Source organism: Phaeodactylibacter xiamenensis, from assembly GCF_965229835.1.
Lineage (GTDB): Bacteria > Bacteroidota > Bacteroidia > Chitinophagales > Saprospiraceae > Phaeodactylibacter > Phaeodactylibacter xiamenensis.
In genome coordinates this window covers 2710551-2768221 of the sequence record NZ_OZ245931.1, presented here as the reverse complement: position 1 = coordinate 2768221, position 57671 = coordinate 2710551, and the positions used below count along the sequence as shown (strand labels likewise).

At 51.3% G+C, this 57671-nt stretch carries 44 protein-coding genes (2 of these 44 cut by a window edge); 31 read left to right on the top strand and 13 right to left on the bottom strand.

Going from position 1 to position 57671, the window contains the following annotated elements:
• From ACO08I_RS10210 to ACO08I_RS10200, 3 genes are all read left to right on the top strand, one after another.
• A protein-coding gene (locus ACO08I_RS10210; protein ID WP_421949254.1) for a uracil-DNA glycosylase family protein crosses the window boundary here: on the top strand, positions 1–681 show its 3' portion. The gene continues 9 nt to the left of window position 1, outside the view; 681 of the gene's 690 nt are visible here — the last part of the coding sequence; its start codon lies beyond the left edge, outside the window; it ends in the stop codon at positions 679–681.
• A gap of 2 nt (positions 682–683) precedes the next feature.
• The gene (locus tag ACO08I_RS10205) at positions 684–1115 is read left to right on the top strand and encodes a hypothetical protein (RefSeq protein WP_421949253.1); all 432 of its coding nucleotides are present in this window, start codon (positions 684–686) and stop codon (positions 1113–1115) included.
• A 113-nt stretch (positions 1116–1228) separates the two neighbouring features.
• On the top strand, positions 1229–1987 hold the full coding sequence (locus ACO08I_RS10200; protein WP_421949252.1) for a hypothetical protein: 759 nt from the start codon (positions 1229–1231) through the stop codon (positions 1985–1987).
• A gap of 123 nt (positions 1988–2110) precedes the next feature.
• Here ACO08I_RS10200 and ACO08I_RS10195 read toward each other — a convergent pair whose 3' ends face one another.
• Entirely contained in the window at positions 2111–3235 is a 1125-nt protein-coding gene (locus ACO08I_RS10195; protein WP_421946523.1) for an IS701 family transposase, read from the bottom strand.
• A gap of 727 nt (positions 3236–3962) precedes the next feature.
• Here ACO08I_RS10195 and ACO08I_RS10190 point away from each other — a divergent pair.
• Both ACO08I_RS10190 and ACO08I_RS10185 read left to right on the top strand, forming a co-directional pair.
• Positions 3963–4241, top strand: a complete 279-nt coding sequence (locus ACO08I_RS10190; RefSeq protein WP_044220061.1) for a helix-turn-helix domain-containing protein — start codon at positions 3963–3965, stop codon at positions 4239–4241.
• The gene (locus tag ACO08I_RS10185) at positions 4241–5098 is read left to right on the top strand and encodes an IS3 family transposase (protein WP_421947430.1); all 858 of its coding nucleotides are present in this window, start codon (positions 4241–4243) and stop codon (positions 5096–5098) included. Before ACO08I_RS10190 ends, ACO08I_RS10185 begins: the two co-directional genes overlap by 1 nt.
• 188 nt (positions 5099–5286) lie before the next feature.
• Here ACO08I_RS10185 and ACO08I_RS10180 read toward each other — a convergent pair whose 3' ends face one another.
• Positions 5287–5637 carry a cysteine-rich CWC family protein gene (locus ACO08I_RS10180; RefSeq protein ID WP_421949251.1) on the bottom strand — a complete coding sequence of 117 codons (351 nt, stop codon included), beginning with the start codon at positions 5635–5637 and terminating at the stop codon, positions 5287–5289.
• A 34-nt stretch (positions 5638–5671) separates the two neighbouring features.
• Here ACO08I_RS10180 and ACO08I_RS10175 point away from each other — a divergent pair, with 34 nt between their 5' ends.
• Positions 5672–5872, top strand: a complete 201-nt coding sequence (locus tag ACO08I_RS10175; RefSeq protein WP_421949250.1) for a hypothetical protein — start codon at positions 5672–5674, stop codon at positions 5870–5872.
• 348 nt (positions 5873–6220) lie between these two features.
• On the opposite strand, the gene ACO08I_RS10170 is transcribed toward ACO08I_RS10175, so the two are convergent.
• Complete coding sequence (locus ACO08I_RS10170) at positions 6221–8989, bottom strand: outer membrane beta-barrel protein (protein WP_421949249.1); 2769 nt, start codon at positions 8987–8989, stop codon at positions 6221–6223.
• A gap of 143 nt (positions 8990–9132) precedes the next feature.
• Between ACO08I_RS10170 and ACO08I_RS10165 the strand changes: the two genes are divergently transcribed.
• The 3 genes from ACO08I_RS10165 (at position 9133) to ACO08I_RS10155 (ending at position 10445) form a co-directional block, all read left to right on the top strand.
• The gene (locus tag ACO08I_RS10165; protein WP_282776542.1) at positions 9133–9462 is read left to right on the top strand and encodes a hypothetical protein; all 330 of its coding nucleotides are present in this window, start codon (positions 9133–9135) and stop codon (positions 9460–9462) included.
• 73 nt (positions 9463–9535) lie between these two features.
• Entirely contained in the window at positions 9536–10171 is a 636-nt protein-coding gene (pdxH, locus tag ACO08I_RS10160) for a pyridoxamine 5'-phosphate oxidase (RefSeq protein WP_421949248.1), read from the top strand.
• 28 nt (positions 10172–10199) lie between these two features.
• Positions 10200–10445 (top strand): hypothetical protein, encoded by a 246-nt coding sequence (locus ACO08I_RS10155; RefSeq protein WP_282776538.1) that lies wholly within the window; start codon positions 10200–10202, stop codon positions 10443–10445.
• A gap of 6 nt (positions 10446–10451) precedes the next feature.
• On the opposite strand, the gene ACO08I_RS10150 is transcribed toward ACO08I_RS10155, so the two are convergent.
• The gene (locus tag ACO08I_RS10150; RefSeq protein ID WP_282776536.1) at positions 10452–11003 is read right to left on the bottom strand and encodes a MarR family winged helix-turn-helix transcriptional regulator; all 552 of its coding nucleotides are present in this window, start codon (positions 11001–11003) and stop codon (positions 10452–10454) included.
• 110 nt (positions 11004–11113) lie between these two features.
• Here ACO08I_RS10150 and ACO08I_RS10145 point away from each other — a divergent pair, with 110 nt between their 5' ends.
• The gene (locus tag ACO08I_RS10145; RefSeq protein WP_282776535.1) at positions 11114–11437 is read left to right on the top strand and encodes a hypothetical protein; all 324 of its coding nucleotides are present in this window, start codon (positions 11114–11116) and stop codon (positions 11435–11437) included.
• Positions 11438–11538: 101 nt separating this feature from the next.
• Here ACO08I_RS10145 and ACO08I_RS10140 read toward each other — a convergent pair whose 3' ends face one another.
• Together ACO08I_RS10140 and ACO08I_RS10135 are read right to left on the bottom strand one after the other, a co-directional pair.
• Entirely contained in the window at positions 11539–12879 is a 1341-nt protein-coding gene (locus ACO08I_RS10140; protein WP_421949247.1) for a M24 family metallopeptidase, read from the bottom strand.
• A 96-nt stretch (positions 12880–12975) separates the two neighbouring features.
• Positions 12976–14205, bottom strand: coding sequence for a serpin family protein (locus ACO08I_RS10135; protein ID WP_421949246.1), 1230 nt, complete (start codon positions 14203–14205; stop codon positions 12976–12978).
• A 144-nt stretch (positions 14206–14349) separates the two neighbouring features.
• Here ACO08I_RS10135 and ACO08I_RS10130 point away from each other — a divergent pair, with 144 nt between their 5' ends.
• From ACO08I_RS10130 to ACO08I_RS10085, 10 genes are all read left to right on the top strand, one after another.
• Positions 14350–16056: a GMC family oxidoreductase gene (locus ACO08I_RS10130; protein ID WP_282776525.1), complete on the top strand. Its 1707-nt coding sequence runs from the start codon at positions 14350–14352 to the stop codon at positions 16054–16056.
• Positions 16056–16781 carry a gluconate 2-dehydrogenase subunit 3 family protein gene (locus ACO08I_RS10125; RefSeq protein ID WP_282776523.1) on the top strand — a complete coding sequence of 242 codons (726 nt, stop codon included), beginning with the start codon at positions 16056–16058 and terminating at the stop codon, positions 16779–16781. The genes ACO08I_RS10130 and ACO08I_RS10125 overlap by 1 nt, the downstream gene beginning before the upstream one ends.
• A 57-nt stretch (positions 16782–16838) precedes the next feature.
• Positions 16839–18791, top strand: coding sequence for an ATP-binding protein (locus ACO08I_RS10120; RefSeq protein ID WP_421949245.1), 1953 nt, complete (start codon positions 16839–16841; stop codon positions 18789–18791).
• Positions 18792–18886: 95 nt separating this feature from the next.
• Positions 18887–20971 (top strand): YCF48-related protein, encoded by a 2085-nt coding sequence (locus tag ACO08I_RS10115; RefSeq protein ID WP_421949244.1) that lies wholly within the window; start codon positions 18887–18889, stop codon positions 20969–20971.
• Between the two features lie 172 nt (positions 20972–21143).
• Positions 21144–22577, top strand: coding sequence for an AAA family ATPase (locus ACO08I_RS10110; protein ID WP_421949243.1), 1434 nt, complete (start codon positions 21144–21146; stop codon positions 22575–22577).
• Positions 22578–22656: 79 nt separating this feature from the next.
• Entirely contained in the window at positions 22657–23301 is a 645-nt protein-coding gene (locus ACO08I_RS10105) for a response regulator (RefSeq protein WP_282776515.1), read from the top strand.
• 136 nt (positions 23302–23437) lie between these two features.
• Positions 23438–23722 carry a hypothetical protein gene (locus ACO08I_RS10100; protein WP_421949242.1) on the top strand — a complete coding sequence of 95 codons (285 nt, stop codon included), beginning with the start codon at positions 23438–23440 and terminating at the stop codon, positions 23720–23722.
• A gap of 415 nt (positions 23723–24137) precedes the next feature.
• Positions 24138–25514 carry a cell envelope integrity protein CreD gene (gene creD, locus ACO08I_RS10095; RefSeq protein WP_282776511.1) on the top strand — a complete coding sequence of 459 codons (1377 nt, stop codon included), beginning with the start codon at positions 24138–24140 and terminating at the stop codon, positions 25512–25514.
• Positions 25515–25595: 81 nt separating this feature from the next.
• The gene (locus ACO08I_RS10090; RefSeq protein WP_282776509.1) at positions 25596–26066 is read left to right on the top strand and encodes a hypothetical protein; all 471 of its coding nucleotides are present in this window, start codon (positions 25596–25598) and stop codon (positions 26064–26066) included.
• Positions 26066–26596: a hypothetical protein gene (locus ACO08I_RS10085; protein WP_282776507.1), complete on the top strand. Its 531-nt coding sequence runs from the start codon at positions 26066–26068 to the stop codon at positions 26594–26596. Before ACO08I_RS10090 ends, ACO08I_RS10085 begins: the two co-directional genes overlap by 1 nt.
• Before the next feature lie 62 nt (positions 26597–26658).
• On the opposite strand, the gene ACO08I_RS10080 is transcribed toward ACO08I_RS10085, so the two are convergent.
• Positions 26659–28494: a glycoside hydrolase family 15 protein gene (locus ACO08I_RS10080; protein WP_421949241.1), complete on the bottom strand. Its 1836-nt coding sequence runs from the start codon at positions 28492–28494 to the stop codon at positions 26659–26661.
• A gap of 30 nt (positions 28495–28524) precedes the next feature.
• Positions 28525–29796, bottom strand: a complete 1272-nt coding sequence (locus ACO08I_RS10075; RefSeq protein WP_421949240.1) for a cystathionine gamma-synthase family protein — start codon at positions 29794–29796, stop codon at positions 28525–28527.
• 295 nt (positions 29797–30091) lie between these two features.
• Between ACO08I_RS10075 and ACO08I_RS10070 the strand changes: the two genes are divergently transcribed.
• The 7 genes from ACO08I_RS10070 (at position 30092) to ACO08I_RS10040 (ending at position 36782) form a co-directional block, all read left to right on the top strand.
• Entirely contained in the window at positions 30092–30556 is a 465-nt protein-coding gene (locus ACO08I_RS10070; protein WP_044222104.1) for an Lrp/AsnC family transcriptional regulator, read from the top strand.
• Between the two features lie 98 nt (positions 30557–30654).
• Positions 30655–31230 carry a PepSY-associated TM helix domain-containing protein gene (locus ACO08I_RS10065; protein ID WP_202965252.1) on the top strand — a complete coding sequence of 192 codons (576 nt, stop codon included), beginning with the start codon at positions 30655–30657 and terminating at the stop codon, positions 31228–31230.
• A gap of 94 nt (positions 31231–31324) precedes the next feature.
• On the top strand, positions 31325–31612 hold the full coding sequence (locus ACO08I_RS10060; protein WP_044222109.1) for a type B 50S ribosomal protein L31: 288 nt from the start codon (positions 31325–31327) through the stop codon (positions 31610–31612).
• 249 nt (positions 31613–31861) lie between these two features.
• A complete protein-coding gene (locus ACO08I_RS10055; RefSeq protein ID WP_421949239.1) occupies positions 31862–33073 on the top strand; it encodes a GlmU family protein in 1212 nt (403 codons plus the stop codon).
• Positions 33055–33759, top strand: coding sequence for a spermidine synthase (locus ACO08I_RS10050; RefSeq protein ID WP_421949238.1), 705 nt, complete (start codon positions 33055–33057; stop codon positions 33757–33759). The genes ACO08I_RS10055 and ACO08I_RS10050 overlap by 19 nt, the downstream gene beginning before the upstream one ends.
• 62 nt (positions 33760–33821) lie before the next feature.
• Entirely contained in the window at positions 33822–35906 is a 2085-nt protein-coding gene (locus ACO08I_RS10045; protein WP_421949237.1) for a gliding motility-associated C-terminal domain-containing protein, read from the top strand.
• A 195-nt stretch (positions 35907–36101) separates the two neighbouring features.
• A complete protein-coding gene (locus ACO08I_RS10040) occupies positions 36102–36782 on the top strand; it encodes a hypothetical protein (RefSeq protein WP_421949236.1) in 681 nt (226 codons plus the stop codon).
• 216 nt (positions 36783–36998) lie between these two features.
• Here ACO08I_RS10040 and ACO08I_RS10035 read toward each other — a convergent pair whose 3' ends face one another.
• The gene (locus ACO08I_RS10035) at positions 36999–38114 is read right to left on the bottom strand and encodes an ATP-binding protein (RefSeq protein WP_421949235.1); all 1116 of its coding nucleotides are present in this window, start codon (positions 38112–38114) and stop codon (positions 36999–37001) included.
• Positions 38115–39319: 1205 nt separating this feature from the next.
• Between ACO08I_RS10035 and ACO08I_RS10030 the strand changes: the two genes are divergently transcribed.
• Together ACO08I_RS10030 and ACO08I_RS10025 are read left to right on the top strand one after the other, a co-directional pair.
• Entirely contained in the window at positions 39320–41533 is a 2214-nt protein-coding gene (locus ACO08I_RS10030) for a M4 family metallopeptidase (protein WP_421949234.1), read from the top strand.
• Between the two features lie 117 nt (positions 41534–41650).
• A complete protein-coding gene (locus tag ACO08I_RS10025) occupies positions 41651–42340 on the top strand; it encodes a hypothetical protein (protein ID WP_421949233.1) in 690 nt (229 codons plus the stop codon).
• Positions 42341–42751: 411 nt separating this feature from the next.
• Here ACO08I_RS10025 and ACO08I_RS10020 read toward each other — a convergent pair whose 3' ends face one another.
• Entirely contained in the window at positions 42752–44500 is a 1749-nt protein-coding gene (locus ACO08I_RS10020) for a peptide MFS transporter (protein ID WP_282775546.1), read from the bottom strand.
• A gap of 109 nt (positions 44501–44609) precedes the next feature.
• Positions 44610–46766, bottom strand: coding sequence for a peptide MFS transporter (locus ACO08I_RS10015; RefSeq protein ID WP_421949232.1), 2157 nt, complete (start codon positions 46764–46766; stop codon positions 44610–44612).
• A 441-nt stretch (positions 46767–47207) separates the two neighbouring features.
• Between ACO08I_RS10015 and ruvA the strand changes: the two genes are divergently transcribed.
• Complete coding sequence (gene ruvA / locus ACO08I_RS10010; protein WP_282775548.1) at positions 47208–47804, top strand: Holliday junction branch migration protein RuvA; 597 nt, start codon at positions 47208–47210, stop codon at positions 47802–47804.
• 318 nt (positions 47805–48122) lie between these two features.
• Entirely contained in the window at positions 48123–55517 is a 7395-nt protein-coding gene (sprA, locus tag ACO08I_RS10005) for a cell surface protein SprA (protein WP_421949231.1), read from the top strand.
• A 55-nt stretch (positions 55518–55572) separates the two neighbouring features.
• On the opposite strand, the gene ACO08I_RS10000 is transcribed toward sprA, so the two are convergent.
• Both ACO08I_RS10000 and dprA read right to left on the bottom strand, forming a co-directional pair.
• A complete protein-coding gene (locus ACO08I_RS10000) occupies positions 55573–56703 on the bottom strand; it encodes an alkaline phosphatase (protein WP_421949230.1) in 1131 nt (376 codons plus the stop codon).
• 80 nt (positions 56704–56783) lie between these two features.
• On the bottom strand, positions 56784–57671 hold the 3' portion of the coding sequence (gene dprA, locus ACO08I_RS09995; protein WP_282775551.1) for a DNA-processing protein DprA. It continues 210 nt past the right edge of the window; the window shows 888 of its 1098 coding nt (coding positions 211–1098); its start codon lies beyond the right edge, outside the window; the stop codon is at positions 56784–56786.

The window sequence follows — 57671 nt, the reverse complement described above, 5'->3', positions numbered from 1 at the left end:
GCTCAGCGCATCCTGCAATTCAACCGCTCCCTTCAGCCCAACTGGGAACTGCCACCGCACGCCGATCTGCTTTACCCCTTCGACGGGGAAGAGACCTGGCGCGCTATGGAGCAGTTTTACGGCAAGTACTACGGTGATGACCGCCCGCGCATTGCCATCTTTGGCATCAATCCGGGTCGTTTTGGAGCCGGTGTCACCGGAGTGCCCTTTACCGACCCCATCCGCCTGGAAGAGGTCTGCGGCATCCCGAATGCCTTTCACAAAAAACCGGAGCTGTCTTCCGACTTCGTCTACCGTTTCATCGACAACTGGGGCGGTGCGGAAGCCTTCTACGAGCATTTCTACATCACCTCCCTCTGCCCCCTCGGCTTTACCCGCGATGGCAAAAACTACAACTTCTACGATGACAAAAAGCTGGAGCGGGCGGTAGAGCCCCACATCATTCACAACATCCAATCGCAGCTTGATCTGGGCGTAACCAACAAAGTCGCCCTCGTCATGGGCGTAGGCAAAAACTGGAAGCACTTTGAGCCCCTCAATGAAAAGCATGGCTTTTTCGAAGTACTCAAGCCCCTGCCACACCCGCGTTGGGTAATGCAGTACCGGCGCAAGCGGCTGGAGGAATTTCTGGAAGATTATCAGCAGGCGCTGGATTGGGCGGTTGGGAAGCAAAAACTTTGAGTATGAAGATAATGAAAACAGATGAAGTGTTTGACCTCATCAATCGTGGTGAATCGGTAGACAATATCGTATTGTCTGATTTGAACAGCAAAAGATTGAGTATCAGGGAAGCATTGCAACTGGTGGAAAATGGTTTTTCTGTTTCGCAGGAGAATATCAGGTATGATGATGCTGAAGTTGCTTATGATGCTGATTTCGATGAGGTAGAATGGGAAGGTAATTACAAAAGCCTGAGGGAACTCCTGGTTTCCAGGCAAGTCGTTGAAGAAGAGCAGCCGAAAGAAGAGATCATAACCATAGAATTATCCGTTAAGGACAAAGGCTTGAAAAACTGGCTGGGAGAGAATACTGGCAAGCTAAAGGACATCATTAATAAGTTAGTGGTAGACCTGTACAAGACAGAGCAATTGTTACATCCTGACCAGCATAAATAGCCGTTGGGCTAAGATTATTTCGTGATTTCATCAGACAGAGTTTGGTGCATACTTCAACAAACGATTTTGATAATCTATCACCTCTCTATCATTTCATGAAAATTGAATAGCACATGTTCAGTTTGATCAAAGAACTTTATTTAGATGGAGTCCGGGAAATAGCTTTCCAAAATAAGAAAGTGTTTGTTTTTCAAAAAGCACCATTTATCCGGGTTTTTGATATCAGCGAATATGATTTGATCTCGGAAAAAGCATTGAAGGGGATGACGGGGCCAAGCTTAATTAATGATTCTTACTTAGTTGCTCGTGATGAATCAGCAAAAACTATTTGTGTCTATAAAATTGATTCTCTTGAGCAGTTGGGAGAAAAACCAGTTGACAGAATATCTTTTCGATGTATAACAAGCGAGAATGATCTTCTGGTTTATGACGCTCAAAGTAAGAAAACAAGTCGATTAAACCTGGCTGATTTTGAAGCGGCTTGGTCTGCGAAAATAGAGCGGACAGGCCGGAGTAATTACTTCTATCGAGAAAAACTCTACACAACGCAGTTTTTGAATGACCAAAAGTTATTTTGTATTGATTGGCATACGGGGAGAGTTGACTGGGAATTTTTCGTTAATGATCATTTCGATCAAAAGTTAAAGATCGATAAAATAGTAGGCGTTTTTGATCGATATCTGATAATTAGTTTGCGGTATTATCAGGAGGGTAAAGTGATTTTAGTCGATTTGGAGAGTGGAGGCGTTGTTAGTGTTTTGCTTTCTCGCCCCGCGCCTATTTTTTTTGATGCGAAAAAGGGCTTGCTATTCAATATTGGGTATGATAAATATTGGGAGTTCAATTTGAGAAACAAAGAGATTAAAAACTGACCTTTCGCACGCGAAAGGTTATGATAATTGAAAAAATTAGCAGTACTCAGGGTGCTTGGCACAGCAAGCCCACTCAGTGCATGGCACTGAAAAAGCACTCGCATGAACAAGTTAATCAAGGCCTTACCCCAAAAGAGGGGTGGCTAGCCCATCCGGCGGTCCAATTTTAGGGACATAGGCTTTGAGCCTTTGCACCTCTTGAAAAGCCGCCCTGAGGGCATTGACATAAATTTTGGTTTTTAGGGCAAAGTGGTTGGTCTGCTCTTTTGCAGCCAGCAGTTCGAGTTTAGTCCAGGCAATCATGGCAGCAAAAACATGGTTGCACTGGGATGTCTCGTGCTTGGTGGGGGACTTTTCCAGCCCCACGTTTTGTTTGAGCGATTTGTGGAATACCTCCACTCCCCAGCGTGTCCCGTAGGTTGTGCAGATAGCTGGGCCGCTTAGCACCAGATCGTTGGTGACCAGGTACAAGTCTCCAGTTGAGCCGTCTTGGTTTATAAAGACCTGCTTGACCAACTGGACTTGGAAATCCAGCCCTTTGAGGTAAACAGTAATGGCCTGGCCTGCTTGCAGTTCTAGCCCGTCGACTCGGTGGAACTTGCCTTCCAGCTTGTCTTCCATGCTAAGGGCGACCTTGCGGTTGCTCTTCAAGGCACTGATGAAATGCTTGCCCAGCTCATAATGCACGAACTCGAAGTTCTCCTTGGCAGCAAACCAAGTGTCCCATACCACATAGCGGAAGGGCACGCGGTTGTATTTGACAAGTGCAAAAAGCTGGTCGCGCAGCATCTCGTTCTTGCTGCGGGGGCTGCGCTTCTTTACCTGCCCGCTTTTGGCATCCACGTATTCTTGCGACTTGCGCACGATCTCAAAAGCAACAGGCAGCTCTATGCCCTGTGGGCTCTGGTAAAGGAAATTCAGGATGTTGATCCCTTTGGTGTGCCCCGCTTTCGGCTTCTTGGAGTGGTCCCAGTGCCAAGTGACCACTTCATTCTCCGTAGAGTGCGGCTTCTCCTCGATCGTGTCATCTATCTTGATGACCGCGTCCGGGTGCTCCACTTTACGTACCAAAGGCTTTATGCAACGCCAATAGTCCTTTGCCGTGAAGGCTTCCTGCCCTAAAAAACGGCTGATCTTGTCATGGCTCAGTGCCTGATCGGTCAGCTCGGACAAGCCGGTGGCTGTCGCCATGCGAAACGATGCCAGCAGGTAGTCCGAATACAAGTCAAGTAACTTTGGGTCTTTCATCTTGCGCTCCTTTGAGCTGCAAGATAACTGCCCCAACATTATTAATCAATTTTCCAAATCTTTCGCGTGCGAAAGGTCAGTTAAAAACATAAACCTTTGGGAAAAATATGATGAGCGGTATGAGTTTTCTGGTATACACTCCTCTTTCAATCAGGATTATATTTTTGCATTCAGCTCGCTTAGAAAAGGTGGTGATATAATGGAAAGAAGCTATAGTGTGATCGAAAGAAAGAGCCTGGATATTCTTTGGAAGCATGTTTGTACGGAATATCCAAATGATGGAGTGATGAGGACTACAGCTAATCCTGTCTATTATCAAAATCGTCTATACTTTCTTTGGGAGGATCGCCTCAGAGTATATGAGCGTTTATAAGAGCATGTTTCAGTTTAAGGTCAATATAGTTAGATGAAAAGTATGCAATTGAAGGCGATACTGCCCCAATAAAAGTAGTAGGCTTAATAGGGTTGTAGGAACGTGTTAAGTCAGTCTGTAATAAAACTTGGTAACACTAAGCAAACCATTTACCTTGACCAACATCATAAAACAAAGTAGGCTGCATTTTTTTGCATATAGAAAAAGAGTACTTACCTCGTTTTTGATCTCGAATCAGATACTCAGAAGTTAAAAGCAGGCTCCAGTTTTCAATATCCCTGGCGCTAAAAAGTGGAGTTCCCCCAAAAAACTAGACAGGTAGCTTGATTTATAAAAACCCTTAAATTAGCTATCATGAGCAGAAGAAATTTCAACGCTGATTTCAAGACAAAAGTAGTCTTGGAAGCCCTCAAGGAGGTGAATACTTTGGCTGAGATTGCCAATAAGTATAAGATCTACCCACAGCAGATTACCAATTGGAAAAAGGAGTTTTTGTCAGGCGCCTCTTCGGTTTTCCGCAAAGGCAAGGCACTTTCCGGCAAATCGGAGGCCGAACTTGAAAAAGACCGGCTGATGCGCAAAATCGGGGAACAGGCCATTGAAATCGATTTTCTAAAAAAAAGGCTGCCCTGATGCCACTAGCAGAAAAACGGCTGCTTCTGGACAGCAGCCACCCCAAGTTGAGCTTGAGCAGGCAGTGCAGGCTGTTGAGTATTAACCGGTCCTCGCTATATTATAAACCGAGGGCAGCTTCGGAGCTGAACCTGGAGCTGATGCGCCTGATGGACAAGCATTACATCGACCACCCCTACAAAGGCGGCCCAAGGATGTACGTTTACCTGACCCAGGATAAAGGCTACAAAGTCAGCCGCAACCGGGTCTATCGGCTGTACTACGATGTGATGGGGCTCAGGGCTGTTTTCCCGGGCCCTCACACCTCGAAGCGGGGCAAAGACCATAAAGTTTATCCTTACTTATTGAGGGGCTTAGCAATTGAGCAGCCTAATCAAGTCTGGGCTACCGATATCACTTACATCCCGATGCCAAGAGGCTTTTTGTACCTTACAGCCATCATAGACCTGTACAGCCGATTTGTGGTCAACTGGTCTTTGTCCAATACAATGGACGCTGAATGGTGTGCAGGCTGCTTTGAGGAGGCTGTAGCTGAATGGGGCGCCCCTCAAATCATCAATACAGACCAGGGCAGCCAATACACCAGCGATGCGTTCACCAGCGCTGTGCTGGGCAAAGAAGTGAGGCTAAGCATGGACGGCAAGGGGCGGGCAACGGACAATGCGTTCATCGAAAACTTGTGGAAGATGGCCAAGTACGAAGACATCTACCTTAAAGCTTACGAGGACGGCATAGAGCTGCATAACGGCTTGGCCCAGTACTTCTATAATTGGAATTTCCACAGGCGGCATTCCAAGATTGGGGACAAGTACCCGAGCCAGTTGTACCTGCAATCTAGGCCAGCCTTATGTCAATGAACTTATCCACATTTTTGCTGTGGAAATCAAAAGAAAAAAAGAAGCAAAAAAAGAAAATATTATGATGATTATGAATGTGTTTTTTGTTTAATTTGTAAATCATAAATACAGCTAAAGCTGTCTAGACAATTGGGGTAAGTCCAAAAGGTAGGTTAGCCTTCATTCAGTTGTAAGGAAAAAATGTATAATCACCCCTTCGGATACGGGCAATGCCGGCACCCGCTCCCACAGCAGTACCCCCGCTTGAGATGAGACCAGCTCGTCATCACGAACATCCCGTTTTCCAGGTAGTAATCTATGCCCTCCACAGGCCTGCCGGGCCTTTTGTAATCTGGTGCAATATTGGGCCTTTTGCCGGCTTTGAAGTCCGCCACAAACTGCTCAATTTGCTCCTGTACCTGCTCTTTGAGGCAGGCAGGGCAAAGGCAGCGTGCTGCTTCGATGGGCGCAATAGCGGGCAGCTTATGGCACCAGCAAGCAGCGGCGTTTTCCACCTGGCAGTCAAAGACGGTATTGCAATTTGGGCAGGTCTGTTTCACGGTTTTGGTTTTACGCCGCAAAGCTACCTACTTTTTGCTAATTCTCATTCATACTGAAAGCGTGCGCGCGTATATCAAAGTGCACTACTTGAATAGCCTGGCAGCATTCGTGGATAAGCTGGAGCAGAGCGGGAAGCTCTACCCCAGCAACCATCGCAAATGGATAGGAAAGTTTGATTCAGAGCCAACCGTGGACAGTTATGGCTACCGGCGTTTCGACAGCCATAGCGTATAGACACACAGCTACTTGGGGCGAAAGTGAAATTCGCCAATTCGTTCGCCACGGCATTGATACTCGAAGTTCACTTCGTGTGGCCCGTAGAGCTGCAGTATGACTTTCTGTTTTGTACCCAATTGTTATGCGCACAAAGCGTGCCGTGAGGTACGCAATGCAGGTAACCCAATGACCAGGCCGGGAGTCCGTGCCGTAGGTACGGAATGTGTTGTTCTGCGCGTTGGTGGGCAATCTGCTTTGACGCCATGCAATAAAAGCTAAGCGTGCCGTGAGGTACGCCATGTAGGTAACCCAGGGACCAGGCCGGGAACCCGTGCCGTAGGTACGGAATGTACCGCCCATGACTCCCTACTTCTTTTTACCAAAGTGCCGGATATTGTACGTAAAGTTCAGCATCACATACCGCTGCAGTACCTCCGTCTGCACATCCTCAATAAACACATCCGTGACATTCCGGCTGATGCTGTTGTTTTGCCCCAAAATGTCAAAAACACTCAGGCTGATTTCAGCTTTGTCATCCAGGAATTTTTTGCCCGCCTCCGCATTCCACAGCCAGAAATTTTGGTTGAAGCCCTCCGACAGCCCGTCAAACAGCTGATGGTTTACGCTGCTGCGCAGTACCCAGCCGTTGCCGATCAGGAAGTTAGCCCCCAGCCGCGTGGACTGATTGAGGAAGTTGTTGTCAAGGGCCGTATTCAGGCTGTTGCGCACCCGGTTGTAGCTGGTCTGGGAAGACAGCGTAAAGTCCACCCGTTCGCTAATGTTGCTGCTCAGGGTGGCATTAAGAGAGGAACCGATGTTGTTGGCGTAGTTCAGGTTGTCATTGATGAGGCCCGGGATCCGCTGAAAGGTACCCCCAACGCTAAAGTTGAGGTTGGACTTGATGGCCGAAAGCGGAAAGCCATAGGTCGTAAAAGCCCGGGCATTCCAGTAGCCATCCAGGTTGACCGGTTGCCGGAGTTGTGCGCCCCGCTGCAGGAAGATACCGGGCCGGATCAGCAGGTCGCGGTCTGCAGTGAAGGTACTGTTGCCGATGTAGTTCTGCGTGTACTGCGCGGAAAGCAACACGTAAAACACCGAAGCCTTGTCAGTATTCGTTTTGGAAAAGCGGGCAAATATCCGGTGAGTATAGTCCTGCCTGAGGTCGGCATTACCGGTAGACAGTTGGAGCGGGTTGCTGTTGTCGATTACCTCCTGCAGTTGGCGGAGAGAAGGGGGCGCCGTCCGCCCAAAGTAACCGGCTCTAAGGTTGGCATCCTTGGAAAACTGGTAACGCATAAAGAGCCGCGGCAGGAAGTTAAAGAAGCGCCGGTCGATAGCTTCAGGTGCCGGAAAAACCTGATCGCCGCTCAACTGTGCCCACTGCGCCACAATCCGCCCATTGAAGATCAGCTCTTTATCACGGAACCGCAGCCCTACGCTGCCCTCCTGTGTCCGGTAGGTGGTCTCAAAGGTATTAGACAGCAGCGGGTTGAGGTCAGAAAACTCACCATCTGCTGCCCGGTCAAAGGTTTCCTGATCGCCATCGGTTTTTTGCTGGTTGGCTTCGGCGCCCAATTGCAACTGAGCCTTCTCGCCAAGGGGTTCGCTGTAGCGGATCCCCACGCTGTGTGTCCATCCCGTTTCATTTAGCCCGGCAAACTGATCAAGGTTTTCGGTGAAGGCAGAATCTTGCAGGAAGCGGTTCTCAGAAGCCAGGAAACGCTCGCCATCCTGCTGATTGTAGTTGGTACCTACATTGAGGGAGACGGTCCGGCCCCGTTTAGCAAACCGGTGGCGGTAGTTGAGGTCATTTGAAAAACTCAGGGCGTTTAGATCCGTCTGCAGGCCAAAGTCGGTGCTGCTGAGCAGCAGGTTTTGCAGCCGGGTTTGCCCGAAGGTTTGTTCCTGCCCTTCACTTTGCTGCAAGCTGAGGCGGGGGCGTATACTGATGGTGTTTTTGGGGTCGATTTCATATTCTATCTGTGCGTTCAGCCGGTGGTTGATGGTCCGGGTATCCGCCAGGTTGTCCTCGCTGTAGGTTTGCCCCAGCAGGCGGTCGCTTAGGAAATCCTGGAAAATAGACGAGCGTGCGGTGTTATCGGTTTGATTGAAAAAGTAGCTGGCGTTGGTTTCCACTTTGTCGCCCCATTTATCGGCATAGTTCAGCCCAAAGGCGTGAGTAGTGGCAATGCCGTTCTGGGTATTCACCAGGAAATCGCTGGGCTCGGTACCTCCGCCGCCGCCCCGCCGGCTTCTACCCCTGCCGCGCTGACTGCCCGAGCTGCCGAAAAGGCCCGAGAGGTCTTCCCCGGCAAAATTTTGCTGGTTGATGTTGTTGGTCTGCCCGATGATGGACAGGCGGGCGTCGCCTTTGAAGATATTCACGTTGCCCCCGGCCCGGTATAGGCCTTCTTCGCCAATGCCTGCATAGAGCTTCCCAAACTCCCCCTGCCGCTTGCCAGGCTTGGTGATGATGTTGATGGCTTTGGTGGTCTCCCCGCTGTTGAATCCGCTAAACCGGTCCTGCTCGCTCTGCTGGTCAAAAACCTGGATTTTGTCGATCACCTCAGCTGGCAGATTGCGGAGAGCTGCACTGGGGTCATCGCCAAAGAAAGGCTTGCCATCCACGAGGACCTGCCTGATCTCCTCGCCCTGTGCCTGTGCCTTGCCATTCTCAAACAGCACCCCCGGCATTTTGCGGATGAGGTCCTCGGCGCTGGCATCAGGATTGACCTTGTAGGCGTTGGAGCTGTACTGCGTGGTATCGCCGGATTGGGTGGCGAGGGGGGCTTTGCCCGTGATTTCCACCTCGTCCAGATTGAGGGCGATTTGGGTAATTTGCAGTACCCCCAGGTCAAAGTCTTCCTGAAGTTCAATGGTATCCGAGTAGCTCTGGTAGCCTACGTAGGTGACCGAAAGGGCGTAGGTGCCCGGCTGCAGGCCGTTGAATTGGAATTTCCCTTTTGAATTGCTGGTCTCGCTGAACTCTTTCGTGCCATCGGTGAGGTATACATACGCCCCTTCGAGCGGCGCCTGTTCCGTTGAATCGTAAACCATGCCGGTGAGGGAGAGCTGTTGGGCAAAGGCGTGCGCCAGGGGCAACAGCAGAAAAAGTAAGCTGCTTAGGGTTTTCATTTGCAGTAGTAATTAGGTCGGTTTACCCCGTTAGACCAAGTTGGTCTGTTGTTTTTTCCCGCCATCGTGAAGATAAGTGAAAAAAATCACTGTTGTACTTACTTTAGAATCCCTATCTTAACGACAACTAACCAACTGTACACATGAACCTCGACTGGACTTACGAAGAATTCTCAGCTTTTGCGATGTTATACGCTGCCTCCGTCGATGCCGAAATTGACCCGGAGGAAGAAGCCCTGATTCAGCAACGATTGGATGACCGCAGCTACCGGCGGGTAAAAGCGGTTTATGAGGAATGTTCTGATTCCGAATGTATCAATACCATTTTGGGCTACCAGAAGAAATTTATGACGGACAAGGCTGGCCGTGAGCGACTCCTGAGCGATCTGCGGGAAGTCTTTGAGGCAGACCACCGGTATACGGCTGTTGAGCGTGAAATTATGCATTTGTTCAAGCGTCTGCTCGAATCCTAAAGACACTGATCTTCCTCATTGACTGTGGCCTCCCGGTAGCCTACATTTGAGCCGTAACCAAATGTGAAATACGATGGATCTGGCAATGATGCGGGAAGAATTCACCTTTTCGGGCTTGTCTAGGGAAACACTCCTGGCCGACCCGGTTCAACAATTCGAAGCCTGGTTTGAGCAAGCGGAGTCGGCAGGCATCAATATGCCCAATGCCATGTCTCTGGCTACGGTATCTCCCGATGGGCAGCCCAGCCTGCGCACCGTGCTGCTGAAGTATTTCGACAACACCGGTTTTGTTTTCTTTACGAATTATGAGAGCAAAAAGGCGAAGGACATTGCCGCTAACGCAAAAGTCGCCCTGCACTTTCCGTGGCTGGACCTCGAGCGGCAGGTGAAAATCATGGGGCGGGCGGAGCGTGTTAGCACAGCCGAGTCCGCAAAGTACTTTCTCAGCCGGCCTCACGGCAGTCAGCTGGGAGCCTGGGTGTCCAACCAAAGTGCGCCCATTTCTTCCCGGCAGATGCTGATGTCCAAGTTTGAAGAGCTGAAGCAAAAATTTAAGAAGGGTGAAGTGCCCCTGCCCTCATTTTGGGGCGGTTACCGGGTCGTGCCGGATACTTTTGAGTTTTGGCAGGGCCGTAAGCACCGCCTGCACGACCGTTTCCAGTATACTTTGGAAGCAGAAAAGTGGAAAATAGAACGATTGGCGCCCTAAGGTGTTTGGGTTGAAAACCAGCGCAAAGATGTCTGAACCATTATCTAAACTCAAACTACAACTCATCCAGGCTATTCTGCGCACGGATGACCCTGAAGTATTGCGCACAGCCCTGCAAGTCCTTTCCCTGGAGAATCCTGCTGCAACCACAGCCTCCGCTGACCGGCCGATGTCATTGGATAACCTGCCTGATATGCTCAATCAGGGCGCAGCGCCTACTGATCCGGAGGTGCAGGACCTGCAGCGGGATATTGATGAGGTTTTTAATGCTTAAAACGCATCACTTTATCAACTGATCCAAAATTCCACTGATCTTTATCTTCTCGCCCAGGCTCAGGGGCGCTGTGAATTTGGTGAAAATTGAATCCATCTTTGGTTTGATAGCTCTTAGTTCCTGCTTGCCTGCTTCTGTTATTTTGATCCTTTTAGCTCTTTTGTCTTGTTCGTCCGGAAATTCAAGTACCAGTTTGTTCCTGAGCAGCCGCTTGATGATCTCTATGCCAGTAGGGGCTTCCAGATTATGCAGTTCCACGATTTCCATTTTCCTGAAGCTGTCCTGATAATCCAGATGTAGCAGGAAGCTGTATTCATCAATTGAAGAAATACCTGAGGCGGACAAGATAGACTTGGCCTGCTTTTTCAGTTCCTTATTCAGGTACATGACCTTAAAGGCAATCAGTAGTTCGTCATGCTCGGAATGCGGGTCTTCTGCTTGGTCGGTAAAGAGTTGGTTGTTCAGCCAGATGACGAAATCTTCTATCCTGCTCCCTTCTCCCTGTTTTTGAAACACCTCCATGTATTGGATGATTTCCTTCAGTAATGAATAATCCATGGGTTGTATTTAGTTCATTTTTGAATAAATGTATAAAAATAGTTTCGGAAATGAAATTAAAATGTAAATTTACATCGGAAACATAATTTTTAATTAAAACAACAATAGTTATGAACAATCCATCCTACACGTTCGTGTCCGTATCAACTGCAAAACCGGGTCGGCTAGACGAGTTAGTACAAATTGCCAAAGCGCCCAGTGAAAAAATGGATGAAAAGCTCGACGGTGTTATTGCCCGGCAGGTTGGTGTCGACAGGGCGCGCAATACTGTGATCGTTTGGGTGACTTTTGATAAAAAGGAAACCCTTTACAACTTTCTTGAAACAGAGCAGGGGAAAGACGACCACGGCGAAAGCGAAGATATGAGCTGTATCGAATCTTTTGAGATGTATGACCTTGAACCGGTAAGCGAAAGACTGCTTCCGAAAGTGTAAAAGCAAAAGGTGAAGGTACGGGCTGCTTTTCCGAATGCAGTAAAGACCAAACGAATGGAGCCATTTTGCGGATTCAGGTCAATCAGGGAGGTTTTATCTTATTACTCCCTGATCTGCCGGGGAATCAAATACAGCTCCTCCTGCCGCCCGTCAATATAACGCACCCCGTTCTCATCAAAGAAAGCATCCTCTTCCATCATCATGCGGATTTCCTTGTTCCACTCCGGCAGGAATACCTTAGTATTCAGTTCGATGGAGTAGGCGGTGTTGTGGTAGAGCGGATAATCGCCCTTGTGGGGCACGCCCTCCTGCTGATCCCAAAGCCCGATAGTTGGCCCGGCGCCATGCCCGTGGTAGCCGATGGGGTGGGTGTAAATCTGGGGTTTCAGCCCGGCGTATTTGGCCTTTTTCAATGCCTCCGCAAGGACTTCATTGCCAGTCCGCCCTTCCTGAAATTCATTGGTCAGAATATCCATGAGATGAAGGCCTTTCTTGTGGGCTGCTTTGAGGAAAACCGGTGCATCGGTCTCTCCTGGTTTTAAAACGTAGGCATTCTGCTGTGTATCCGTATTCAGCCCGAGGTAGGTGATCCCAAAATCACAGTGCACCAGGTCCCCCGGTTGAATGACCGTCTCTCCGGGGCGGGAAGCAAAGCTGCGGGTGGAGCCGTTGTCCTCCGGATTGGCACGTTGCACATCCACGGTGGGGTGAAACCAGGCGGTCAGCCCCAGCTCCCGGATGCGCTCCCGGTAGAACCACACCACGTCATCGGTCGTAGTCACGCCAGGCTGTATCACCTGATCGGAAAGCCCCTCCGCAATAATGGCATGGGCAATACGGCAGACTTGCTGATAGACCGTCATCTCTTCCGAAGTGCGGGTTTCCAGCCAGCCCAAAGCCAGCCGTTCCCCGGTGACGACCCTTTCCTGATAAGCTTCGGGCAGGTGCGCCATCAGCTGATCGTAGTGGTAGGCCGACAAGCCATCTGCCAGGCCGAAGTGTTCCGACCGGTTGACGGCGATTTTAGCCGGGGCTCTTTCGGTAATCAGCTGGGCCAGCCGCTTCCATTGGTCGGGCTCCACCTCCTTGTCCCAGGCTTTTTTGAACACTTCGCCTACATCATAGCGGGCGCAGGCGAGGGTTTCCAGGCTGTCGCCGGTATCGTAAATGACCAGCATCGTCGTACGGCGGGCCGAGAGCCAGAAGGAAGGCAGCATGGTTTTAAGTACCGGGTCTTCATTGTACTCCCGGGCGATGAGGATCCACATGTCGATGCCTTCACGCTGCATAATGGCGGGCAGCACGGTCTTCATGCGTTGTTGCAGCCATTGGTCGCGCAGTTCGCCCTGTTGTTTTAGCGATAGAATACGGGGCATGTCGTATTGGGCAGCGAGAGACAGCGTACCTAAAATCAGCATAAGAAAAGCAGAGCATTTTTTCATACGGTCAGTTTTATCGGATCAATAACCAAAGGGCTTGCCGGATCGAAATGTCCCGGCAAGTCCTAAGATAGTCAGATTTCCGATTTTCAGACCGGTTTACTCTACCGACGGGTCCGCCACATACCCCGTAAACAGCATCGCATTCGTCTCTACATGCCGGAGGACCAGAACAAAGGGCTGGTCAAACCGGAAGAAGGGCGGGAGAGAGGTCGTGCCAAAGCCAATACTCGTTGCCGCAGCCCCTTCTGCGCCCTGTTCATCTACTTCCAGCACTGCTTTGTGAGCAATCTGTTTGATGAAAATATTCTGCCCGTTGGTTGCACTCCCCATGAGCTGGAAGTCGGCCAGAGCAGGAGAAAAGGCATCCTCCATGCCCAGGTTGCGAAGGGACCCCACAAGGTTGTTGCCGTATTCCAGCTTCAGTTTGGGGAACTGTACAATCGCCCTGCCGGGCTGAATGGCGTCGTATAGCGCCAGCCAGCGTTCTTTGGTCAGTGAGGTAGGCCACTGTGCATCCGGCTGCTCCGGGTCGGGCATAATGAGGGTCAGGCTGTAGGTGGAATCCTTGAACGGGAGGTCTACCATGTGCAGCCCATCCGCCTGAGCGGTGAGGAAGCTGGCATCCTGATTAACAAAGGGGACTTCGGCAGTGCCGCCCGCTGCCGTTTGGAAGGTACCGTCAAAGGTCAGCTCCTCCGGAAAGCCAGCCATCCAGTCCGCTTTGAAGTACAGGGCATTGATCAGAAAGGCTACGTCTTCAGAAGTGATCTCTTCCACGATAGTGGGAATTTTACCATTGGTCTTTTCCGATACCCAGTTGTTGATGGCAGCCTTGCTTTGCTCTTCCTGCCGGAAATCCAGGCTCTCGGAGGAAGCGGCATAAAACACGCTCAGCGGGTTCAGGAAGGCCTGCTCCACGTCAATACGCTCTGAATCGTAGAAATAGCTGTTAGCAACCGTCACTTCAGGGTGGTCACCTGGGGTGGTGAGAAGGGTACTGAGTTGTTTGTGGGCCTGATTCAGGCTTTCCACGCTGGCGTTGCTGCCATCCATGAGGTCCAGCATTTGCCCCAGGGTGCTGCCCTGTGCGCCGTTTTGCGTCATGAAGAGCGCCGTTTGTACGCTATAGGGCGAAATGAGGATGTTCTCCTGCGGCAAGGCTTGCTGCTCCTGATGGAAAAGGTCCCAGCCGAGGGTTTGATTCATGTCAGCGGCTTGTTCCATGTCGGCGGTGACCGGCAGGTAGGGGGCTGGTTCGTTGGATGCGGTATCGCATTGCCAGAAAATAAAGGCGGACAACAGGCTAAGAAAAATAGTTTTGTTCATGTCTGATGGATTTACTTTGAGTTACAGACGATAGTAGTCTAAAAACAGTTGGGTGCCGGATAAAGATTATGGATTTGACATTCGAAGTACCTTATCCGTATTTAGTTTTTCTAATTTTAGCACGAGACCAATCAAAACTCAATCGTGGAAATCAAGAAACCTACCAAAACCTACGATGCCGTCATCGTAGGCTCCGGTGCCGGCGGCGGTATGACGGCCAAGGTGCTGGCGGAGCAGGGCTTGTCTGTAGCCATTGTGGAAGCCGGGCCTTTCTTTGACCCTGCCGACCCGGTCACCAAAACACAAATGCGCTGGCCTTACGAGAGCCCCCGCCGTGGCGCCAGCACTCAGCGGGACTTTGGCGACTTTGACATGGCCTGGGGCGGATGGGAAATCGAGGGGGAACCCTATACACAGGCGGAAGGGACCGACTTTCGCTGGTTCCGCTCCCGGATGCTGGGCGGGCGCACCAACCACTGGGGGCGTATTTCCCTGCGCTTTGGCCCCGACGATTTTCGCCGCAGGGACATTGACGGGCTGGGCGCCAACTGGCCCATTTCCTACGAGGATATCAAGCCTTACTATGATAAAGTCGATAAGCTGATCGGCGTATTCGGTACCAACGAAGGTTTGCCCAACGACCCCGATGGCTTCTTCCTGCCCCCGCCCAAACCACGCCTGCACGAGTGGTATTACATCAAAGGGGCACGGAAATCTGGCGTGACCGTCATCCCTTCCCGTATGTCGATGCTCACCAAGCGTATCAATAAAGAGCGCGGTTTGTGCTTTTACTGCGGGCAATGCGGCCGCTCCTGTATGGTATATGCTGACTTCAGCTCGGGCTCCTGCCTCATCTTCCCGGCCCAGAAAGCCGGCGGCCAGATTGACCTGTTTGTCAATTGCATGGCGCGTTCGGTGGAAACGGGCCCGGATGGCAAGGCCAAAGCCGTCAGCTACGTCAATAAAGCCGATCGGCAGGAGTATCAGATTAAAGGTAAGGTCATCGTGCTGGCCGCCTCGGCTTGCTCTACTGCCCGCATTTTACTCAACTCCAAAGAAGGGGGGCTGGGCAACGGCAGCGGGGTGATCGGGCGCTACCTCCATGACTCCACCGGCTCCAGTATGTATGGCTTCCTTCCGGACTTGATGGACCGCGACCGCTATAACGAAGACGGGGTAGGGGGCATGCACGTTTATTCTCCCTGGTGGGAAGACAATAAAAAGCTGGACTTCCCGCGCGGCTATCACATCGAAGTGTGGGGTGGGCAAAGTATGCCTAAGTATGGGCACGGCTTCAATCAGGCCGAGGTACAACGGGCACTGGGCATTACCCCCGGTGGCTACGGCAAAAAGTACAAGGAGGAGCTCCGCCGCATCTACGGTGCTTTCGTCGGTATGTCCGGCCGGGGCGAGTCGGTAGCGCAGTACGACAACTATTGTGAAATCGATCCCAGCAAAGTCGACGAGTGGGGCATCCCGGTCCTGCGCTTCCATTACAAATGGAGAGACTACGAACGCCGGCAGGCCCGTCACATGCAGGATACCTTTGAGGAAATCCTGACCAATATGGGCGCAAAAATCCTGTCCGGCAAGAAGACAGCAGCGAATGACTACGGGCTGAACAAGCCGGGCGAGATCATCCACGAGGTCGGCACTGCCCGTATGGGTGACGACCCGAAGACTTCCGTGACGAATGGCTACGGCCGATTGCATGAGGTGCCCAATCTCTTCATCACTGACGCTGCCACCTTCCCTTCCCAGGCCGACAAAAACCCGACCTGGACGATTATGGCACTCGCCTGGCGCACCAGCGACCACATCATTTCCGAACTCAAAAAAATGAATCTCTGATGGACCGCCGAGAAAGTATCAAAAGCTTACTGATTGGGGCTGCCGCTACTTCCGCCCTCTTCACCGCTGCCGGCTGCGAAGCCGATACCACACCGGCGGGCGAAACAGCTGCTGAAAATCCATTTCCCTACGAGGGCACCCGGATCCCCGAAGAGCTGCGACGCGATGCCCGGCTACATGCCAATGCCCCCTTTTTTAGCGAAAGCGAGCGGAAAATACTAGACCGCCTGGCCGACATCATCCTGCCTGCTGATGAACAGGGCCCGGCAGCAAGTGCCACCGGCGTCACCGATTTTATTGATTTTATGGCGCTGGACTTTCCGGATTTTCAATTGCCCCTGCGTGGCGGGCTGTCCTGGCTGAGCCGGGCCTCCCTGCAGCGCTTTGCCCAGAACGACTTCATGGCCCTGACCGCCGGGCAACAACTGGAAATCATAGAAGACATCGCCTACCTGCCCGAAGACCCTGCCGAGATTCCGGAGCCGGAAGTTGCTTTTTTTGATCTGTTGCGGCGGCTGGTCACCACCGGCTACTTTACCAGCAAGGAAGGCATCAAGGACCTGGGCTACAAAGGCAATGCACCCAACCTCTGGGATGGCCCGCCCGAGGAAGTTTTGCGAAAGCACGGCATCACCGGAGAGGAGGAATGGTTGTCGAAGTGTGTCGACCATGATACCCGCAACGAAATGGCAGCATGGGATGAAAATGGCAATCTGCTGACGTAGAATTTGGGCAGGTGGGGCATAAGCCCGTATCTTCAGAGGCGTAAAAATCCCAAAACTATGTGGCGCATTTTATTGCTGCTGTTGAGCCTGTTTGTCGGTGTTTTCCTGCCGGCCCGCACTTCCCTGACTGACAGTCTGCAGGCTGAACTGGCGAATGCAAAAGATGAAACTGCACAACTGACTGTGCTGGGTGCTTTATGCCGGATTTATAATGAAGAGGGGGCGGATAGTACGGTTGTTTACTGTCAACGCGCCATCGAGGTAGCCGGAGCCTTAAAATTGCCTGCCCCTGAAGTAGAGTCTACCACCATCATCGGGCGCTGGTACCATAAGAAAAGTCAATATCAGAAAGCTTTAGCCTATTATTATCGGGCAGCAGCCCTTGGAGAACAAGCCGGCCTGACGGAACTCACAGGCAGCGTGTACACTAACCTGGCTCTCTCTCATCAACGCCTGTCGCAGCCCGACAGCGCCTATTTTTACTGGAATAAGGCGGAAGCTGCTTTTCAGGAGGCGGGCAGCCCGGCAGAACTATGGAAAGCCTACCTTGGCCTTTTTCAACTCTTCAGCGAAAAACAGGATACCGCTCAGGCCAACCGCTATGCCACCCTCGCGCACCAGCAAGTGCAAAGAAGCGCTCTTCGCTCAGACCGGGGGTACCTGCTCTTTCAGTTGCTGCAATACTATTTCCAAACCGGACAGTTTGAGAAAATGGGGGAGTTCCAGCAGCTTTGGGATGACTACAAGCGGGAGCAAAAGCCGGACGAAGCCCTCATGCAGCAACCGGCACACATTGCCCTTTACATGTTCGCTACGCAGGAAGAGGCCGCAGTGGAAGCCCAGTTGAAAAAAGCCATACAGTACTTTGAGCAATCCGGCATTCCTTACCGTGCCGGCTGGTGCTACGAAGACCTGGCCAAGCTGTACTATAAGCAGGGCAATAGGGGGGCTGCCGAACATGCGATGCAGCAGGCGCTCAGCTATTACCGGGAAGCCCATGTGCCCTACCGCCGGGGGCGTGCCCTGAATATGCTCTATCAGTGGAAGAAGGAACGCGGGGCGACAGTGGAGGCCCTGGCCTATCTCGAAGCTTATGAAGCCCTGGAAGACAGCCTGACCAACGTCACCGTAGAGCAAAACCTGAATGCGCTGCGGGTCAAAGCCGAAACCGAAAAAAAGGAGCAGGCCCTGCAAATCAAGGATTTGGAACTGAAACAGAAAACCCAGGAGCGCAACGCCCTGCTCATTGCAGCACTGTTGCTCGCCATTCTGGCCATGCTGATTTTTCTGGGGCTGCGGCAGCGGCTCCTTGCCAACCGGCGGATGGCACAGCAGGAACAAGCCCTTCAGGAGCAACGTATTTTGCAACTGGAACAGGAAAACCGCCTGTCTGCTATGCAGTCTGTGATTCAGGGGCAGGAACAGGAGCGTTCCCGGATCGCCAACGACCTGCACGACAGCCTGGGCGGTATGATCACGGCTATACAGCGGCATGTATCCGAGCTTGCCCGGAGGGTCACAGCTTCTGATATTGGCTTGGCGCAGCGTACGGTCTCTATTTCAGCCGATGCCAATCAGGAGCTTCGGAGAATTGCGCAGAACCTTATGCCGCGGTCTCTTACCTTACTGGGGTTGGAAGGCGCAATAGAGGATCTTGCTGCTCAACTGGAAGCCCAGGGTCTCCGTTGCCAGTTCCAGGCGATCGGGCTGAAAGGGCGCCTGCCGGAGGAAGTCGCGGTGACCCTGTTCCGGATCGTGCAGGAGCTTACCAATAACATCGTCAAACATGCACAGGCCAATCAGGTACTGATACAGCTGTTGCAAAGAGACGGAACCTTATTCCTTACGGTTGAGGACGATGGAAGGGGTTTTGATCTGGAGCAGGCCCGGCAGCAAGCTTCCCTGGGGATGAGCAGCGTAACCTCCCGGGTGGACTATTTGAAAGGCGATTTGGATATTGATACCGCACCGGGACAAGGAACGAGCGTAAGTATTGCGCTACCGCTCTGACGCTTTTCTACTGGAATTCCCGTAGAAGCTTTCCCGCAGAAAACCATGAAACGGGCCCGAAGTAATGTTCGGACATTTGGAAAAAACCAAATGTTATGCGACAGCGCCTGATTACCTTCGTTTTATTCTTGAACCTAATCCCCCTCTTTGCCCAGGAATGGGTGAGGCAGCACCCCTTTGAAGATCTCCGCGATGTACTGGATGTGGCCATGAGCCCCGGTGGCTTCGGCGTCATGGTCGGAGAAGATGGTTTGGCTATGGAAACCCAGGATTTTGGGGAGACCTGGGCTTACATTGGCGACAACTTCATTGGAACGCAGCGGGAAGCCGCCTGCGTACCCAATGGCGATGGCACCTACACCACCTGGATTGCAGGCAACGACCTTTGGCGCTCTGCCGATGACGGGCAGAGTTGGGAAAAGCTTCCTGACCCGGAGGGTGTTGGCAGTACCTTTTTTATGCATGCGCTACAGCCGGATGAGCTGTTTGTAGCCAATTACGTGACCCTCCTCAAAACCGCAGATGGAGGCGGCAACTGGACCGACATTACCCCTGAAAACGTAGGCTTCATTTCCAACATCTTCTTTCTGGACAGCAACCACGGCTGGGTCGGCAACCGGGACGGGCAGCTGTTCATCACGCAGGACGGTGGCCAAACCTGGGCGCAGGTGATGGTTGCCGAGGGGCTGGAGGAATATGTAGAGCCGCTCTTTGTTGACGAGCTCAATGGCTATGCCTCACTCCGGGAAGACTTCTACCGGACCTCAGATGGCGGCTTCACCTGGGAAAAAATTGCCGATAATGCCTTTGGCAATTACACGGATGATATGATGTTCATGGATGAAGCAGGGCAGTCCATCGTTGCCACCTCTTTTGACACGGGCATTTATCAGTCCACAGATGGCGGGCAGACCTGGTCGAGGACATTAACCGGGAGCATCAATAATGGATTGTACGCCCTTCCGGACGGCCGGGCATGGATTGGCAGCAACTATCGCTCCGTTTACTATTCGCCGGAGCCGGGTGGTGCCTACCAAAACCTGGTTCCGGGCCTCCGGGTCAGTTTACAGGAAATCGCATTCTGGGATATTGACCATGGCTGGGCCGTTGGCGGAAGTTCGGTGCTGAAGACCACCGATGGAGGGGATAACTGGGAAGCGTTAAGCCTTCAGGGCTTTAGCACAGAAAACAGCCTTCAGCAAATTCTGGTGATTTCCGAGCAGGAAGTTTGGCTGTCGGGCAGGCGGTACGTTGTGCGGACTACCGATGGCGGCGCGACCTGGGAAGAGCTGTTTGAAATCCCAGAGGGAAATCTGGAGTATGGCCTGGAAAAAGTGGGGAACAGCGTTATGGTCGTTGCGAGAGAGGGCGCCATTTATCGCACGGAGGACAATGGTGCAACCTGGGCAGAGCTGACCGTGGATGGCGTAGAGCGCCTGCGCAGCTTTGACTTTCCTGACGAACAAACCGGCTACGCAGTAGGAGGGCAGAGTACTCTGATCAAAACAACAGACGGCGGTGCCAGCTGGGCTGAAGTCCCCGCTGATTTACCGGATGGCCTGAATATCCTGGAGGTTTCCTTTACCAGTCCGGATACCGGTTGGATTGTGAACCGGGATTTGTCAGACCACCTTTGGAAAACGGTAGATGGCGGGTTGACCTGGGCATCCAGTTCGGTTTCTCAAAATATCCGTTGGGCAGGGGTGGATTTTGTAAACGACACCCTGGGCTATCTCTACGGCGGTACTTCCATTGTTGGCAGGGTTTACCAAACCACTGATGCAGGGGACAGCTGGTCCAGCCTACACGATATCAATCTGGAACTCACCGATGTCCACTTTGCCACGAATGAATCAGTCAGCAGATTATGGGTAGCCGGTGTAGCCGGTAATATTGAGCGGCTGGAAACAGAATTGCTTACGAACGCACCAGAAAGCTACCCGGCACAGCACCTGAACGTTGCCCCTAATCCAACTACCAGCACCCTGTTTTTACAGTTGCCCGGTCAACTCAGCACCGATGCCCGGATTGAAGTCTACAGCGCTGCCGGACAACTGGTATCCCAGCAAACCGCCACCCCTCAGCTTTCCACTGCCGGTTGGGCACCCGGTTTGTACCTGCTGCGGTTGACCGATGGGCGGCAGCATTATCAGGCTAAAGTCATCAAAGCGCAGCCATAGGCGATATGAGTGTAAAACAGGGTAAAGGCACTAAATTTGAATTTACCACGCCTGAAACACGCAGGAGCGGGTATCTGTGGCTTTTTTTGCCCTGGATTGTGCCACATGTTGCACATAGCCAGCGAAATCTATGTATTTTTGGGTATATTTCGCTGGCTATAAATAGAATCATATGTTGCAATTGGTTGGAAGGGCAGAGGAGAAGCAAGTACTGCTGAATGCTTATGCATCCGATGAGCCAGAGATGGTAGCGGTCATTGGGCGAAGAAGGGTTGGAAAGACCTTCCTGGTACGCACCGTACTGCAGGGGAAGATTGACCTGGAGGTGACGGGTATTCAGAACACCACCTCCAAGCCTCAGATCGAAAACTTCCACTTTTTGCTGAAAGATCTTGCCGGTGATAATGTGGCTTTGCCAACTCCCGCAAGCTGGCTGGAAGCCTTTCGGCAACTGATTACGGTACTGAAGAACGACAACGGCGTATCTCGTAAAAGGGTGCTCTTTTTTGATGAGCTTCCGTGGCTGGCCTCTCGCAAATCCGGATTTTTGGAAGCATTCGGGTTTTTCTGGAACAACTGGGCTTCTAAAAACAACATTTTGGTGATTATTTGTGGGTCTGCAGCCTCTTGGATGATCAAGCGAGTCGTTCAAAACCGTGGCGGACTGCACAATCGTATCACCAAACGTATTTATCTCAAGCCGTTTACCTTATCGGAAACCGAAGCTTACCTCACGCACCGGAATGTTCATCTTAACCGCTATCAGATTGCCCAACTTTACATGATTATGGGAGGTATCCCGCATTACCTCAAAGAGGTGAAAGCAGGGAAGAGCGCGGCGCAGAATATTGATGATATATGTTTCTCGGAGGGAGGCTTGTTGCGGGATGAATTTACGAGCCTTTATCCGGCTCTTTTTGAAAAAGCAGACCGTCATATTGAGGTTGTCCGGGCATTGGGCAAAAAGTGGAAAGGCCTTACGCGGAAAGAAATAGTAGCTCAAACCGGGCTATCAGAAGGAGGCACCGTGTCCAAAATACTGCGCGAGTTGATTCATTCTGGTTTTGCCTCTTCTTATTATCCGTTCGGGAAGCGGAAAAAGGAAATGCTTTATCGCCTCACCGATGAGTACTCCCTTTTTTACTTGCACTTTATAGAAAGGAAGCGGGTGCAGGAACGTGGCATGTGGAAAAGTCTTAGCCAGACTCCGGTATACAAATCCTGGTCGGGATATGCCTTCGAGAGCCTTTGCCTGAAACACATTTACCAAATCAAGAAGGCACTTCAAATTGGGGGTATCTACTCCGAAGCGGTTTCTTTTACCTTCGCGGGCGATGACGAGCTGCCGGGTACTCAAATAGATTTGCTCATCGACAGAAATGACAGCGTTATTAATCTGTGCGAGCTCAAATTCTATGACGAGCCCTTTACCATCAGCAAATCCTACGCTGAGCAATTGGCGCGAAAGCGCCATGTCTTCAAGACCGTGTCTAAAACCAGGAAACAAGTCTTCATCACGCTGGTCACTACCTATGGGCTACAGGCCAATCCGCACAGTCTGGGCTTGGTGGATAGCGCGTTGGACTTGAATGCACTGTTCGATTAACTGACGATTGGACTTTATTCCTGCCTGCCCGCCTGCCGTACCGACAGGCAGGTCCGTCAAACCACTAAGTTAAAAAACCATGATCCGCATACTAATCGTAGATGACCATCAACTGGTGGTAGACGGGCTAAAGCTCACCCTCGCGCAAGCCGATGATTTGGAATGCGCCGGGACTGCTAATGACGGTAACGCAGCGCTGAAGCTTCTGGAGCAGATCGAAGCCGATGTGGTGCTGCTGGACATCAATATGGAAGGCATGAACGGGCTGGAAACCTGCCGCGTGCTGCACCACCGGTTTCCGGACCTTGCTGTTTTAGCTTTGTCTACCCTAAAGGAAGCCAGTATGGTCAAAGCCATGCTCCGAGAAGGCGCCGCCGGCTACCTGCTCAAAAGCGCCGATACGCATGAACTCCTCAAAGCCATCCGTAAAGTCGGGGCCGGGCAGCGCTACTACAGCCCTGAGGTGGCAGAAGCGGTCATGGACAGCCTGAGCGCCGCACCTCCAAAGGAAGCCCGCCCGGTACTCCCGGTGCTGACCCGCCGCGAGCGGCAGGTCCTGCAACTGATCATCCACGAATACACCACCGCCGAAATTGCCGAAAAGCTATCCATCAAATTTGCTACGGTGGAGACGCACCGGCGCAACCTCCTGGTCAAACTGGGCGCGCGCAATACGGCCGGGCTGGTGCGGATTGGGTTGGCGTATGGGTTGGTGGAGGGGTGACTTTGGTTTTGGAATAAGTAGGAGATTGCCTGAATCTGTGCCTCATGAAAAAGCCTGGTTAGAAAATATTCCCGGATTAGTAAATCTTTTTGAGGTAATATCGTTATCTTAATGAGATTTAAAAGATGAGAAACGCATGAGTGCTGAGCAATTAAAAGAACGTTTACACCTTCGCATTGAACAGGCGGACGAGAAGCTTCTGGGGGTTTTGGCTGATATGGCAGAAAGGCTGTTTGAGGCTTATCAGCCCCAGGCACTTGACCAAACTGATGTAAGCCAGCAACAGGCAGACTATTCCAGGCACTTACGCCCTTTGTCCCGTGAAGCAATGACTGAGGAAATAGGCAAGGCGATAGAAGATTATGAGAATGGGCGATTCATTACGCTGGATGAATCCAGCAAAGAAGCGGATTCATGGTAGGTAAAATATATCGTGTGGTATTTACGCGGTATGCCCAAAATCGCCGTCGGGAGGTTTATCATTTTGAAGAGCGCATTAACGGAAAGCGCTACGCAAAGAAAATACAGCAGCTCATTAGCGAAGCAACCGGGAAACTGGAAAGCTTCCTGAAATACACCCTCTCTACGAGTACCACGATAGTACTAAGGAGGTCAGGTATACCAAAGCATTTGAATACAAGATACTATATCATATACGAATCGAAACGGATGAAGTCGTCATACTGACCATCCGTAACGATGCAGAGGATCCGGATAGAATCGCGAAGGAGCTCTGATTTTGGGTATGTCAGGGAAAACCAGGGATATTTGTCACTTAACCTGAAATCATAAGAAGAATAGGTGCTATCTTGAGTAAGGAAACCAACCCCGCAAACATGAGCACCTCCTCCTTCTTCGACCGCCTCAATAACTGGGCCCGCAATTCCGTCACCCTCAAGCTGCTGACCGTAGGCCTGCTGGTCCTGATATTGCTGATCCCCGCCAGCATGGTCAATTCGTTGATTATGGAGCGGGAAAGTATACGCGATAATGCGGTGGAAGAGGTGAGCGCCAAGTGGGGCGGCCCGCAGACGGTAGCAGGTCCGGTGCTCTCCGTGCCCTACGAGCGGGTGCTGACCAATTCGGAAGGGAAGCCTGTGACCGAGCGCGGCTATGCCCATTTTCTGCCAGACACGTTGGCGGTGGAAGGGGAGCTACTACCCCAAAAGCGCTACCGGGGCATTTATGTGGTAGTGCTGTACAATGCGCAGCTTGCTGTCCGCGGGCATTTCTCCGGGCTGCGGGCAGATGCGCTATCCGTGCCGGAAGAGAGTTTGCAGTGGGAAGAAGCCATTTTCACCATTGGCATCAGTGATATGAAGGGGGTGGAAGCGGCTATCGCGGTACAATTCAACGACACGACGCTGCAGCTCGGCCCGGGGACGATTACCAATGACATCTACAGTTCCGGGGCAAGTGTGCCTTTTCCCCTGCCTCAGGGGGGCGGCAGCAACATTAGCTTCGCCTATAAGCTCAATCTCAATGGCAGTACTGACCTGCACTTTACGCCTTTCGGCAAAACGACTACCGTGCAGCTGTCTTCCACCTGGACGGCCCCAAGCTTCGAAGGTGCCTTTCTGCCGGACGAACGGGTGGTGAGCGACAGTGGCTTTACGGCCGATTGGCAAGTGCTGCAGCTCAACCGCAATTATCCGCAGCAGGGGGTGGGGAGGTTTGTGCAGAGTAATGATCAGGATCCCACTTACTATGGTGCCGATCCGGTCCGGCGCATGGCCAGCACCTTCGGGCTGAAGCTGCTCCTGCCCATCGATGAGTATCAGAAGACGATGCGGTCGGCCAAGTACGCCATTTACTTCATCTTATTGACCTTCCTGACCTTTTTCTTCATCGAAATCCTCAACCGCAAGCGGCTGCACCCTATTCAGTACTTGCTTGTGGGAGCGGGCATTGTGTTGTTTTACATCCTGTTGTTGTCCTTCTCCGAGCACCTCAGTTTTGATACCGCCTATTGGATTGCCTGTGCGGCTATCCTTCTACTGATTACCGTTTACAGCTATTTCATGTTGCGCAACCGCAAGCTGACCGTCATGGTTTTTGGGATACTGGCTATTCTGTACGGCTTTTTCTACTCCATTCTGCAACTACAGGACTACGCCCTGCTAATGGGCAGCCTGGGCCTGCTGCTTATCCTGGCCGTCATCATGTACCTGACGCGGAATGTGGATTGGTATGGGTTGAAGCGGGAGGAGTAAGAATTTTCAATCCAAAATAGACCTGAAGAACTTGTTTTTATCAAGAATTTTTACGATTTTTATAAAAGATTTTTACTGCTAATGAAGTTGCTCAATCTATATAAAAATCAGGAGTTTGAGGCAGAGATTCTAAAAGTCATGGACGAAGACCTCAAGGAAGCCAATAAATCTAATCAGTTTGAGTTTGATTGGATAGAGGAGAAAAAGAAACAGTGTGACATTTTCAAGATAGTTATTAAAGATCAAGAGTCTAAAATACTTGGGTTAATCTCTTTAACTGACATAAATACAGAGTTTAGGATCCATATAAATTTGGTTGAGGTATCGAATGACAACAAGGGTAAGAACAAGAGAATTGATCGGATTGCAGGGTGCTTATTGGCTTTTGCATGCAAAGTTGCGTTTGAAAAAGGCTACCTGGGTTTCGCCTCTTTGGTACCCAAAACAGAGCTAGTTGGTTTATACATCAAAAAATATGGGTTCAAAAAATATGGGAGTCAATTAGCTATTGATCAACGGGATGCTATAGGCCTCATCCAAAAATACCTTTGATGAATTACAACAAAATATATCAAAAGCTAAAGAAAAAATATACCGACGATGAGATTGCTGATGCAATGCTCATCCCTGCGGATTTGACAGAAGCTGAAGAGAAACAATTAGCTGGAGAAATGAAAGCCATCAGGTTCCGGAAGCTCAGAGAGGTAACCGAAGAAGATAGAATCCTGGCTGATGTAATGAGGCTCAGATTTCAGATTGAGCATTATCTTAAGGAGGATAAATTCTCTTTTAATAAGACTTTTGGGAAGTATCTTGAAGAGTACATCCGGATCTTCAACAAGTCGCGGAAGGATATAGCAGAAGATCTGTCCATCCATTACACAAAACTGAGCAGGGTCATCAATGATAAAGAAGAGCCAAATATCGGAATGGCTTACCGGTTAGAAAAGCATTCAGGTTATTTGATTAATGCAAGATTGTGGTGGAAACTGACCATTAAGAAACAGGAGTTTATCATTGCTCAAGATGATACAACGAGAAAAGAGGAGCAAAAAAAAGTAAGCAATGCACTGAGGGCTTAGCAAACCACTTTCCAGCATACAAATGAGGGGCTGTGGTACGCCCTTCTTTTTCAAGCCCCCCACTACTGCACCCCATTATCCAGCATATAGTCGAGCTGCAGCGCGGCACTGATCAGCGCAAGATGGGTGAAAGCCTGTGGGAAGTTGCCTACCTGTTCTCCGTTCAGGGCAATCATCTCCGAGAAGAGGCCAAGGTGGTTGGCATAACCGAGCATTTTCTCGAAGTATAGCCTGGCCTTAGTAACCTGACCAGCCTTGGCCAGGTTTTCAATATACCAGAAGGAGCAGAGGGAAAAAGTGCCTTCTTCGCCTTCCAGGCCATCCCTGGCACCGGCGGTGGTGCGGTAGCGGTAGATGAGCGTATCGGCGGAAAGCTCCTCTTCAATCGCCTTAAGCGTGGATTGCCAGCGCTTCTCATAGGGGCTGAGCAGACGCACAATGGGAATGAGCAGGGCAGAGGCATCTATGACATCCGAGCCCCGGGCCTGCGTGAAAGCCTGCTTGTCCTCGTTCCAGAAGTTGTAGTAGATGTCTTCGTAAATCTCATTGCGCACCTTCCGCCACTTTTCCTTGGGTGCCGGGAACGACCGGTCGCGGGCGATGCGGATACCCCGGTCCAGCGCCACCCAGCACATGAGCTTGGAATGGAGGAACTCCTGCTCTCCGCTGCGTACTTCCCAAATGCCGTGCCCTTTGCGCTGCCAGTTGTCGCTCACGTAGTCAATAATTTCCCGGAGCTCCTGCCAAAACTCAAAGGTGATGGAATTATCGTAGCGGTTGTAGAGGTAAACGGTGTCAATCAGCTCCCCGAAAATGTCCAGTTGGTACTGTGTGGCGGCGGCATTGCCAATGCGCACGGGTTGGCTGCCCCGGTAGCCTTCGAGATGGTCCAGGCTTTCCTCCTCCAGGCTGTCCGTACCGTCTACCCGGTAGACCAGGCGCAGATTGCCGGCATGGTCGAGTTCCTTGCAGCGGTCAATAATCCAGTTGATGAAAGCCTGTGCCTCTTCCCGAAATCCCAGGCGCAAAAAGGCGTACATGGAAAAGGCCGAGTCCCGCACCCAGGTATAGCGGTAATCCCAGTTGCGTTCCCCACCGATCTCCTCGGGCAGCCCAAAAGTAGCGGCGGCTACCGTTGAGCCATAACGGTAGGAGGTGAGTAACTTGAGCGTGATCGCTGACCGTCGTATAGTGCTTTGCCAGCGCCCCTTGTAGGTGGTCTGATTGACCCACTCTTCCCAAAAAGTCATGGTCTGCTGCAGCAGCTCTTCCTGGAAAAAGCGGACCGGCCGGGAGACAGCGTCCCGGTCTTCCACTGCCTCCATCACAAAAGTGGCCTGTTCGCCTTCCTGCAATTCGAAGGTGGTGTAAACGCCATCCTCCCGGACCTCCATGGCGGTATTGCTGCGCAGGCGGACAGACAGTTGGCACACCGGATTTGACAATAGCACAGAAGTTGTCGATTCCTGCTCAATGGCCGGCGCTTCCCGCCCGTAATCGAAGCGGGGAGCGCACTTTAGGTTAAAGGTCAGTTTACCGCGGATGCAGTGCAGGGTGCGGACCAGCGCACAACCCTCTTCCTTGTTTTTTACCGGCATATAATCCGTCAGTTCCGCCATACCGGTTTCGGACAGGAAGCGGGTGAGTAATATAGCCGTATCCGGAAGGTAAAGCTGCTTGATGCGGATGTTGTCATCTGCCGGGCAAATCTGGAAACTGCCGCCTTTTTCCTTATCGAGCAGCGCTGCAAACAGGGTAGGGGAGTCAAAACGGGTAAAGGGTAAGTAGTCAATCGAGCCTTCTCTGGAAACGAGGGCTACGGTATGAAGGTTACCAATAACACCGTAGTCTGCAATGGGAAGGTAGGCTGGGTTGCGCTTTTGCTGTGTACTGTCCATACTTCACTAACGCATCCCAGCCCGATTTGCTCAAAGTGCGGTGACGGCTTCAGGTACGGGCACCGCCGATAAGGCCTGGCCGAGGTCCCGGATGAGGTCATCTGCATTTTCTACGCCCACCGATAAACGCACGAGCTGATCCCGTATGCCCATGGCTTCCCGTTCTTCTGGGGGGATACCGGCATGAGTCATGCTTGCCGGGTGCTGTGCCAGGGATTCGGTGCTGCCCAGGCTAACGGCCAGCTTCACCAGCTTCAGGTGGTTGAGAAAGGCAAAGGCTTGTTGTTCCCCGCCCACAATATCGAAGGAAAGCATAGCGCCCGGTGCTTCGCATTGGGTTTGGTACAGGCGGTAGGCTTCTCCATCTGCTTCCGTGAGCAGCCCGAGGTAATTCACGTGCTCCACTTTCGGGTGGTGGCTGAGGAAATCCGCTACTTTCTGGGCATTGGCGCACTGCTGTTCCATTCTCACCTTGAGGGTTTCCAGGCTGCGCATCAGCAGCCAGCCGGTCCAGGGGCCGGCCATATTGCCAAGGAAAGTCCGCAGAGTTTTGATGGGCATCATGACCTCCCGGCTGCCCAGGCAGGCACCGGCAATGACATCGCTATGCCCACCGATGTACTTGGTGGCAGAGTAGAGTACCAAATCGGCACCATGCTTCAGCGGATGCTGCCAGAGCGGGCCCATGTAGGTGTTGTCTACGGCCACACGAACCGGGCGGTCTTCCGTACCTAATGCATCTGCAATTTGCCGCATGCCCCGGATGTCGATCTGGGTATGGGTGGGGTTGGCAGGCGTTTCAATGTGGATCATAGCCAGACAGTCGGCCCAGCCCTCTGCCCGGGCACGGCGGATGATGGCATCAGGCGTTTCCGTAGGTTGGAAACCTTGTATCTCTACGCCCCAGCGGGTGAGGACTTCGGTAATAAAGTGGGAAGTGCCCCCGTACAGCGGCTTACTGTACAGCAATACATCGCCTGGCTTCAGAAAGGCAAGCATCGCCGTGGAAATGGCAGACATACCGCTTTCGAATACAGCACATTCTTCGGCCTCATCCCAAAGGCATAACCGGTTTTCGAGAATCTCCAGGTCGGGGTTGTTAAGCCGGCTGTAGATGAGGCCCGGCGCTTCTCCCTGATCGGGTTCCCGAAGGCCATAGGCCAGCTCGAAATAAGCTTTGCCCTCCTCTGCGCTTTTAAACACAAAGGTAGACGTCTGGAAAATGGGGCATTTGATGGCGCCTTCCGACCACTCCGGTTTGTAACCGTGGGACATCATAAGGCTTTCTGGCTTGAACTTCATAATGATCTGGTTTTCTGTGGGATGCACCCGGCACCCCCAATTTGGTTAGGTTTAAATTAATGTAAGCCGCTGCGTCTAAAGATGCAACGACATTTGTCAGCAGGGCCCCCGGATGCTGTACCTGAACGACAGGCTTAACACTGTGAATCCCCTTCCGTACAAAAATAGGGCGGTCGAGAAAGAAAACCCATAACGAGGGAAACACCGGGAAAACAACACTTTTATTACCCCGTGTAAAAGAAAAAGCCTATTTTTAGGTCGAACAACATCCCTAACGATAGAAATTTTTTCGCCAATGAAAGCTTTAGATGCGATCGACCGCCGCATTTTGACGATGCTGCAGGACAACGGCAAGGCCACCAATAAGGAAATTGCCAGTGTGCTGGGAATGAGCATTACTCCTATATATGAGCGGATCAAAAAGATGGAGGACGCCGGCTACATCAAAAAGTACACCACCGTGGTGGACAAGGATATGCTGGGGTACCACCTCATGGCGTTTTGCAATGTGCGGCTCAAAGAGCATACCAAGGAGTACCTCGAACGCTTCGAGGAACAGGTTGCCGAACTGCCGGAGGTGTCAGAATGCTATCATGTTGCGGGCAACTTTGACTACCTGCTTAAAGTGACCGTGGTGGATATGGAAGTGTACCACTTTTTCATCACGACCAAACTGGCTACCCTCGACAATATCGGCCATGTGCAAAGCTCCTTCGTCATGAAGGAAGTGAAATGGGAAATCAATGTGCCCATTGAATAGTGTCTTCCCGGACTGATCATTGAATTTGACTGCTGGCATACGGTTGAGCCGGAGCGGTATTCTTATCTTCGTCTCCGCTTTCATTGCAAATGAACCGTATGAATACCAAACAGCAAGCCAGCTTGCTCCGTACTTTTCGCAGTCTCCACCGTTACACCGGAGCGCTGCTTTTCTTTTTCTTTTTCTGGATTGCCGTTTCCGGTCTTTTCCTGGGCTGGAAAAAGCACAGCGGCGGGGCTATTCTGCCCTCCACCCAGCGCGGTACCTCTCAAAGCCTTACGGAATGGATGCCTGTAGACGAACTCGCCAACCGGGCCATAGCCGCATTGGAAGCGGCAGACCCACAGGCAGGCACTACAATTGACCGCATGGACCTGCGGCCCGGAAAGGGTGTGGTCAAGGTGCGCTTTGAAGGACATCATACCGAAGTGCAGGTGGATGGCGCCACGGGCGAAGTCCTGCAGATGGCCACCCGCCACTCCGACTGGCTGGAAGCCCTGCACGATGGTTCTATCGTTGAAGGCCCGCTCGGCATCGGAGGCGGCTACTTCAAGCTCGTCTACACCACCATTATGGCCCTGGCGCTGCTGATCTTCACAATAACCGGCTTTTGGCTCTGGTACGGGCCCAAGCGTTTGCGGGCAGCCAAACGCCACCGAAAGCCCCGGGATTAAAACACAATTGAAATAATCCGCCCTCAAATTTTCGCACTTTCCCGAAAAAGCCTATCTTTGCATTCCGTTTTAAGAAGCTAAAGTAACGAGCGCAATGAAAAATGATCTTCATCCAGATAACTACCGCATGGTAGTGTTCAAAGATTTCTCTTCCGGTGATTCTTTCATCACACGGTCTTGTGTGGCTACAAAGGATACCATCACCTGGGAAGACGGTAAAGAGTACCCACTGGCCAAGCTGGAGATTTCCGCTTATTCTCACCCATTCTTTACGGGTAAGATGAAGTTTGTGGATACTGCCGGCCGTATCGACAAGTTTAATAAGAAGTTCGCTAAGACGCGCTTCGCAAAGCAAAAAGAGCAGGAGGAGCAGGAAGACTAGTTCTTCTCAGGCGCTCGCCGCTCGCAGAGGGGTAGTTTTGCAAAATATGCAAAGCTACCCCTTCGTTTGTTATTTCTGCCTCCAAAATGGTGGAAAGCTTGGTCCGCCTCTATATATTTGCCGCATAACCCTAAGGGACGGGAACAAAATAAACTGGTCCGTTTTGGGTTTTGCGTCCCGGTTAACCTGGATGCAAAAGCCTAAAGAAAAACGGTCTGGCTTATTTCCGTCAAACTACTAAATGCCATTATGCCCAATATTATTCTCTTTGACAACGAAGTCCGTGACTGGCTCCTGCCGCTGACCTTTACCCGCCCGGTGGGAGAACTCCGCATGGGGATTCTGACCATTCGCGAAAAATGGGAACGCTGGATGGATGCCCCGGTTTCCTACATCACACAGGATTACCTGGCGGAGCGCTTCGAAATTGAGTACGGCAAAGACAATTACATCATCAATGGATCTGTACTGCCTTCGCCTCAGCTGGTCCGCCTCATTAAGCAAATGGACTACAACGAGGCTTACCTCCGGGGGGAAGAGCTCATCGTGGCCAAACTGGATGAGGAGCAGATCAGCCGCCTCATTAGTGATGACGACATCAGCGAGCTTAATGGCTTCGATCTGGAGGGGACAGAGTACCTGAAGATCGATTACCTCTGGGATATCTACCGCCATAATCAGCAGGCCATTGCCGAAGACTTTGAGCTGCTTACCAAAGGGCGCAAGTCTGCCCCCCTCAGCGCGAGCAACCGGGTGGTCGGCGATCCGGCACAGATTTTCCTGGAGGAAGGCGCTAATGTAGAGTGTGCCACCCTGAATACTGTGGACGGCCCCATTTACTTTGGAAAAGACAGCCTGGTGATGGAAGGCTGTATGATCCGGGGCGGTTTCAGCCTGGGCGAAGGCGGCATTCTGAAAATGGGCGCCAAAGTATACCGGGGCACCACCCTTGGCCCCGGTTGTAAAGGGGGAGGGGAGATCAACAACGTGGTCATGCTGGCCAACAGCAACAAAAGCCACGAAGGCTACCTCGGCAATGCCGTTCTGGGCGAATGGTGCAACATCGGTGCCGATACCAATGCTTCCAACCTCAAGAACAACTACGATGAGGTGCGGGTGTGGAGCTATGAGGAAGAGCGCTTTGTGAAAACCGGGCAGCAGTTCTGCGGGCTGTTCATGGGTGACCATTCCAAAACGGGCATCTCCACCATGCTCAATACCGGTACGGTGATTGGGGTGTGTACCAATGTATTTGGTGAGGGCTTCCCGCGTACCTTTATCCCTTCTTTTGCCTGGGGCGGCAAGCAGGGCTTTCAGACTTACCGCTCTGACAAGGCCTTCGAGACGATGGACCGGGTGATGGAGCGCCGGGGGCACACGCTTTCGGTGCAGGAGCGCCTCATTTTGCTGCGGGTCTTTGAAGACACCCGTCAGTACCGCAAATGGGAAAAAGAAGACTGATGGAGGTCCCCCGCTGGAAACGATGGCTGTCTTACCTCACGGAGGTGCATGTGGAGAGTGCGCCCAGCGAGGTCAATCCGCATCTGTATGTGAGTATGCGCAACGGCCGGTACCAGTTGTCTACCGCTAACGCCATTTACTCCTACGAGGACTTGTACACCAACTTCCTGTATGCCTTCCGGCAAATCGACTTTGCCCGCCTGCCTGGCCGGGATGTGCTGCTGCTGGGGCTGGGGCTGGGTTCAGTACCGGTGATGCTGGAGCGCGTCTTTAAGCAGGATTTCAACTACCTGGCTGTTGAGCTGGACCCTCACGTCATTTACCTCGCCAACACCTATGCGCTGAGCGGGCTGTCCTCCCCGGTCACTACCATCTGCGCCGACGCCTTTGCGTATACGCAGCAACTGGACGAAACCTTCGCCCTCATCTGCATGGATATCTTTCTGGATGACGTCATCCCCACCGCTTTCCTCACCGCCTCCTATTTGGAAACCCTGCGTGACCTGCTGCAACCGGGCGGCGTGCTCCTCTACAACTGCCTCTACCGCAACCCGGAAGATAAGCGGGATACGGAGGCCTTCTACACCAACATTTTCCAGGAGGTCTTCCCCAATGCCACTTCCCTGGATGTCCAGGGGAACTGGATTTTGGTGAGTGAAGGGGGCGTGGTGAGCCACACTTGTTAAAGTCCCACTCCGGCACATTGAAAACTCCCACTCCGGCATTATAGTATTAAATGAGCTAACCCATGCCAGTTATTTACCGCCAATCTGTACGGCTGATTTTTTCAATCCTTGGTCTCCTCCCGCAATACCTGTCCGCCCAAAACCTCGTGATTAACCCTTCCTTTGAGGAATATTTGGATTGTCCGACTGGGGTGGATTTGACGGGCACACATACCGGTATGGACCTTGTAGTGGGGTGGACGACGCCAACCGTTTCTTCGGATTACTATCATGTCTGTGGAGATGAATGGGCGGGGGTGCCTTGGAATTATGGAGGTGGATTCCAATATCCTCGTAGTGGGAATGCTTATGCAGGGTTCATTATTCAATGTGTTGGCTGTATCCCATCAACTGGAGGAGAATATATCCAAGGAATCTTGTCATCGCCATTAGAAAAGGACTCCATTTATAAAGTTGAAATGTATCTTTCTCTCAAAGAAGGTTATTATCAGGCTACTAGTGAATTTGGTATTTTGTTCACAGATACACTGTTAACTGTAGAAATGGACTCTTTTGATTATGCCAGTAAACGCCTGGTACACCTGTCCCCCGATTTAAGCAATGATCCGGACTTCTTTATTACCGATTACGAAGCCTGGACCCCCCTGCGGTGGCTGTACAAAGCCAGGGGAGGAGAGCAGTTCTTTACGATGGGGTCCTTTGCAACCGATGAGGAAGCAAATGTGGTACTTTTAGACTCCGGATCAAGTAGACAAACGTGCTACTATATCGACGATGTCCGAATAGAACACCTATCTGCTGATATCGCCAATCTTGGGCTATCTGATACGGTACTCTGTGAGCAGCCCTTCAGCACGGAGCTGTCCGTAGCGGGCCCCTACAGCAGCTACGCCTGGAGCACGGGAGACACCACAGGCAGCATCACAGTAACAGAGCCGGGCGTGTATACAGTAGAAGCCGTTTACGAGGAATTTGTCATCCGGGACACGGCTATCGTGCAGTACCTGCCAGTTGAAGAATTTAGCCTTGGGCCGGACACCACTGCCTGTCAGTCGCAATTGCCCCTGGTGCTGAGCGGCCCAGCCGGTTTGGGGCATTACAATTGGAGTACGGGCGACAGCAGTCAGCACATTCTGGTCAGTGCCCCGGGCCTTTATGCCCTGAGCTCCTCCTACGCCTGCGGCATTGGGCGCGACACGATTGAGGTAGCCATTGATACCCTGCCCGCTTTATCGCTGGGGCCGGATACTTTGCTTTGTCAGAACCTGCCATTGGAGTACACCCTGTCCGCTCCCGGCAGTTTTGATGCCTATGCCTGGAGCACAGGTGCAGCTACCCCGCAGCTACAGGTAGATACGCCTGGGCTTTATACCCTCACGGCCAGCCACTACTGCGGTATACAAGCGGATACTATTCAAATCCTGCAGCAACCCATACTAAGCCTGGGCCTGCCATCGGATACGCTGCTTTGTCCAGGAGCCCCGTTGTTGCTCGGAGGAGCGCCTGGCTTTGATGCCTATCAGTGGTCGCCCGGCCCGGCGGAGCGCAGTATAATCATTACCTCGCCCGGTCTCTACCGCCTTGATGCCAGTTATGCCTGTGGCCCTGTCAGTGCTACGGTAGAGGTCGTGCCCTGGGAGGCCATCCCACTGGGTATGCCCGGGCAGGTCAGCCTTCCTTTGGGCAGCAGCGTGCCGCTTTCAGCAGCGCCCGGCTACGCCCGCTACACCTGGTCGCCCCCCGAAGGGTTGAGCTGTTCCGATTGCCCCGCACCAGAGGTGAGCCCGGTGGTTTCCACTACTTATACCCTTCAAGCCGAAAGCCCGGCCGGCTGCCTGGCGGAGCAAACGGTAGAGGTATTTGTCACGCCCCGCCGGCGTATTTACGCGCCCACCGCCTTCAGCCCCAACGGAGATGGCCGCAATGATGTCTTTCAACTTTTTCCCGGCCCGGAAGTTATGCAAATCACCACTATGGAAGTCTATCACCGGTGGGGCGGCCTGGCCTACCGGGGTACAGCCGGCTGGGACGGCAGGGCAGAGGATGGGCAGGCTGCCGAAGCCGGCCTCTACGCCTGGCGCGCCCGTGCCCTGCTGCTCGATGGTCAGGAAGTAGAGCTGAGCGGGGAGGTGCAGTTGGTGCGGTAGGCTTTAGGGCTTTGCAATACTTTGATGAAAATGGTTAGGTACACAAAAAGTAATACCTAACAGATAGCGGAATGTTTAGCACATAAAGTTAAAACTGCCCTCCTGATTTCCAAAAAGAACGAGTAATGCATCTTTGCATTCTCTTTTCAAGGGGAAGGAGCAATTTCGGAAATCAGGAGGGCCAAAAATATAGCCATGAAACAGGACTTCAAACGCACCTTTACAGCCTTACTCCTACTGCTCAGCGCAAGTGCCCTGCACGGGCAGACCTACCTCAGTTTGCGTTTGGGAGGTGGTGTAACGGAAATAAAGGGAGGTGATTTTCACATAGCTTCTTTACCCGATTATTACGAAGTTAGAGATCGGCATCTGCCGCATTGGTCGGTGGGACTAGGCGTAGAAAAACAGGTCAGCGAAGCGCTCTTTCTTTCCTGGGCGAACAGCTATTATTTTGATCGGGTATTTGAGATGTCCGTATTTGGCCACATTGGATATAGTTTTCACCGCTTCAATAGCTGGCGTACGGATTTTGCTGTCAAGCGGTCATTTGCAGATGCATTCTTGATAGGCGCCGGGCTTGGTCTAAACTATATTCACAACCCTAGGATAAGCGTAGATGGGGAAAATTATTCGGAAGTCAGGAATTTTGAGGGCAACGCTCCTGATCATCGTTATTTCGAGTACACCTCACACCTGTCACTCGCCTACTGGTACAAAAGGTATATGGTAGAGCTGTCCTACATTCATGGCCTGGGGCTGAGGAACAGGGAGCGGGAAATGCTCCGCCCGATCAATGAGCTCAACCTCACGCTCATCCTTCAGTTCAAGGCGCCGTGGTCTGGTAAAGGGCGTAGGGGGATGGAGCTTCGGTTTTGAAGGCTTATTTTGTATAATCTTAAGGCTAGTTGGGCATATTCCAGTGTCTATACCACTTCCCTGGACGTCCACTGGAACTGGATTTTGGTGAGTGATGGGGGCGTGGTGAGCCCCACTTGTTAAAGTCCCAAGCCTGCACATCGCAAACTCCCACTCCGGCATTATAGTAATAAACGAGCTAACCCATGCCAGTTAGGTAGATGGAAGGACCGGTATCTACTTAATAAATGCTCTAAAGTTTTCTCTGTTAATCAGGAACCCTTCGGCATCATAAGCTTTAGTGAAAGTACTTGATATCTTAACCTTCTTATTTGGGTTCCATTTAAATTCGTAGGCTTTCAAATTCAGCCCTCTTTGCTCAACGTAATCAATTTCCTGCTGCTGGTTTGTTCTCCAAAAAAAAGATTTTGCAAGGGTGAATTTATATTTATTCATTTTTATTCGCTCTGAGATAAGAAAGTTCTCCCAAAGTTGTCCGACATCTGATCTTAATGCCAGGTGGTCCATGGCACCAATTACAGCATTCCGGATACCATTATCATAAAAATAGATCTTCCTCCCTTTTTTGATTTCATTTCTAACATTTCGATTAAAACTTGGTAGCCTAAACACGACATACCCTTGTTCCAATATTGTTATGTACTTCTCGATGGTGTTCCGGTCCACACCCACTAACTGGCTCAACTCATTGTAACGGACTTCACTTCCGATTTGTAGAGCCAATGCCTGAATCAGCTTATCCAATACCTGAGGTTTTCTTATTCCAGCGTAAGACAAAACATCTTTGTATAAATAACTGCTAACCAGATTTCCCAAAATTTCCGGCTCTTCATTAGGATTGTTGATTACGTCAGGGTACATGCCATATACCAATCTTCTTTCTAATTGCTGATCGGCTTCAATAAACCCTACATGATGCTCAAATTCTTCCCAGCTTATCGGAAATAGTTCGTATTCCCATTTCCTCCCGGTAAGTGGTTCATTGAGCTCATTGAACAGTGAAAAGGAAGAGGAGCCGCTAATCCATAATTGAACATCCTTTAGCTGATCAATTATTATTTTCATCGTTAGGCCTATATTGTTGATCCGCTGTGCTTCATCAATAAATACGACTTTGTGATCGCCTATAAAGGCACGGATTTGATCCGTATTTGGGGTGTCCAATAATGTTCTGATACGTGGGTCGTCACCATCAAAAAATTGATATCGCTCGTTCCTGAGCAATTTTTTGATCAATGTCGTTTTACCAACCTGCCGGGGCCCAATTATAATAATCGCCTTTCCTCTACCGGCTTTTCCGCTTATGCGTTCTGCAAGTATTCGTTCAATCATACTATAAACATAGTGAAATATGAATAGAATCTTAAAATAGTATGCTATTTTGTGATTTAGAATTTGAGGCACGATGGTATGAAGGGAATCTCTGGCGTCTAATACTGGAACTGGCATGGATGCGGAAAATGCAGGAACCTTGGGGGCAACGCTCCCCATCACCGTTATTTCGAGTACACCTCACACCTGTCGCTCGCCTACTGGTACAAAAGGTATAGGGTAGAGCTGTCCTACATTCATGGCCTGGGGCTGAGGAACAGAGAGCGGGAAATGCTCCGCCCGATCAATGAGCTCAACCTCACGCTGATACTGTCGATTAAGTGGTTTGCCACAGCAAACCTACTCAATGCTTGCCCGTATCCCTTCGCCTTTGGGCTTTGACCACCTTAAAGGCAGGAGGGTCAGCATTTACGCTGAGAAGTGGCTTGCGCTTGCCCTGATAAGCTTGACTTCATCAGCGGCCTGTCCTGACAAGCTATGCTTCGTCAGTGGCCGATGTCGCAAATCCAAGATCCCAGACGATGAATGTCTGGATCAACGACCCAGACGATGAATGTCTGGACTGTAAGCCCGACATTTATCGTTCCCCGTGCTGGCCGTCAGCGCCAGTAGGTGACCACTTCGTATTGCGTATATCCTTCAGTTCAAGGCGCCGTGGTCTGGTAAAGGGCGCAGGGGCATGGAGCTTCGGTTTTGAAGGCTTATTTTATATAATCCAAAGGCTAGTTGGGCAGGTTGCATTGCCTGACCCCACTTCCCTGGACGTCCACGGGAACTGGATTTTGGTGAGTGATGGGGGCGTGGTGGGATGAAAAGCGGTTTTTTTTTGTGCAATTACATTAGCGAGCGCTGCCTGAGCAGTGATTTGGCTATAGCTACAAGCTTGATTATTAACTCAATATCTTTTCTTCCGTTTGTAATTGCCGAAAATCTGCCCTGTCTTTTTTTGGGGAAAGTGTCACAAAAAAGTTTCCGGAGCCTTCTTATCTTTAGGGTGACAATAGGATAAGCGCTTATTCTAATCTCTCAAGTTTTAAACACTGAACAATGAACTTGCTTAATCTTTCGCGTGGCGCTGTTATTACAGAAGTCACACACACATTCCATCCGCCGAAGCCAATAGGCGAAGGAGGACACACACACACACACACACACACACACACAGCGTTCTTAAGTTTCTGCTAGCAATAGTGCTCTTGTTTATAATGACTAATGCTTCCTCTGCTCAAAGAGAGGGCGAAACAAATAGCTATAGAGCTTGGTCTACCTGTGATAGCTACAATGGATTTTTTGATAAGGAGGCATTAGAAACAATGGAGTATATTTCTGATACCATTTATCCAAGTGGCCGGATGATAATCAGAGCTGACCACTGGCACGAGCTGGGAGGCGTGGATAGCATCAGCAGTATGATGGGGCTGAATAATGATTATAGTTTTCAGCTGGTAAAAACACAAAAGAGCCGGGGCGATGATGGAATCAGTTATTACCGTTATCAACAATATTATAAGAACATTCTGGTTGAAGGGGGAGGATTCACGATTGCTGCTCTGGCTGGACCAGGTCCAGGCCCTGAAAACCCCTGTTTAGAAGTGAAAATGCTTTTTCCGTTTGTTGCAACAGAGGTACACTCGATAGACCCTATTCCATTGAGCTCGATTTCAGTGGCAAATACTCTGGGGAATTACTATGTAGCCCAACCTCAGGCAAGCCTGTCTGTTTTAGATACCAATATGAGCATCTGGCCCAATCTTCTTAATGACTGTGCTTACCATCTAGCCTGGGATGTTAACTATATTATTGATGGTGAAAGCAAAAGGGCATGGGTAGATGCCAAAAGCGGGACGGTGCTTAATGTAACCGACGGATCAATGAATTTGGTTGCTCCTATGGAAACACCCGGATATGGGCAACTTCCTGGAAACACCAATGATTTGAATGATTCGTTTGACGGATCAGCAACCCGGCTAATTAGTGAAAACCTGGATTCGGAGGTAAGAACTTATGATTTTGGTGGAAATATGCAAGAAAGACCCTTGAGCATTAATCTCAGTGAATGGCCTGACGCCTTTATACCGTCAACTAACCTCCTTCAGTGGGACGGGACTATAGCCTCTCCTCATGTTTATCAAGCTCATTTTGCAACTACGGAATGCGTAAAAATTTTCTCCTCCTCTTTAGAAATAGATTTTGGCACGGTCCGGGTTGCTGTGGATGAAAAGGAAAACGCAATAGCTTACAGTGAATCCACTGATTTTAGTGCCTTTATAGCTCTAGGCTTCCTAGGAGGGTCAACTACGGCTATATTTGATATCGTTGCCCACGAACTAGGTCATTGCTATATGTTTGGGGAGTCGCTGGAATATACAAATGCAGGAAATGAATCCCTTCACGAAGGTATCGCAGATATGTTTGGTACCTATGTCGAGTCCGTTATACAAGGCACAGTCGATTGGGTAATAGGTGATGATGAGTCGGCTGTAGCTACAGAAGTAAACAGAGACTTAGCCAACCCTGAGTTCAATTGTTTTTCGGATGTTGAAAGTTTACTTCAACCACACACGAGGTCCACCCCACTTAGCCATTGGTTTTTCTTAGCCAGTGAAGGAGACCCCGCTCTGGGCATCAACTCGCTGGGCATGGAAACGGTTTTAGGCTATATCATGGATGCCCTGGCAGCGAATTCCTCATTAAGTGATTACGGCGACCTTAAAGATGCGGTTTTAGGGGTGGTTGAATTGCAACACAGTGTATGTTCGGAAGAGTACACTTCGATCGCTAGAGCATGGAATGAAATCTGTGTGGGTAATACACCTATTTGTCCATACACTATCACTGGAAATCCTATTGTTTGTGAAGAAAACAATGTCTTGTTGTTATGTATCAATGGAGGGATACCTAATGCTACGTACAGGTGGTATATTCCTGGAGATGCGAACTGGACGGCTAACGGTCAATCTGGTACGAACTTATTTGAAGGCAATTGCTTGTACGTAACTCAATTTGATAATTACCCTTATTACCCTCAATCCTTTGAAATTGACATATATTCTCCTACAGTAGGCCCTGCGTACAATCAGTCCATCACGGTGAGGTTAATTGACTGCGACGGAGATGACCCCACTTGTTGGGAGTACTATGATAGCCTGCAGCCATTGATGCACAATGATGAAGGGCAACATGAGAGTGCTGTCGAACACCGCCTGGGTAAAACCCGGTTTACCATAGATCAAAACCTACCACAGCAATCAGTGTACTGGATTAAAGGTTACGACATCATGGGAAGGCTGGTTTATGATGGGCTCTTCAAAGATATAAGGGATGAAGGTCTCCCCAGCCGATACGGCATGCTAATGTTGCAATACTTTGACGAAAATGGAAAATGGTTAGGCACCCAAAAAGTAATGCCTAACAGATAACATAAAGTTAAAACGGCCCCTCCTGATTTCCAAAAAGAACGAGTAATGCATCTTTGCATTCTCTCTTCAAGCGGAAGAAGCAATTTCGGAAATCAGGAGGGCTAAAAAAATAAAGCCATGAACCATTACTTCAAACGCACCTTTACTGCCTTACTCCTACTGCTCAGCGCAAGTGCCCTGCACGGGCAGACCTACTTCAGCCTGCGGCTGGGAGGAGGATTGACGGATATTGAAGGAGGGGATTTCCATGTAGCAGGACCTCGTCCAGATTGGTACGATGTGGACGCACAAACCCTAAGGCACTTGTTGGTTGGTTTGAGCGTAGAACAACAAATAGGCGAAGCGCTATTCTTTTCCTGGGCGAACGGCTATTATTTTGATCGTGTATTCAGAATGCGGACAGATGGCATCGCTAGTATAAATTTTCATCGCTTTGATAGCTGGCGTACGGATTTTGCTGTTAAGCGTTCAATTGCTGATGCATTTTTGGTAGGAGCTGGACTTGGGCTGAACTACATCCATAATTCTGAGATAAGTACAGATGGAAAAGATTACTGGAAAATCACGAGTTACAATTACCGTGAAAACGCTCCTGATCATCGCTATTTCGAGTACACCTCACACCTGTCACTCGCCTACTGGTACAAAAGGTATATGGTGGAGCTTTCCTATATTCATGGACTGGGGCTGAGAAACAGAGACCGTGAAATGCTTCGCCCCATCAATGAGCTCAACCTCACGCTGATCCTTCAGTTCAAGGCGCCGTGGTCTGGCAAAGGGCGCAGGGGTATGGAGCTTCGGTTTTGAAGGCGCTTTCTTGGTTTAAACTCAGGCGACGATTTTGGAATCGTGGCCTGAGCATAAGACGTAAGGTTGTCTGTCAGGCCGCCCCCCGTATAGCTACGTGGCTAAAGTCGCCACCTGATTTGAAATGGAAAGCATCCCACGCCGATCACCTGAGTGTTCACAGAAACTGGATTTTGGTGAGTAACGGGGGCAGTAGCAGACTTCTTTTCATTGCCCCTACTGCCTTAGGCAACTGCAACAAAAACGGCAGGCTTCATAGTAAGTGGTGTCGGTTATCCTCATTACTATATGATATACCTCTTCAAAACAGCGGTAAATCCGCTGCCTTCAAAGTTTCAGAAGGGAAGAAATAAAAACCGGGCTGTTGCGCCAAATAGCAACAGCCCGGTCCCTCAAGATGTGTATCGCTACCTAGCGCACACCATGCATCAGGCGCTTGAGCAATGGATTGAGCGCCATCACCAGCAGCCCGGAGGCAATAGGGACTATGGTGAAGATCAGGAAAAACGTACTCAGAGAGTACTGCGAGACGATCGCGTCAATCTTACCGCCCATAAAGTGTGCCAGCTTATTGCCGATGGCAATGGCCAGGTACCAGATGCCAAACATAAAGGCAATCATGCGGCCCGGCACCAGCTTGCTAAGGTAGGAAAGCCCTACCGGTGACAGGCACAGCTCGCCCAAAGTATGGAACAGATAAGCCAGAATCAGCCAGATCATACTTACGGCTGCGGTCTCTGCACCCTGAGGAATGGAAAGGGAACCGAAAACCAGGAAACCAAAGCCTACGCCCAGCAGGGACAGCCCGATTCCGTACTTCACCGCCGCAGAAGGGTTGTACTTGCTTTCCCACCAGCGGGAGAACAAAGGCGCAAACATGATGATGAACAGGGAATTCAGAATGGCAAACCAGGTGGCGGGTACCTCTGTCCCTGTATTGGAAAACTCCCGCATTAGTTTGTAAATCACGATCCCCCAGATGATCACAAAGCTCAGCCCCAGGATAATATTGGAAAGCGTGATCTTCTTGTAGGTCATCCGGAAAAGGCTGTAAAGCACCCAGGTGATGATCGCCAGTGGTATGATGGTGATGATCGTATCCACGATCTTGAAAATCATGGCCGTATTGCCAGCCAGCGCACGGCTCGTATAGTCTTTGGCAAAGATGGCCATAGAACCAGCCGCCTGCTCAAAAGAAGCCCAGAAGAATACGGTGAAGAAGGCAAAAATGGCCACCGCAATCATTTTATCCCGCACCAGCGGTGTGTAACGGGTCAGACGGGAAATAAGCAGTACAAGGAAGGCAACCAGAGCCGTCAGTATCACGGAATTGGCCACAGTGCCTTCTGCTCCGCCCGGCAATATTGGCATTTCCCCGATCTTGGACAGGGGATCATTGAAAATCCAGATTACCGAGAGCACCACAAAAGCGCCGATCAGAATTTTGTCCAGCAGGGTGAAAGGGTTGAGCTTGTCGCCCTCCGGTATCTCGAGCTCTTCATCAGTAGTAGCTTCCGGCTTGTCGCCAATGCCATCAAAAATGGGCTTGGCGAAGTAGAACTGAAGCATGCCCAGAAACATAAAAATACCAGCCAGGCCAAAGCCAAAGCTCCAGGCTACCTTCTCACCCAGGTACCCGCAAAGCATTATGCCCAGAAAGGCGCCGGCATTCACACCCATGTAGAAGATGGTATAGGCGCCGTCTTTTTTCTCCGGGAAGTTTTCGTACATCTTGGAGATGATGGAGGTCATATTGGGCTTGAAGAAGCCGTTGCCAAAGATCAGAAATCCAATACCAATATAGAGGAAGAGCGGGGTCTCCACGGCCATAGAGGCGTGGCCCAGGGTCATCAGCAATGCCCCGATAACCACCGCTGAACGATAGCCGATCATCCTATCAGCAATGTATCCGCCTAGAATTGGCGTGAGGTAGACCATGAGCGCATAGGTGCCTAATAAAGAAAGGGCATCCTCCCGTTCCCATCCCCAGCCGGGGTTCTCTACATCAATAGCGCCAATGAGGAAAATGACGAGCAGGGCCCGCATACCGTAGTAGGAAAAGCGTTCCCACATCTCCGTGAAAAACAAAACGAATAGCCCCGAAGGGTGCCCGAGCACAGTTCCGTGTTTGGTCAGGCTGTTCAATGATCCGTTCGACATAAGTGTTTTGCTGTTTTTTGTTGGCCCCGAAGCAGGGCTTGCAGATTCGTAATTTGGTTAGATGACAAAGCCTCCGGCCTTTCCAAAAGAAGGCTGGAGACCAGGGTTTTTATGATTTCGGAGGGTTCAGCATAGATCCGTCATCATCCTGTGTAGGATTGTCCTCGTCAGTCTGATCAGCAATTTCGTACCCTTCCTGCTCCTCGAAGTGGGTGTCGGTGGTGTCCTCCGCGCCGTGGGTCAGTTTCTTCAGGCGCTTGAAGAAGAGCAACAGCAGCACGCCAAAGGCTGCGGTAAAGATGAAGATGCCGACAAAGGTCTTATACTCCTGCTGATTTTGAAGTTCAAAGAGTTCAATTTCGCCACTGTATTTGCTGATATCGACCTTAGCGCCACCGTCTTTCATGGCGGCTTTGGCTTCCTCATCATAGGCCATGCGCACCACTGCCGTCAGTTGAGCATCTGATGCCGCCCCTTCTTCTTGCAGGTATTCGGTCAGTAACTGCTCATTTTCGGGCGAAAGCTGCAGCAGTTCCTTTACGTCCACACCGCCCTCGCGGAGCACCACCTGCCCGCCTTCCAGGTAGGCATTGGCCGTGAACTCAAAATCATCGGCTTTCATGATGACCGTATCTGCAACCAGGTCATATTCCACCGGAGAAGCCACCAGTTCCGTACTCACGGTTTCCAGCTGAGAAGACTCCCCGATGGCACCCGCCACCTTATTGCCCAGGCCGGTGGCCGCAAAATAAACCCCCATCATAATGGAGACATACTTGACGGGCGCTACTTTCGTGATAAAGGACAAGGCAACCGGTGAAGCACAAAGCTCGCCCAGCGTATGCAGCAGGTAGGCCAGGATGAGCAGATAGAGGGCGGCTTTATCGCCGTATTGTTCCACATCCGCACTGGCTTTCGCCATAAACAGGAAGCCTGCGCCCATAATAATGGTACCCACTGCCATTTTCACCAGAGATGAACTCTCGTAGCCCTGATGCTTCCACCAAATCCAGAAGCTGCCCACCAGCGTACCGAAAATAATGATGAATAAGGCATTCACCGACTGAAATACCGATGCCGGGATTTCATACATCTCTGAGGTATACAAATCCGACCGGTAGAAGCCATAGCCTGCTAAAATGAGTGCACCAATCGGCAAAAACAGGTAGTACGTATCTTTTTTCTGCAGGTAATGGATGATGCCTAGGATCACCAAAATGCCGCCGGCTCCGTAAAACAGCAGATCAATGGTGAGGAAGTTCACCGTCCGGTCAATCTTGTTCAGCGTGTAGATATTGAGCAAACCACCCGCCTGCTCGAAGGCACCCCAGAAGACAATAATGATCAGGAAAGACAGGATCAGCACGATAAAGCGGTCTTTCTCGATACTGTTGATCTCCTTGTAGATCATCATCATCAGCCCGGCTACGATAGAAAGGAAAAGGAACAGCGCTGTGTAGAGGTAACGGTCTGTGCCTTCAAAAGCGGTAAATGCCAGAATCGAAGAGCCGAAGATAAGCCCCACTGTAATGGCCAGCTGCACCGGGCTCCTGAAGAGCTCCTGGAACAAATCGCCAAAGGAGGAATCTGCTGCTTCTCCGGCTGCTTTGGGGGCTTTGCTCGGCGGCTCGCCTACGCCTTTCAGGTATTTTTGCCCCAGCATGAAAATGACCTGCCCGAGGAGCATGCCAATACCTGCCAGTCCAAAGCCATAGTGCCAGCCGATGGTCTCGCCCACCGCACCCACAATGAGGGAGGACAGGAAGGCCCCAACGTTAATACCAATATAGAATATAGTAAAGCCCTGATCGCGCCTTTCATCACCTTGCTTGTACAAGCCGCCCACCATAGTGGAAATATTGGGCTTCAGCCCGCCTACGCCAAGAATGATGAGGGCCAGGCCCGTATAAAAAGCCCAAATAGCCTCAATAGCCAAAATACCGTGCCCGGCAACCAGCGTCAAGCCACCGTAGAGCACCGCCTTCTTTTGCCCGATAAACTTGTCGGCCAGAATACCACCGGGTATAGACATCACATACACCAGCATGGTGTACCAGCCGTAAAGGGCCAACGCCTCAGAGGACTCCCAGCCCAGGCCCGGGTTGTCTCCGGTAGCGGAGCTGATAATGTAAAGGACAAGGATGGCGCGCATGCCATAGTAGGAGAAGCGCTCCCACATTTCGGTAAAGAATAGGACGAAAAGCCCAATCGGGTGCCCAAAGAGTGAGGGCTGATTGTCAAAGTCAAAGGTGTTCGCTTTCGACATGTGTAATTGTAGTTTTAGCTAAGCCGGGGTCTTCCCGGTGTGGTTCTTCATTTCTGTTGCCCGATGAGACGGCGCTGCAAAACGAGTGTAAAATAGATACTTTTGGCTGAGCCTGCCTAATATCCCATCTATTATTTTGCAGTTCAGGCAGTTCACAGACAATCACTTTCAGCGCATTTCCCTACGGATATCGCATAAAAATAAACAGCCTTCAATAGATCAAAAAAATGAATAATCAGCTGACTTCATCTGCAGCAAAAGCCTGCCCCCCCTCTGTATGCCATGCCTCTGCATCCCATTTCTCCGCGACCTTCGCGTGCCTTTTCTCTGCGTCCCTGCGTGCACGCTCTCCACCACTCCTATTTTATGTTTCCACCAGAACTTCTTACCTTCGCATTCCAATTACCTGAAACAGGTTGCTTACCTCACCTCATTTTAATCATGATCACGTATATCAAAGGGAATATAACCCACAAAAGCCCGACCTATGTCGTAGTGGAAGCCGGTGGTATCGGTTACCATATCAACATAAGCCTGCACACCTACGCTCTTATCGAAAAGCTGGAGGCCGTCAAAATCCTGACCCATCAGCACATCAAGGAAGACAGCCACACGCTCTACGGGTTTTCCGAGTCTGTTGAGCGTAACCTGTTCCGCCACCTGATTTCCGTATCCGGTGTGGGGCCGAGCACCGCGCAGCTGATGCTCTCTTCTATGACACCAGACGAGATGCGGGCCTCTATCATTGGCGAGGACGTGGCCGGGCTCAAGCGTATCAAAGGCATTGGTGCGAAAACCGCACAGCGGATCATACTCGACCTCAAGGACAAACTCCTCAAGGACGGGGGCGACGAAAACCTGCCAGCCAATGTGCAACAGGCAGACAATACGATCCGGGAGGAGGCGTTATCAGCTTTGGTTGCGCTTCAGTTCAACCGCATTCATGCGCAAAAAGCCCTGAACAAAGTGCTGAAAGCCCAGCCCGGGATTGGGCAGGTGGAAGCCCTGATCAAGCTCGCGCTTAAGGAGCTTTCTTAGGACCATCATATGGCGAGGTGATTCTTTGAATGTTCCGTAACCAAATCTATTTTGCTTTGGTTGCCCCTGTTGAAATGCGTTACTTTGCGCCGTCTTTTAAGACAGGACAGGAGGCTTCCGGAGTTTCCCAAAAGCAGAATGTTAAAGTTATCGGGTGGGGTAAAATATACCCGCCACCTTCGTTTATAGGTGAAACACCCTGAAAATTGTGTTCGTAAAAGGATTAGGATTAACAAGATTTTAACCCTTTTGATGCCCAGACTTTTGATTTTCTACGGATTAAGCGATGCCTCGTGCAAGAATTCCATGATGTTGAATATGAATAAACTACTGATACTCGCTACGTTTTTGTGTGGGATAGCAACTATTGCTCTGGGAAGTGGCCCTCACCTCAGTGAAGACCCCTACAGCAGCAGCTACACGGTAGCTTCGGATACCATCCCGGACATCGATGAGCGCTACGGCGACTTTCTGACGAACCCGAATTCCAATCCATTTGACCTCAATGACCCCGATGCCGTTGAGCAGAGTGTGGAATTTGACCCGGCTACCGGGCAGTATATCATTACCGAAAAAATTGGCGACGACTTCTACCGCCCGCCTACCTTTATGTCCTTTGATGAGTACCTCGACTTCCGTCAAAGGCAGGATCAGCAGAATTATTTCAATGAGCTGGCGGGCATTAGTTCCACCGGGGCTACCGGGGCCCTTGACCCCATTGAGAAAATCGACGTGAAGGAAAACCTCCTGGAGCGCCTCTTCGGTGGTACAGAGGTGGACATCCGCCCGCAGGGTAATATCGACCTGACCTTCGGCGTCAATTCCAGTATCACGGAACGCCCTGACCTGCCCGAACGGCAGCGGAACCTGACCAACTTCGACTTCAACATGAATATCAACATGAACGTAGTCGGTAAAATCGGGGAAAAGCTGAACCTGACCACCACTTACAACACCAACGCCAACTTCAACTTTGACAACCAGATTAAGCTGGACTACAACTCCGATAACTTTGAAGGGGGAGAGGATGCTATCCTGCAGAAAATTGAAGCCGGTAACGTAAGCCTGCCACTCCGGGGCAACCTGATTCAGGGCGGGCAAAGCCTCTTCGGTCTGAAAACAGAACTAAAATTCGGGCACCTGCGCCTGACGCCCATTGTCTCCCAGCAGCGTTCCCAACAGGAAAATATCCAAATTGAAGGCGGTAGCCAGGTGCAGGAGTTTGAAGTCCGCGCCGATGAATACGACGAAAACCGCCACTTCCTCCTGACTTTCTACAACCGCGACAACTTCAACCGCTCTCTGCAGAACCTGCCGCAGATCAACAGCCTCTTCAAAATCAAAAAGCTTGAGGTTTGGATCACCAACGACCGCAACGAAGTAACGGATGTGCGGGATATCGTTGCCCTGGCTGACCTTGCCGAGCCGAACCGCCTGGTTAGCCCGGATAAAATTACCCAAAATCCTTCCTGGAATAAACGCGACCTGGTCAACCGGGACCTGCTCCCTGATAACTCCGCCAACGACCTCTACAGCCGTATCATCTCCCGTGGCGAACAGGTCCGGGATATCGACCGCGCGGTCTCTACCCTCAAAAACGACTTCGAGCTGCAGCAAACCCGCGATTTTGAAAAAGTAAGTGCGCGTAAGCTACAGCCTTCAGAATACACCTTCCACCCGGAGCTGGGCTTCGTCTCCGTGAATATCAATGTGCAGCCCGATCAGGTGCTGGGCGTGGCTTTCGAATATGAATACAACGGCAGCATCTTCCGGGTAGGAGAGATGTCGATCAACAACAGCACAGTTGGTACCGATACCACCGACCTGACGCCTAAGGTGCTCTTTGTGAAAATGCTCAAGAGTACCACGCAGCGGACCGACGTGCCGACCTGGGACCTGATGATGAAAAACGTGTACCCTATCGGTGCCTTTCAGGTGAATCAGGAGGACTTCCGCCTCGATATTTTCTACGATGATCCCGGCGCAGGCCAAAAGCGATTCCTGCCGGAGACCAACATCGCAGGCATTCCGCTGCTGCGCATTTTCAACCTCGATAGCCTGAATACACAAGGCGACCCGCAGCCCGACGGTATCTTTGACTTTGTGCCCGGCGTAACCATCAACCCCCGAAACGGGCGGATCATGTTCCCGGTCCTGGAGCCTTTCGGTGCTGCACTGGCCAGGCAGATTAACGACGAAGAACTCCGGCGAAAATACGTTTATGACTCCCTTTACCGGACTACCGTATTCCTGGCGCAGGAAGCCGCCGAACAGAACCGGTTTATCATCCGGGGAGAATACAAATCGAGTGTCTCCTCAGAGATATCGCTCGGTGCCTTCAATATCCCTCCGAACTCGGTGACAGTGCGCGCCGGCGGGCAGGTACTACAGGAGGGCCGGGATTATGAGGTGGACTACACCATTGGTAAGGTCCGCATCCTGAATGATGCCATCCTGCAATCGGGCGTGCCGGTGAATGTTTCCTTTGAGGACAACACCCTTTTCGGCTTCCAGCAAAAGACGATGGTCGGTTTGAGGGCCGACTATGAAATCGATGAGAACTTTAACATCGGTGCGACCTTCCTGAAGCTTTTCGAGCGGCCGTTTACCCAGAAAGTAAACGTTGGAGATGACCCCATCAACAACAATATCTACGGGATGGACCTCAACCTAAGCCGTCAGGCGCCCTGGCTGACCCGTGCAGTGGATGCCCTGCCTGGCTTGTCCACGAAGGAACCCTCCAGTATAACGGTAGCTGCTGAGGTGGCCGCTATTCAACCTGGCCATGCCCGGGCCATCAGCCTCAACCCGGTGGACGAAGGGGGCGTGGTCTACATCGATGACTTTGAAGGCAGTGGTGCAAGCTTCGACCTCCGCGCTCAGGCCAACCGTTGGTTCCTGGCCAGTGTGCCGCGGAATGACGACCCGGGCGCAGAACAGCTTCTCCCGGAAGGGCAGCTCATCAATGACTTGCGCTACGGTGCCAACCGGGCTCTGCTCAACTGGTACCGGATCGATCAGGCGGCCCGGGGTGGGAATGATAATGCGAATATTTACACCAGCCAGGTGCCTCAGCTTGAGGTGTTCCCTAACTTGCAGTTGCAGCCCAACCAGTTACCGAACGTGCAGACCTTTGACCTGCGATACTATCCTACGCTGCGGGGCCCTTACAACTTTGATGTCCCTGAAGGCTATCCCGGCTACACACGCGGGGTGGAAACCTCCAATGGGCGGGTGGAACTCAGAGACCCTCAGACCCGGTGGGCAGGTATTATGCGTGACATGACCACCAACGATTTCCAGTCTGCCAATATTGAATTCCTGGAATTCTGGATGCTGAGCCCTTTCCTGGACGAGTCCGGGCAGGGTGCTGCTTCTGACGCTGATGCCAAGCAGGGAGACCTCTATATCAACCTGGGTAACATTTCAGAGGATATCCTCCGGGACTCGCGCCTGTTTTACGAGAACGGCCTTCCCGGACCGACCAACCCCAGCCGCCCGACCAATGATACGGAATGGTCACGGGTGCCGGTATCTCAGCAGATTACCCGGGGCTTCGACATCGATGAGGCGACACGCGAGCAGCAGGACGTAGGCCTGGATGGCCTGAGCGATGCCGCTGAGCGGATCAAATACCAGGATTACATCGAGGCCATTTCGGCGACCAACCCGGTGGTGGGACAGCAGGTGGCAGAAGATCCTTCACAGGACAACTTCCGGTACTATAACGATGGGCAATGGCCCAATGAAGCGGGGGTTTACGAGCGCTACATCCAATTCAACAACCCGGACGGCAACTCCCGCTCCGCTTCCCAGAACACCGGTAACCAAAACCTCCGCCAAACCGGTACCAACATCCCGGATGCAGAGGACCTCAACCAGGACAATACCCTGAATGAATCGGAAACCTACTTCGAGTACAAGATCCCATTGCGCCGTAGCCTGGAGAACCCCGGTGAAATTGACCTTGAAGAGACACCTTATATCACCGACCGCAGGCAGGCTTCCAACGGACGGATCTGGTACCGTTTCCGCATCCCATTGACGGAGCCCGATAAGGCAGTCGGTGGCATCCGGGACTTCCGCTCTATTCAGTTTATGCGGATGTACCTGCACAATTTCAATGCGCCGGTGACGCTGCGTTTTGCCCGTCTCGAACTGGTAAGAAACCAATGGCGGCGTTACCGCCCGGACCTGTCTGAGGTAGGAGGCCCTGCCACACCGGAATGTATTGACGACGAGACCAACTTCACGGTCGATAACGTCAATATCGAGGAGAACAGCGGTCGTGAACCGTTCAACTACGTGCTGCCGGAAGGTATTCAGCGGGAACGGGCAGTAGGCGTTTTTACCAACCTGCAGAATGAGCAGTCCCTGTCGCTCAATATCGAAGACCTGTGTAACGGGGCGACCCGCTCGGTCTTCAAAGTCATCAACATGGACATGCGGGTTTACGAACGCTTCAAAATGTTCATCCACGCTGAAGAAAAGAATGGTACGGAGATTCCGGAGGGTGCTACCTCTATTTTCGTACGCCTGGGTAGTGACTTCCAGGGCAATTATTACGAATACGAAATTCCGCTGACGATGTCGGAAGTGGAGGACCTATCGGGAGCGCCAACCAGCTCTTCCTATAAAAATGCAGTTTGGCGGCCGGACAACGGGTTTGACTTCGCGCTGAAAGACTTTGTAGAGCTTAAAAAGCGGCGCAACGAGGGCGGCGTAAACCTGAGCGAGGAATATGTCGAGCAGCAGCAGGTAGGCTCTAAGATTCACCGCCTGAAAATAAGGGGCAACCCCAGTGTGGGGCAGGTGAAAGTCCTGATGGTCGGGGTGCGAAATCAGTACGACTTTGTGACGGAGGACGAGAACTTCGATCTGGAGGTCTGGATAAATGAAATGCGGCTTACCGGTCTGGATGAGCGGGGCGGTGCCGCTGCTACTGCAAGGATTGATGCTCAGTTGGCGGACTTCGGTTCGATTGCTGCAGCTGGTAACATCAGCACTATTGGCTTTGGTGCATTGGACCAGAAAGTACAGGAGCGGGCCCGGGAGCGGCTGACGGGCTATGACTTTGCGGTCAACTTCAATTTGGACAAGTTCCTGCCGGATAGCTGGGGGCTTCAGTTGCCATTCTACGCACAGTTGTCCAATACCACGAGCACACCGGAATTTGATCCTTACGATTTGGATATCCTGCTGGAAGATAAAATCAGGGATGCAGATAACCGGACCGAGCGCGATTCTATACGTGCTGCTGCCCAGGAGGTCACCACGATCAAAAGTGTGAACCTGACGAATGTCCGCAAAGAGCGGGCGAATAACAGTAAGGCAGCGATGCCGTGGGATATCTCCAACTTCAGCGCATCCTATTCCTATACGGAGTCTGAGTTTCGGGATCCGATTATTGAGTTTAACGAAGAAGAGCGGCATATGGGCTCTATCGATTATGCCTTTAGCAGGCGGACCAACTACATCGAGCCTTTTAAAGGGATACAGGGCAATGCTTTCAAGATCATTTCGGAGTTTAACTTCAACCCGTTGCCCAATGCCTTTAGCTTCAGCTCAATCATGAACCGGGTGTTCGAAACGACGAGCTACCGCTTCACGGATGTGGCACCGGAGTACCGGACTTTCTACAACAAAAGGTTTACCTGGGACCGGGATTATGACTTGCAGTGGGACCTGACGAGAGCTTTGAAGTTCAATTTCAATGCGACCAACAGTGCTGTAATTGATGAGCCCAATGAATCTTTCCTGGTTGAGACCTTCGGGTTTGAACAAGCGCGGGAGATCCGGCGGGACAGTATCTGGACGAATATCCGCAACTTCGGCCGGCCCAAGAATTATCAGCATAACTTAAGCGTGGGATATGACCTGCCCATCAAGCACCTGCCCCTTTTGCAGGGCTGGGTGACAGCAAAGGTACAGTACCAGGGCAGCTACAACTGGACTGCTGCCGCCCTGAACGTGGATAGCCTTGGTAATGTCATTCAGAATAACCAAAACCGAACGGCAGACCTCGACTTTAACCTGGAGCGGCTTTATGACAAAGTAGATTACCTGCGGAAAATCAACCGGGGCTCCAGAGGCGGAGGTGGCGCAAACCGTTCGCGCAGCCGACAGCCGAGTTCCCGTGATGATGACAAGAGCCAACAGGATGACGACGAGGATAAAAAGAAGAAACGCAATGGCCCATCGACCATCGAACGGGCATTGATCCGGCCGTTGATGCTGGTCCGGCGGGTGCGTTTTAATTATAATGAGCAGTTTTCGACTACAGTGCCGGGTTACATGCCGCAGTCCCAGATACTGGGTATGACGGATTTTGACTCTCCGGGCTGGGGCTTTGTGGCTGGACTGCAGCCAAATATCCGAAACTTAACAGACGACCAGTTGTTCAACCCCAATCCAAATAATATTGAGGGAGATTGGCTGAGGGAAAACGAGCAGTGGATTACCGGGAGTTCCTTCCTCAACCGGGAGGTTATGCAGACCTATTCGCAGCGATTTGATGCGCGGGCTACCATTGAGCCTTTCCAGGACTTCCGCATTGACCTGGAGCTCAACCGGACTTTCACAGAGAATTACTCAGAGACGTTCAAGGATACCCTCCCCGGCGATGGCGTCCGGCGGCTGGTGCATACCATTCCCTACGAAACGGGCAGCACACAAATGACCTACAATGCGCTGAGTACGCTATTCCGGGACAGCCGGGATGATATCAGCGAGCTCTTTAATACTTTCGAAGCCAACCGCGTCATTATTTCCCGTCGTTTAGGAGTGGGAAATCATCAGGATGAAAACCTTAGCGCGCTGGGTTATACCCGGGGCTATGGTAATACACAGCAGGAGGTTATTCTGCCTGCTTTCATTGCTGCTTACCGGGATGTGGACCCCAATAGTGTGCGGTTAAATATTTTTGATCAAATGCCTTCTGTCAACTGGAGGATGCAATACAATGGCTTATCCCGGATTCCATTCTTTAGGGATATCTTCCAGAACTTCTCTATCTCCCACGGGTACCGGTCCACGCTTAGCGTGAATAACTTCCGGTCGAGCCTGCCGTTCCTGGCCACCCGGGCTACCGAGCCCATAGATACCGGGACGTTCAACTTTTATCCGCGTTTGGAGATTGCCGATGTGGTCGTTCAGGAACAGTTTGCTCCGCTGATTGCATTGGATATGACTCTGCAAAATGGTATAAGCCTGAATGTGGATTACAAAAAATCCCGTACACTGGCCCTGAGTACCGTCAACTACCAGCTGAATGAAACTCAATCCGAGGAGTTTACCGTTGGGTTTGGTTACCTGATCCGTAATGTAGACATTCCGTTCCTGACAGGGAGCAATAAGAAGCGAGACCGTAAAAAGGAAGAAGAGGAGGAGCAAGACCCTAACCAGCAAAATCAAGGTAGGAATAACCGGCGAGGCGGCGGTGGCCGGGGTTTACAAGGGCAGGACCTGGATATCAACTTCGATATGTCGATCCGGGATGATATCAGCTTTGCCCACCGGTTGGATGAGGGTATTCAGGAGCCTACCCGGGGTACTTATGCCTTTTCGATATCGCCTTCAGCAGAGTATGCGATCAGTCAGCGGCTCTCACTGCGCCTGTTCTTTGATTACCGGCGTACCGTTCCGGCTATTGGCCCGGCTGCGCCGAGAACAGATGCATCAGGGGGGGTTATCGTCCGCTTCCAGTTGAATTAAGCCCATAGGGTTTTGATGAAAAAAGCAGTTGCAGTACATCCGCAACTGCTTTTTTTTATTTCTCTTCTGCAGCTGTCTCCTCACCCCAACCAAGGGCTTGCACCATTTTATCGTAGATGGCAGTATTTTCATAAATGCCCCGGAAGAGTTCTGCCCGTGGTCCATAAGCAAAAACAGGCACGAGGCTGGCGGTATGGTTGTCTGCTGTCCACCCGGCAATAAGAGAGTCCCTGGTGGAGCCCGGCTGAATGGCATAGCCTCCGGTCTCGTGGTCGGCCGTGACGACGACCAGTGTTTCTTTATTACGTTTGGCAAAAGCCAATGCTTCGCCAACTGCCTCATCAAAGTCCAGCATTTCTGTAATCATGTACTCCTGGTCATTGGCATGCCCGGCCCAGTCGATCTGAGCGCCTTCAACCATGAAAATAAAGCCCCGGCTGCTGCGCTTTTGCAAAAAGCGAGTGCCAATACGGGTAGCTGGCGGGAGGTATTTCCGCCCGGTCATATTTTTGGGTGGGTCTTCCTTAGCTGTGAAATAACCAAAACCCCGGCTAAAGTCAGGCGTGATCGTATACAGCTCCGTTTCGTAGGCATCATAGATGTTATAGCCGTTCTTTCTCATGTCGCTAATGAGGTCCCGGCCATCTGTATCCCGGTTGTTGAAATAGCGCATGCCTCCTCCCATGAAAAAATCGATCTCTTTATTCGTGAGTTGTTCTGCAATATCTTCGTACTGACTGCGCAGGGGTACGTGTGCGAAAAATCCGGCCGGTGTGGCGTGTACTATAGAGGAAGTGGTCAGCAGCCCGAGTGCGTATTCCCGCGCTTTTGCCTGCTCAAAGATATTGGAGACTACATTGCCGCTGGCATCCAACCCGAGCGCACTTTTATTAGTCTTATGCCCGGTGGCAAAAGCTGTAGCCCCGGCCGCTGAGTCTGTGATCAGGTCATCCGAAGCGTAAGTTTTCTGAAGGCCAATGATATTAAATTGCTCAATATTCAGGGGCTTTTTATGGCTGTACATGCCGGCACTGATCTGGCCAATACCCATACCGTCACCGATCAGCAAGATGATATTCCGGGCAGGTGGTTCGCGCTCCAGAAGCTCCAGGTTAAGGTTCTCCGGGCTTTTGCAGCCAAATGGCAGCAAGAGTAAAAAAAGCAGGTAGTGTAGCTGAAACTTCATGAAAATGATTTTACGCGCTGATAACAGGGCGGTCGGGTTTGCCAATTCAAATCGCGCTAAGTTACAAAACCCACTTGTTTTCAGACAAGGGTATACCGCTTGCCCGGAAGCGTTCGAACGACCCCTTTAAACTCCAGCCCCAAAAGCAGCGCTGCCAGCTCACTGTTGCTTTGTTGCGTAGCGGCCGATATCTGGTCGACCGGCAATAAATCCTGTTGTTTCAGGAGTGCGACAATGGTCTCCTCTCCGGGCGTAAGATCAGGGAAGAGTTCGCGCTGTATGCCCTGTTGAACATCTGACTTTTCCCAGCGCATCACGTAGGCAAGGTCGTCCACGCTTTCCAGTAAGTTGGCCCGGTGGCTTTTGATGAGCAGATTGCAGCCTGCTGAGGATCTGTCCCGTATCCGGCCGGGGACGGCAAAAACGTCGCGATGGTAGTCATTTGCCATCTTCGCACTAATCATAGACCCGCCCTGCCGCTGGGTCTCCACTACGATAAGAGCGTCACAAAGACCGGCAATAATGCGGTTGCGCATAGGGAATCGCTCCCGGTCGGGTTTCGTCTGACTGGGATATTCGGAGAGTAGCCCTCCGTTTTCAATCATTTCAAGAGCTGAATAGGTGTGTTGAGCCGGGTAGATGCGTTCCAGCCCGTGCGCAACGCAGCCTACTGTAGGGACTTCATTCGCAATACAGGCCCGGTGGGCGGCTATATCAATGCCAAAGGCCAGCCCGCTGACTACCGTTGCATTATAAGGTTTTAGCCCTTCCACCAGCTCTTCGCAGAAATGCACCCCCTGCGGGCTCGGCCGCCGGGTCCCGACAATCGCCACCGTACGTTTGGCATTTAGATCAGCGTTGCCTTTGTAATAAAGCAAAGGTGGGCTGTCGGGTAAATGCCTGAGCCGTTGTGGATACCCGGGGTCAGTGTAAAATAAAACCTGAATGCCATGCGCTTCAATAAAGTC

Excerpts from the sequence above, each read along its gene's own strand:
- ACO08I_RS10100 (WP_421949242.1), top strand. The coding sequence starts at position 23,438 with ATGAGTGCTGAGCAATTAAAAGAACGTTTACACCTTCGCATTGAACAG.
- ACO08I_RS10125 (WP_282776523.1), top strand. The coding sequence starts at position 16,056 with ATGGACCGCCGAGAAAGTATCAAAAGCTTACTGATTGGGGCTGCCGCT.
- ACO08I_RS10045 (WP_421949237.1), top strand. The coding sequence starts at position 33,822 with ATGCCAGTTATTTACCGCCAATCTGTACGGCTGATTTTTTCAATCCTT.
- pdxH (WP_421949248.1), top strand. The coding sequence starts at position 9,536 with ATGGATCTGGCAATGATGCGGGAAGAATTCACCTTTTCGGGCTTGTCT.
- ACO08I_RS10115 (WP_421949244.1), top strand. The coding sequence starts at position 18,887 with ATGCGACAGCGCCTGATTACCTTCGTTTTATTCTTGAACCTAATCCCC.
- ACO08I_RS10075 (WP_421949240.1), bottom strand. The coding sequence starts at position 29,796 with ATGAAGTTCAAGCCAGAAAGCCTTATGATGTCCCACGGTTACAAACCG.
- creD (WP_282776511.1), top strand. The coding sequence starts at position 24,138 with ATGAGCACCTCCTCCTTCTTCGACCGCCTCAATAACTGGGCCCGCAAT.
- ACO08I_RS10090 (WP_282776509.1), top strand. The coding sequence starts at position 25,596 with ATGAAGTTGCTCAATCTATATAAAAATCAGGAGTTTGAGGCAGAGATT.
- ACO08I_RS10185 (WP_421947430.1), top strand. The coding sequence starts at position 4,241 with ATGCCACTAGCAGAAAAACGGCTGCTTCTGGACAGCAGCCACCCCAAG.
- ACO08I_RS10080 (WP_421949241.1), bottom strand. The coding sequence starts at position 28,494 with ATGGACAGTACACAGCAAAAGCGCAACCCAGCCTACCTTCCCATTGCA.
- ruvA (WP_282775548.1), top strand. The coding sequence starts at position 47,208 with ATGATCACGTATATCAAAGGGAATATAACCCACAAAAGCCCGACCTAT.
- ACO08I_RS10110 (WP_421949243.1), top strand. The coding sequence starts at position 21,144 with ATGTTGCAATTGGTTGGAAGGGCAGAGGAGAAGCAAGTACTGCTGAAT.
- ACO08I_RS10150 (WP_282776536.1), bottom strand. The coding sequence starts at position 11,003 with ATGGATTATTCATTACTGAAGGAAATCATCCAATACATGGAGGTGTTT.
- ACO08I_RS10195 (WP_421946523.1), bottom strand. The coding sequence starts at position 3,235 with ATGAAAGACCCAAAGTTACTTGACTTGTATTCGGACTACCTGCTGGCA.
- ACO08I_RS10015 (WP_421949232.1), bottom strand. The coding sequence starts at position 46,766 with ATGTCGAAAGCGAACACCTTTGACTTTGACAATCAGCCCTCACTCTTT.
- ACO08I_RS10140 (WP_421949247.1), bottom strand. The coding sequence starts at position 12,879 with ATGAAAAAATGCTCTGCTTTTCTTATGCTGATTTTAGGTACGCTGTCT.
- ACO08I_RS10060 (WP_044222109.1), top strand. The coding sequence starts at position 31,325 with ATGAAAAATGATCTTCATCCAGATAACTACCGCATGGTAGTGTTCAAA.
- ACO08I_RS10165 (WP_282776542.1), top strand. The coding sequence starts at position 9,133 with ATGAACCTCGACTGGACTTACGAAGAATTCTCAGCTTTTGCGATGTTA.
- ACO08I_RS10190 (WP_044220061.1), top strand. The coding sequence starts at position 3,963 with ATGAGCAGAAGAAATTTCAACGCTGATTTCAAGACAAAAGTAGTCTTG.
- ACO08I_RS10200 (WP_421949252.1), top strand. The coding sequence starts at position 1,229 with ATGTTCAGTTTGATCAAAGAACTTTATTTAGATGGAGTCCGGGAAATA.
- ACO08I_RS10170 (WP_421949249.1), bottom strand. The coding sequence starts at position 8,989 with ATGAAAACCCTAAGCAGCTTACTTTTTCTGCTGTTGCCCCTGGCGCAC.
- ACO08I_RS10050 (WP_421949238.1), top strand. The coding sequence starts at position 33,055 with ATGGGAAAAAGAAGACTGATGGAGGTCCCCCGCTGGAAACGATGGCTG.
- ACO08I_RS10145 (WP_282776535.1), top strand. The coding sequence starts at position 11,114 with ATGAACAATCCATCCTACACGTTCGTGTCCGTATCAACTGCAAAACCG.
- ACO08I_RS10085 (WP_282776507.1), top strand. The coding sequence starts at position 26,066 with ATGAATTACAACAAAATATATCAAAAGCTAAAGAAAAAATATACCGAC.
- ACO08I_RS10105 (WP_282776515.1), top strand. The coding sequence starts at position 22,657 with ATGATCCGCATACTAATCGTAGATGACCATCAACTGGTGGTAGACGGG.
- ACO08I_RS10035 (WP_421949235.1), bottom strand. The coding sequence starts at position 38,114 with ATGATTGAACGAATACTTGCAGAACGCATAAGCGGAAAAGCCGGTAGA.
- ACO08I_RS10065 (WP_202965252.1), top strand. The coding sequence starts at position 30,655 with ATGAATACCAAACAGCAAGCCAGCTTGCTCCGTACTTTTCGCAGTCTC.
- ACO08I_RS10055 (WP_421949239.1), top strand. The coding sequence starts at position 31,862 with ATGCCCAATATTATTCTCTTTGACAACGAAGTCCGTGACTGGCTCCTG.
- ACO08I_RS10120 (WP_421949245.1), top strand. The coding sequence starts at position 16,839 with ATGTGGCGCATTTTATTGCTGCTGTTGAGCCTGTTTGTCGGTGTTTTC.
- ACO08I_RS10135 (WP_421949246.1), bottom strand. The coding sequence starts at position 14,205 with ATGAACAAAACTATTTTTCTTAGCCTGTTGTCCGCCTTTATTTTCTGG.
- sprA (WP_421949231.1), top strand. The coding sequence starts at position 48,123 with ATGAATAAACTACTGATACTCGCTACGTTTTTGTGTGGGATAGCAACT.
- ACO08I_RS10040 (WP_421949236.1), top strand. The coding sequence starts at position 36,102 with ATGAAACAGGACTTCAAACGCACCTTTACAGCCTTACTCCTACTGCTC.
- ACO08I_RS10030 (WP_421949234.1), top strand. The coding sequence starts at position 39,320 with ATGACTAATGCTTCCTCTGCTCAAAGAGAGGGCGAAACAAATAGCTAT.
- ACO08I_RS10000 (WP_421949230.1), bottom strand. The coding sequence starts at position 56,703 with ATGAAGTTTCAGCTACACTACCTGCTTTTTTTACTCTTGCTGCCATTT.
- ACO08I_RS10070 (WP_044222104.1), top strand. The coding sequence starts at position 30,092 with ATGAAAGCTTTAGATGCGATCGACCGCCGCATTTTGACGATGCTGCAG.
- ACO08I_RS10155 (WP_282776538.1), top strand. The coding sequence starts at position 10,200 with ATGTCTGAACCATTATCTAAACTCAAACTACAACTCATCCAGGCTATT.
- ACO08I_RS10205 (WP_421949253.1), top strand. The coding sequence starts at position 684 with ATGAAGATAATGAAAACAGATGAAGTGTTTGACCTCATCAATCGTGGT.
- ACO08I_RS10020 (WP_282775546.1), bottom strand. The coding sequence starts at position 44,500 with ATGTCGAACGGATCATTGAACAGCCTGACCAAACACGGAACTGTGCTC.
- ACO08I_RS10025 (WP_421949233.1), top strand. The coding sequence starts at position 41,651 with ATGAACCATTACTTCAAACGCACCTTTACTGCCTTACTCCTACTGCTC.